The 55,167-nt window shown below is 66.7% G+C and carries 57 protein-coding genes (1 of these 57 only partly in view); 35 read left to right on the top strand and 22 right to left on the bottom strand.

Annotation, left to right across the window (positions count from 1 at the left end):
* Positions 1-619: the 3' portion of a rod shape-determining protein RodA gene (gene rodA, locus ACW9UR_RS02030; RefSeq protein ID WP_458915231.1), read on the top strand. 527 nt of this gene lie to the left of the window's left edge; only the last 619 of its 1,146 coding nucleotides appear in the window; its start codon lies beyond the left edge, outside the window; the stop codon is at positions 617-619.
* A 10-nt stretch (positions 620-629) separates the two neighbouring features.
* Positions 630-1,565, top strand: coding sequence for a 2-hydroxyacid dehydrogenase (locus tag ACW9UR_RS02025; protein ID WP_458915230.1), 936 nt, complete (start codon positions 630-632; stop codon positions 1,563-1,565).
* 8 nt (positions 1,566-1,573) lie between these two features.
* Here ACW9UR_RS02025 and ACW9UR_RS02020 read toward each other — a convergent pair whose 3' ends face one another.
* From ACW9UR_RS02020 to ACW9UR_RS02010, 3 genes are all read right to left on the bottom strand, one after another.
* Positions 1,574-3,706 carry a capsular polysaccharide biosynthesis protein gene (locus tag ACW9UR_RS02020; RefSeq protein ID WP_458915229.1) on the bottom strand — a complete coding sequence of 711 codons (2,133 nt, stop codon included), beginning with the start codon at positions 3,704-3,706 and terminating at the stop codon, positions 1,574-1,576.
* Positions 3,619-4,767 carry a polysaccharide biosynthesis/export family protein gene (locus ACW9UR_RS02015; protein ID WP_458915228.1) on the bottom strand — a complete coding sequence of 383 codons (1,149 nt, stop codon included), beginning with the start codon at positions 4,765-4,767 and terminating at the stop codon, positions 3,619-3,621. The genes ACW9UR_RS02020 and ACW9UR_RS02015 overlap by 88 nt, the downstream gene beginning before the upstream one ends.
* A gap of 75 nt (positions 4,768-4,842) precedes the next feature.
* Complete coding sequence (locus ACW9UR_RS02010) at positions 4,843-6,123, bottom strand: capsule biosynthesis protein (RefSeq protein WP_458915227.1); 1,281 nt, start codon at positions 6,121-6,123, stop codon at positions 4,843-4,845.
* A gap of 167 nt (positions 6,124-6,290) precedes the next feature.
* Between ACW9UR_RS02010 and ACW9UR_RS02005 the strand changes: the two genes are divergently transcribed.
* The 12 genes from ACW9UR_RS02005 to ACW9UR_RS01950 all read left to right on the top strand — a co-directional run bounded on the left by ACW9UR_RS02005 (position 6,291) and on the right by ACW9UR_RS01950 (position 17,028).
* Positions 6,291-6,902, top strand: coding sequence for a riboflavin synthase (locus tag ACW9UR_RS02005; RefSeq protein WP_458915226.1), 612 nt, complete (start codon positions 6,291-6,293; stop codon positions 6,900-6,902).
* The gene (gene ribB, locus ACW9UR_RS02000) at positions 6,899-8,011 is read left to right on the top strand and encodes a 3,4-dihydroxy-2-butanone-4-phosphate synthase (RefSeq protein WP_458915225.1); all 1,113 of its coding nucleotides are present in this window, start codon (positions 6,899-6,901) and stop codon (positions 8,009-8,011) included. Before ACW9UR_RS02005 ends, ribB begins: the two co-directional genes overlap by 4 nt.
* 88 nt (positions 8,012-8,099) lie before the next feature.
* Positions 8,100-8,639: a 6,7-dimethyl-8-ribityllumazine synthase gene (locus ACW9UR_RS01995; RefSeq protein ID WP_458915224.1), complete on the top strand. Its 540-nt coding sequence runs from the start codon at positions 8,100-8,102 to the stop codon at positions 8,637-8,639.
* Positions 8,639-9,157 carry a transcription antitermination factor NusB gene (nusB, locus tag ACW9UR_RS01990; RefSeq protein ID WP_458915223.1) on the top strand — a complete coding sequence of 173 codons (519 nt, stop codon included), beginning with the start codon at positions 8,639-8,641 and terminating at the stop codon, positions 9,155-9,157. Before ACW9UR_RS01995 ends, nusB begins: the two co-directional genes overlap by 1 nt.
* A 64-nt stretch (positions 9,158-9,221) precedes the next feature.
* Positions 9,222-9,989, top strand: a complete 768-nt coding sequence (locus ACW9UR_RS01985) for a DUF4129 domain-containing protein (RefSeq protein WP_458915222.1) — start codon at positions 9,222-9,224, stop codon at positions 9,987-9,989.
* On the top strand, positions 9,986-11,248 hold the full coding sequence (locus tag ACW9UR_RS01980; RefSeq protein ID WP_458915221.1) for a hypothetical protein: 1,263 nt from the start codon (positions 9,986-9,988) through the stop codon (positions 11,246-11,248). Before ACW9UR_RS01985 ends, ACW9UR_RS01980 begins: the two co-directional genes overlap by 4 nt.
* Positions 11,235-12,188 (top strand): AAA family ATPase, encoded by a 954-nt coding sequence (locus ACW9UR_RS01975; RefSeq protein WP_458915220.1) that lies wholly within the window; start codon positions 11,235-11,237, stop codon positions 12,186-12,188. Before ACW9UR_RS01980 ends, ACW9UR_RS01975 begins: the two co-directional genes overlap by 14 nt.
* On the top strand, positions 12,188-13,498 hold the full coding sequence (locus tag ACW9UR_RS01970) for a DUF58 domain-containing protein (protein ID WP_458915219.1): 1,311 nt from the start codon (positions 12,188-12,190) through the stop codon (positions 13,496-13,498). The genes ACW9UR_RS01975 and ACW9UR_RS01970 overlap by 1 nt, the downstream gene beginning before the upstream one ends.
* Positions 13,495-14,499 carry a stage II sporulation protein M gene (locus ACW9UR_RS01965; RefSeq protein WP_458915218.1) on the top strand — a complete coding sequence of 335 codons (1,005 nt, stop codon included), beginning with the start codon at positions 13,495-13,497 and terminating at the stop codon, positions 14,497-14,499. The genes ACW9UR_RS01970 and ACW9UR_RS01965 overlap by 4 nt, the downstream gene beginning before the upstream one ends.
* Entirely contained in the window at positions 14,496-15,431 is a 936-nt protein-coding gene (locus ACW9UR_RS01960; RefSeq protein WP_458915217.1) for an RDD family protein, read from the top strand. Before ACW9UR_RS01965 ends, ACW9UR_RS01960 begins: the two co-directional genes overlap by 4 nt.
* A 77-nt stretch (positions 15,432-15,508) precedes the next feature.
* Positions 15,509-16,300 (top strand): hypothetical protein, encoded by a 792-nt coding sequence (locus ACW9UR_RS01955; RefSeq protein ID WP_458915216.1) that lies wholly within the window; start codon positions 15,509-15,511, stop codon positions 16,298-16,300.
* Positions 16,297-17,028, top strand: coding sequence for a hypothetical protein (locus tag ACW9UR_RS01950; RefSeq protein WP_458915215.1), 732 nt, complete (start codon positions 16,297-16,299; stop codon positions 17,026-17,028). The genes ACW9UR_RS01955 and ACW9UR_RS01950 overlap by 4 nt, the downstream gene beginning before the upstream one ends.
* A 15-nt stretch (positions 17,029-17,043) precedes the next feature.
* Here the strand turns inward: ACW9UR_RS01950 and parC are convergent, their stop codons facing one another.
* Positions 17,044-19,323 (bottom strand): DNA topoisomerase IV subunit A, encoded by a 2,280-nt coding sequence (gene parC / locus ACW9UR_RS01945; protein WP_458915214.1) that lies wholly within the window; start codon positions 19,321-19,323, stop codon positions 17,044-17,046.
* A gap of 249 nt (positions 19,324-19,572) precedes the next feature.
* Here parC and ACW9UR_RS01940 point away from each other — a divergent pair, with 249 nt between their 5' ends.
* Positions 19,573-19,950 (top strand): YybH family protein, encoded by a 378-nt coding sequence (locus ACW9UR_RS01940; RefSeq protein WP_458915213.1) that lies wholly within the window; start codon positions 19,573-19,575, stop codon positions 19,948-19,950.
* Positions 19,951-20,172: 222 nt separating this feature from the next.
* Here the strand turns inward: ACW9UR_RS01940 and ACW9UR_RS01935 are convergent, their stop codons facing one another.
* Positions 20,173-20,364: a hypothetical protein gene (locus ACW9UR_RS01935; RefSeq protein ID WP_458915212.1), complete on the bottom strand. Its 192-nt coding sequence runs from the start codon at positions 20,362-20,364 to the stop codon at positions 20,173-20,175.
* A 282-nt stretch (positions 20,365-20,646) separates the two neighbouring features.
* Here ACW9UR_RS01935 and ACW9UR_RS01930 point away from each other — a divergent pair, with 282 nt between their 5' ends.
* From ACW9UR_RS01930 to ACW9UR_RS01915, 4 genes are read left to right on the top strand one after another with little or no spacing between them, the layout of a single operon-like run.
* Positions 20,647-21,480 (top strand): SDR family NAD(P)-dependent oxidoreductase, encoded by an 834-nt coding sequence (locus ACW9UR_RS01930; RefSeq protein ID WP_458915211.1) that lies wholly within the window; start codon positions 20,647-20,649, stop codon positions 21,478-21,480.
* Between the two features lie 53 nt (positions 21,481-21,533).
* Positions 21,534-21,737, top strand: coding sequence for a twin transmembrane helix small protein (locus ACW9UR_RS01925; RefSeq protein ID WP_458915210.1), 204 nt, complete (start codon positions 21,534-21,536; stop codon positions 21,735-21,737).
* A 2-nt stretch (positions 21,738-21,739) separates the two neighbouring features.
* Entirely contained in the window at positions 21,740-22,312 is a 573-nt protein-coding gene (locus ACW9UR_RS01920) for a cob(I)yrinic acid a,c-diamide adenosyltransferase (RefSeq protein ID WP_458915209.1), read from the top strand.
* On the top strand, positions 22,309-23,031 hold the full coding sequence (locus ACW9UR_RS01915) for a hypothetical protein (RefSeq protein ID WP_458915208.1): 723 nt from the start codon (positions 22,309-22,311) through the stop codon (positions 23,029-23,031). Before ACW9UR_RS01920 ends, ACW9UR_RS01915 begins: the two co-directional genes overlap by 4 nt.
* Positions 23,032-23,105: 74 nt before the next feature.
* Here the strand turns inward: ACW9UR_RS01915 and ACW9UR_RS01910 are convergent, their stop codons facing one another.
* The gene (locus ACW9UR_RS01910; protein ID WP_458915207.1) at positions 23,106-23,468 is read right to left on the bottom strand and encodes a VOC family protein; all 363 of its coding nucleotides are present in this window, start codon (positions 23,466-23,468) and stop codon (positions 23,106-23,108) included.
* Positions 23,469-23,671: 203 nt separating this feature from the next.
* Here ACW9UR_RS01910 and ACW9UR_RS01905 point away from each other — a divergent pair, with 203 nt between their 5' ends.
* The 5 genes from ACW9UR_RS01905 (at position 23,672) to ACW9UR_RS01885 (ending at position 27,526) form a co-directional block, all read left to right on the top strand.
* The gene (locus ACW9UR_RS01905) at positions 23,672-24,433 is read left to right on the top strand and encodes an electron transfer flavoprotein subunit beta/FixA family protein (protein ID WP_458915206.1); all 762 of its coding nucleotides are present in this window, start codon (positions 23,672-23,674) and stop codon (positions 24,431-24,433) included.
* Positions 24,433-25,362, top strand: a complete 930-nt coding sequence (locus ACW9UR_RS01900) for an electron transfer flavoprotein subunit alpha/FixB family protein (protein ID WP_458915205.1) — start codon at positions 24,433-24,435, stop codon at positions 25,360-25,362. Before ACW9UR_RS01905 ends, ACW9UR_RS01900 begins: the two co-directional genes overlap by 1 nt.
* Before the next feature lie 75 nt (positions 25,363-25,437).
* Entirely contained in the window at positions 25,438-26,313 is an 876-nt protein-coding gene (locus ACW9UR_RS01895) for a 3-hydroxybutyryl-CoA dehydrogenase (protein WP_458915204.1), read from the top strand.
* A 67-nt stretch (positions 26,314-26,380) separates the two neighbouring features.
* A complete protein-coding gene (locus ACW9UR_RS01890) occupies positions 26,381-26,941 on the top strand; it encodes a YceI family protein (protein ID WP_458915203.1) in 561 nt (186 codons plus the stop codon).
* Positions 26,942-27,526, top strand: a complete 585-nt coding sequence (locus tag ACW9UR_RS01885; protein WP_458915202.1) for a cytochrome b — start codon at positions 26,942-26,944, stop codon at positions 27,524-27,526.
* Here the strand turns inward: ACW9UR_RS01885 and ACW9UR_RS01880 are convergent.
* From ACW9UR_RS01880 to ACW9UR_RS01855, 6 genes are read right to left on the bottom strand one after another with little or no spacing between them, the layout of a single operon-like run.
* Positions 27,523-27,795: an HPr family phosphocarrier protein gene (locus ACW9UR_RS01880; RefSeq protein WP_458915201.1), complete on the bottom strand. Its 273-nt coding sequence runs from the start codon at positions 27,793-27,795 to the stop codon at positions 27,523-27,525. The two genes, ACW9UR_RS01885 and ACW9UR_RS01880, sit on opposite strands and share 4 nt — an antisense overlap.
* Positions 27,795-28,208, bottom strand: coding sequence for a PTS sugar transporter subunit IIA (locus ACW9UR_RS01875; protein WP_458915200.1), 414 nt, complete (start codon positions 28,206-28,208; stop codon positions 27,795-27,797). The genes ACW9UR_RS01880 and ACW9UR_RS01875 overlap by 1 nt, the downstream gene beginning before the upstream one ends.
* Entirely contained in the window at positions 28,205-29,122 is a 918-nt protein-coding gene (gene rapZ / locus ACW9UR_RS01870; protein WP_458915199.1) for an RNase adapter RapZ, read from the bottom strand. The genes ACW9UR_RS01875 and rapZ overlap by 4 nt, the downstream gene beginning before the upstream one ends.
* Positions 29,106-29,594 carry an HPr kinase/phosphorylase gene (locus ACW9UR_RS01865; RefSeq protein ID WP_458915198.1) on the bottom strand — a complete coding sequence of 163 codons (489 nt, stop codon included), beginning with the start codon at positions 29,592-29,594 and terminating at the stop codon, positions 29,106-29,108. The genes rapZ and ACW9UR_RS01865 overlap by 17 nt, the downstream gene beginning before the upstream one ends.
* 18 nt (positions 29,595-29,612) lie before the next feature.
* Positions 29,613-31,313 carry an ATP-binding protein gene (locus ACW9UR_RS01860; protein WP_458915197.1) on the bottom strand — a complete coding sequence of 567 codons (1,701 nt, stop codon included), beginning with the start codon at positions 31,311-31,313 and terminating at the stop codon, positions 29,613-29,615.
* Positions 31,314-31,333: 20 nt separating this feature from the next.
* Positions 31,334-32,032 (bottom strand): response regulator transcription factor, encoded by a 699-nt coding sequence (locus ACW9UR_RS01855; RefSeq protein ID WP_458915196.1) that lies wholly within the window; start codon positions 32,030-32,032, stop codon positions 31,334-31,336.
* 292 nt (positions 32,033-32,324) lie between these two features.
* On the opposite strand from ACW9UR_RS01855, the gene ACW9UR_RS01850 reads away from it, so the two are divergent.
* Positions 32,325-33,938 carry a phosphoenolpyruvate carboxykinase gene (locus ACW9UR_RS01850; RefSeq protein ID WP_458915195.1) on the top strand — a complete coding sequence of 538 codons (1,614 nt, stop codon included), beginning with the start codon at positions 32,325-32,327 and terminating at the stop codon, positions 33,936-33,938.
* A gap of 88 nt (positions 33,939-34,026) precedes the next feature.
* A complete protein-coding gene (locus tag ACW9UR_RS01845; RefSeq protein WP_458915194.1) occupies positions 34,027-35,526 on the top strand; it encodes a gamma-glutamyltransferase in 1,500 nt (499 codons plus the stop codon).
* Positions 35,527-35,609: 83 nt separating this feature from the next.
* Here ACW9UR_RS01845 and ACW9UR_RS01840 read toward each other — a convergent pair whose 3' ends face one another.
* The gene (locus tag ACW9UR_RS01840; RefSeq protein ID WP_458915193.1) at positions 35,610-36,380 is read right to left on the bottom strand and encodes a sulfite exporter TauE/SafE family protein; all 771 of its coding nucleotides are present in this window, start codon (positions 36,378-36,380) and stop codon (positions 35,610-35,612) included.
* Between the two features lie 193 nt (positions 36,381-36,573).
* On the opposite strand from ACW9UR_RS01840, the gene ACW9UR_RS01835 reads away from it, so the two are divergent.
* The 5 genes from ACW9UR_RS01835 (at position 36,574) to thpD (ending at position 43,634) form a co-directional block, all read left to right on the top strand.
* Positions 36,574-38,265 (top strand): acyl-CoA dehydrogenase family protein, encoded by a 1,692-nt coding sequence (locus ACW9UR_RS01835; protein ID WP_458915192.1) that lies wholly within the window; start codon positions 36,574-36,576, stop codon positions 38,263-38,265.
* A gap of 242 nt (positions 38,266-38,507) precedes the next feature.
* A complete protein-coding gene (locus tag ACW9UR_RS01830; protein ID WP_458915191.1) occupies positions 38,508-40,439 on the top strand; it encodes a DUF3604 domain-containing protein in 1,932 nt (643 codons plus the stop codon).
* Between the two features lie 154 nt (positions 40,440-40,593).
* Complete coding sequence (locus ACW9UR_RS01825; RefSeq protein WP_458915190.1) at positions 40,594-40,863, top strand: hypothetical protein; 270 nt, start codon at positions 40,594-40,596, stop codon at positions 40,861-40,863.
* A 9-nt stretch (positions 40,864-40,872) separates the two neighbouring features.
* The gene (locus ACW9UR_RS01820; protein WP_458915189.1) at positions 40,873-42,552 is read left to right on the top strand and encodes an alpha/beta fold hydrolase; all 1,680 of its coding nucleotides are present in this window, start codon (positions 40,873-40,875) and stop codon (positions 42,550-42,552) included.
* Positions 42,553-42,680: 128 nt separating this feature from the next.
* Positions 42,681-43,634, top strand: a complete 954-nt coding sequence (thpD, locus tag ACW9UR_RS01815) for an ectoine hydroxylase (RefSeq protein WP_458915188.1) — start codon at positions 42,681-42,683, stop codon at positions 43,632-43,634.
* A gap of 43 nt (positions 43,635-43,677) precedes the next feature.
* Here the strand turns inward: thpD and ACW9UR_RS01810 are convergent, their stop codons facing one another.
* The 3 genes from ACW9UR_RS01810 to ACW9UR_RS01800 all read right to left on the bottom strand — a co-directional run bounded on the left by ACW9UR_RS01810 (position 43,678) and on the right by ACW9UR_RS01800 (position 46,000).
* Positions 43,678-44,388 (bottom strand): L,D-transpeptidase, encoded by a 711-nt coding sequence (locus ACW9UR_RS01810; protein WP_458915187.1) that lies wholly within the window; start codon positions 44,386-44,388, stop codon positions 43,678-43,680.
* Positions 44,389-44,443: 55 nt separating this feature from the next.
* Positions 44,444-44,761, bottom strand: a complete 318-nt coding sequence (locus tag ACW9UR_RS01805) for a hypothetical protein (protein WP_458915186.1) — start codon at positions 44,759-44,761, stop codon at positions 44,444-44,446.
* A gap of 72 nt (positions 44,762-44,833) precedes the next feature.
* Positions 44,834-46,000, bottom strand: coding sequence for an aminotransferase class V-fold PLP-dependent enzyme (locus ACW9UR_RS01800; protein WP_458915185.1), 1,167 nt, complete (start codon positions 45,998-46,000; stop codon positions 44,834-44,836).
* A 123-nt stretch (positions 46,001-46,123) separates the two neighbouring features.
* Here ACW9UR_RS01800 and ACW9UR_RS01795 point away from each other — a divergent pair, with 123 nt between their 5' ends.
* Positions 46,124-46,537 (top strand): META domain-containing protein, encoded by a 414-nt coding sequence (locus ACW9UR_RS01795; protein ID WP_458915184.1) that lies wholly within the window; start codon positions 46,124-46,126, stop codon positions 46,535-46,537.
* 6 nt (positions 46,538-46,543) lie between these two features.
* Here ACW9UR_RS01795 and recO read toward each other — a convergent pair whose 3' ends face one another.
* Entirely contained in the window at positions 46,544-47,272 is a 729-nt protein-coding gene (gene recO, locus ACW9UR_RS01790) for a DNA repair protein RecO (RefSeq protein WP_458915183.1), read from the bottom strand.
* A gap of 128 nt (positions 47,273-47,400) precedes the next feature.
* On the bottom strand, positions 47,401-48,231 hold the full coding sequence (locus tag ACW9UR_RS01785) for a zinc-ribbon domain-containing protein (RefSeq protein WP_458915182.1): 831 nt from the start codon (positions 48,229-48,231) through the stop codon (positions 47,401-47,403).
* A gap of 168 nt (positions 48,232-48,399) precedes the next feature.
* Here ACW9UR_RS01785 and ACW9UR_RS01780 point away from each other — a divergent pair, with 168 nt between their 5' ends.
* The 3 genes from ACW9UR_RS01780 to ACW9UR_RS01770 are packed head-to-tail and all read left to right on the top strand — an operon-like array spanning position 48,400 to position 50,716.
* Positions 48,400-49,077, top strand: a complete 678-nt coding sequence (locus ACW9UR_RS01780; protein ID WP_458915181.1) for a cell division ATP-binding protein FtsE — start codon at positions 48,400-48,402, stop codon at positions 49,075-49,077.
* Positions 49,074-49,985: a cell division protein FtsX gene (locus tag ACW9UR_RS01775; RefSeq protein ID WP_458915180.1), complete on the top strand. Its 912-nt coding sequence runs from the start codon at positions 49,074-49,076 to the stop codon at positions 49,983-49,985. Before ACW9UR_RS01780 ends, ACW9UR_RS01775 begins: the two co-directional genes overlap by 4 nt.
* Entirely contained in the window at positions 49,985-50,716 is a 732-nt protein-coding gene (locus tag ACW9UR_RS01770; RefSeq protein ID WP_458915179.1) for a lysophospholipid acyltransferase family protein, read from the top strand. Before ACW9UR_RS01775 ends, ACW9UR_RS01770 begins: the two co-directional genes overlap by 1 nt.
* Before the next feature lie 25 nt (positions 50,717-50,741).
* Here the strand turns inward: ACW9UR_RS01770 and ACW9UR_RS01765 are convergent, their stop codons facing one another.
* From ACW9UR_RS01765 to ACW9UR_RS01750, 4 genes are all read right to left on the bottom strand, one after another.
* Positions 50,742-51,704, bottom strand: a complete 963-nt coding sequence (locus ACW9UR_RS01765) for an acetyl-CoA carboxylase carboxyltransferase subunit alpha (protein WP_458915178.1) — start codon at positions 51,702-51,704, stop codon at positions 50,742-50,744.
* 93 nt (positions 51,705-51,797) lie between these two features.
* Positions 51,798-52,655, bottom strand: a complete 858-nt coding sequence (locus tag ACW9UR_RS01760; RefSeq protein WP_458915177.1) for a class I SAM-dependent methyltransferase — start codon at positions 52,653-52,655, stop codon at positions 51,798-51,800.
* Positions 52,656-52,813: 158 nt separating this feature from the next.
* Positions 52,814-53,773 (bottom strand): L-malyl-CoA/beta-methylmalyl-CoA lyase, encoded by a 960-nt coding sequence (locus tag ACW9UR_RS01755; RefSeq protein ID WP_458915176.1) that lies wholly within the window; start codon positions 53,771-53,773, stop codon positions 52,814-52,816.
* 79 nt (positions 53,774-53,852) lie between these two features.
* Positions 53,853-55,151, bottom strand: coding sequence for a multidrug effflux MFS transporter (locus ACW9UR_RS01750; protein ID WP_458915175.1), 1,299 nt, complete (start codon positions 55,149-55,151; stop codon positions 53,853-53,855).
* Between the last annotated feature and the right edge of the window lie 16 nt (positions 55,152-55,167).

The following is a 55,167-nucleotide window of genomic DNA, read 5'->3' as shown; positions in this document are numbered from 1 at the left end:
TGGCGCGGGCGTGGTGATGTTCGCCGCAGGCGTTTCGATCTGGTATTTCGCCGCTGCCGTGGGCGCTGGCGTCGGCATGGTCATGCTGGTGCTGGAAAGCAAGGGCACGTCCTGGCAGATCCTGAAGGACTACCAGTACCGGCGGATCGAGACCTTCATCGACCCCAGCACCGACCCGCTGGGCGCGGGCTATCACATCACCCAGTCCAAGATCGCCCTGGGCTCGGGCGGACTGTCCGGGCGCGGCTTCATGGAAGGCACGCAGACCCGGCTGAACTTCCTGCCCGAGAAGCACACGGACTTCATCTTCACCACCCTGGCCGAGGAGTTCGGCTTTGTCGGCTCGGTGACGCTGCTGGGGATCTATGCGCTGGTCGTGGTTTTCGCGATGGTCTCGGCGATGCGGAACCGGGACCGGTTCGGCTCGTTGCTGACCACGGGGATCGCGGCGACCTTCTTCTTCTTCTTCTCGGTGAACATGGCGATGGTCATGGGGCTGATCCCGGTGGTGGGCGTGCCATTGCCGCTGGTCAGCTACGGCGGCTCGGCGATGCTGGTGCTGCTGGCCGCCTTCGGCCTTATCCAGAGCGCCCACGTTCACCGCCCACGCCAGACCTGACGGAGCATCCATGCCGAAGATCCTCTACGCCGGCAGCGCCGACGAGCGCGAGACCTATGGCCGCGAGTTGGCCGCCTCACTAGCCGAAGAGGGGCTTGAGGCAGAGCTGGTGTTCGATGCGCCCGACCCGGCGGCGATCGACTATATCGTCTACACTGCCAGCGGCGGGTTGACGGATTTCACGCCCTACACGAACGCTCGCGCAGTGCTGAGCCTCTGGGCCGGGGTCGAGAAGATCGTCGGCAACCCGACGCTGACACAACCGCTGACGCGGATGGTGGACCCCGGTCTGGTCGAGGGGATGCGCGAATGGGTGACGGGCCATGTACTGCGCCATCACCTCGGGATCGACCGGCACATCACCGGGCAGGACGGGATTTGGCGGAATGACGACCCCGCGCCGCTGGCCCGCGACCGCACAGTGGGGGTGCTTGGGCTGGGCGAGCTCGGCCGGACCTGCGCGCGCACTCTGAGCGGCCTCGGTTTCGACGTCATCGGCTGGAGCCGTTCGCCGCGCGAGGTGCCGGGCGTGACTTGCGCGCACGGAGCCGAGGGGCTGGATCAGGTACTGCAGCGCGCGAAGATCCTAGTGCTGCTGCTGCCGGCCACCGCCGAGACCAACAACCTGCTGAACGCCGAGCGTCTGGCGCAGATGCCGCGCGGGGCGGTAATTATCAACGCCGGGCGCGGCACGCTGATCGACGACGCGGCCCTGCTGGCTGCACTCGACGCCGGGCAGATCGGCCACGCGACGCTGGATGTGTTCCGGACCGAACCGCTGCCGCCCGAGGATCCCTATTGGGCGCATCCGAAGGTGACCGTGACGCCGCATATCTCGGCGCCGACGCGGCCGGCGACGGCGGCGCGCTCCGTGATCCAGAACATCGCCCGCGCCGAGCGGGGCGAGCCGCTGCTGCATCTCGTGGACCGGGAACGGGGTTACTGAACGCCCGTTCAGTTCCGCCAGAGCGGGGCAAGCCGCCGCAGGCGATACTGCAGCGCCGCAACCAGCTTGTGCCGTTTCGTTGCGTGACGGCTGACGGACCCGGCGCGTGAGGACAGTCGTTCGAGGATCACCTCGGGCGAACAGGCCAGCCCGGTCTCGGCATCGAAATAGCGCGGGTAGGCGATCAGCGAGGCATGGACCAAGGCAGTAAGGTCGGGTCTGGCGGTGCGGCGCGGACAGGGCGCGGCGTGGTCCTCGGTCAGCCCCCAGCCCGCGTAGAAGGGGGTGCCGAAACAGTGCACCTCGAGCCCGCGCAAAAGCGCCTCGAACCCCATGAGCGAAGTCATGGTTACCACCACGTCGACCTGATCCATCGCCTCGGCGGCAGAAGTCTCGTGCGCGACGTGATCGGCGAGCCGCGCCATCTCGGCCTCGGGGATCAAGCCCTGGCGCAACCCAGCCTCGATGTCCGGGTGCGGCTTGTAGATCACCACATCGTCCGGGAACAGGGCGCGGGCCTGTTGCAGCAGGCCCAGGTTGGTCGAGACCGCATCGGTGCCCAGCCGGATCGAGGCGTCGTCCTCAACCTGCCCCGGTACCAGCACGCGGCGGCGGCCCGGTTTCGAGGGGAACGGCGGCGCGGCGTTGCCGACGTTGTACTTGGTCAGCCGTGCGTCGACGATGGCGGTCTGCAGCGCCTCGGCCCGGCGGTGGGCGTGGCCCGGCAGGTTGGCTGAGGTCTGTATGGTCCGCTCGAGCCGACTTTCGCGGGTCGGGTCGAAATAGATCCCCAGATCGTCGATCACCAGCGAGGCGGCGGGCAGCAGCTGGGCCCCAAGGCCGACGGAGCGCAGGAAGCCATCCTCGGTCCGCCAGAGCGTCACGCCCTTGGCCTCCGCCTGCGCGCGGTGCTCGGGCGTCTCCTTGCCGGCCCAGAGCAGGACGGTGCGTCCCTCGGTGGCGGCGCGTTCGATGGCGCGGGTCGGTTCGTTCTCGAAGGCGGGCGCGCCCGCGCCGCCCTTCAGGAACGCCGTCATCGGCGCGTGTTTCCACGGCTTCATTCCGGTGCAGATCAGCGGCCGCGCGTTCTCGCGGTGAGCACGGGCCTGTGCGGCCAGCGCGCGGGCGACATCCTCGAACTGGCAGAGCCGGTCGTGGTGCGGGTCGTACCAGGCGGGGTAGTCGATCATCGCGGCGTGGAAGAGCGCTTCGGGGCTCAGAGCATGTCCCCGGCGCGGGATCGGCTGCCGATCGTCGCTCAGGCCCCAGCCTGCGTAGAACGGCTGGCCGAAGACCACCGGGCGATGGCCCGCGAGGATCGCCTCGAACCCCAGCTGCGACGATACGCAATAGACCGCCATGGCACCATCTAGCAGAGCCCAGGGGTTCACCGGATCGGCGCAGACTCCGGTGAGATCGTCCAGGTCCGTGGGCCCAAAATGCCCCCTGCGGTGGCCCGATGCAGTGACCGGGTGCGTGCGCAGCAAGATCCGCGCGCCCGGATGCTCAGCCCGGGCGGCGGCGAGCATCTGCGCGAAGCTTTCGGCCGAGGCCCCGGCATGGCTGATCGCCGCGTCCCCTGCGGTCTGGTCGATGACCAGTACGTAGCCCGGTTCGGGCAACGGTGCGTCCGGCGACCAGTCGGAATACTTCGACAGTCCCTCGTCGCGCAGGAAGGCGATGCCGTCGCGGGCGCGGGTCTCGGCCTCGGGCGTCAGGGTGATTTCCGACAGCAGCGCTTCCAACTGCGAGGGCTGCGCGGCGTCATAGTGCAGAGCGCGGTCGTCGATCAGCAGGCCCAGCGCCGGATCGCCCGAAGGGCCGGGCCGGACCGAGCGCAGGAAGGCGTCCTCGACGTTCAGCAGCGGCTTGTTCCAGCGGCCCGCCACCCACAGTCCCCGCTTCGAGACCGGACGGCGTCCCCAGACCGCCACGGCATCGGCACGGCGCGGGTCGGCCAGCGGCGACAGCCGCCAACCGGAGAGCGCGAGAATCCGCCGGATGCGCTTGTCAAGCAGGAAGCCGCCCGTATAGGCGGCCGCCAGTTTCGGCGCTACTGGTTGTTCGCGAGGATCGCGAGCTGGCTGAGGTTGGTCGCGAAGTTCAGCGTCTGCGATGTCGCCTGCAGCACTCTCGTCCATGAGACGAACGGGGCCTCCGTTATATAGATCGTATCACCGTCGCGGATCTGGAAATCCTTGGCAACGAAGATGCCCCCGGGGCTGGTGAGATTGATGACATAGGCGAAGGGCTCGCCCTCGGCCATGTCGTTGCGGCCTGAGACGCGGTTCGCGACCGAAGCCTTCTCGCGCCGGAATACGAAGATGCCGGTCGGATCCGAAGTCTGACCGTTCAGCCCGCCGACCTGCGCAAGCGCGTCGATCGCATTTATATCGGCGCGTGGGAAGGGGACGCGGGCCTGCGCGCCGGTCGCGCCGAGCGCGGTAAAGGCGCGCTGGTCGTTCTCGACGATGATCGTGTCACCGGCGCGGAGTGCTATATCGTTGGCCGGGTTCTCGTAGAGGCTCTGCAGGAATATCTTGCCGGCCTCGCCGCGGCGGCGGACGGTCACGATTGCCAGTTCGGGATCGACGGTGACACCGCCGGCCTTGGCCAGCATGGCGCTCAGCTTATTGGTCGAGGGCTCGATGGGATAGACGCCCTGCCCGCCGACGCCACCGATCAGGTTGATCGTTGCGCCGTCGCCTGCAAGCCGGCGCACCTCGACTTGCGGGTCTGGCGTGGCGCGGCCCAGCGACTCGGTTATTTCCTCGCGCAGCTCGTCCGGGGTCTTGCCCGACGCCTTGATGGTCCCGGCATAGGGCACGAAAATGTTGCCGCGCTGATCGACCTGGATCTCCTGCAGATTCGCGACTTTCTGCCCGGCGCCGACCAGAAGGCCATTGTCGACGTTTTCCCAGACAGTGACCGAGATCACGTCGCCAGGGTTGATCGCGTCGCTGCGGAGCGACGGCAGGGTCAGGAACGACTGCGGGAACCCGAAGCGCGGGTCGACATAGGCACGGTTGGCAATGGCGCCGTCAACCGGAACGACGTTCAGATCGCCGCCCACCCGCTTGGAGGACGCGACGATCTCTTCGGCATTGGGGCCGGGACGCGGCAGTTTCTCGCAACCGGCGATCAGGACCGCACAGGCGAGAACCGCGACGCGGACCAGCGTCGGCCGGGTTCGGGGTATCACGCTCGCTGCCTCATTATAGTGTTTTGAATTACAGTAGACTGCGTGGCGGCAATGGGAAAGCCCCGTGCCGCCAGATCAGACCGACTCGGCGCGCAACTGTGGCCGCGGGGACTCGCGCCGGGGTCCGACCGCGTCGTAGGGGTCGCGGTTCGCCAGGATCACGTCGATCACGTGGCGCAGAACGTCCGCCCGCCCCGAGGCGGTGTAGAAACCGCCGGGGAACTGCGAGGTCTGCAGCAAGAACTCGCGGTAGGTCATGTAGGCGTCGAGGTCCGGACGCCGCGGATTGGCGAAGAATTCCTCGATCGGCTGGTGCGAGACCAGTTCGGGCTTGTCGTAGACCGAACGGCCAAAGGCCCGCAGCGGCCGCCCGCGCCAGAGCGCCTGCTGCCCGGCTGTCGAGTTCACCGTGACCGCCGTGGTGGCATTGTCCAGCATCTCGCCCAGACGGCCGCCGCGGATCATCTGCACGCGGCCTTCGATCCGGTGACGGCGGGCGGCGGCCATGATCAGCTTGTGGATCGGCTCGCGCCCGTCCTCGAGCGGGTGGGTCTTGAACACCAGCCGGTGATGCGGTGGCGCGCCCCGTGCGAAGCCCTTGCAGCACAGGTCGATGAAATCCGAGATGTGGTCGAAGTCCGAATGGTCCCGGAACGAGCTGTCGTGCGCCAACTGAAGCAGGACCAGGTGATAGTTCTCGCCGCTGGTCTGAAGCTTGCGGGTCTCGACCCGACGGTCGAGCGTGTGCAGCGGCCAGAGCGACAGCCGCTTGATGTAGAGCGCCCATTCCCGCTTGACCGAGATTGTCCGGTGCGGGCGGAAATTCCGGTAGCGGCGGTTCCGGAACAGGATGAACCAGTGATAGCGCGCGCCGTACCACATGTGATGGTAAAGCGCGCCCCATTGCGCAGGCGCCTCCGGCAGCTTGCCGGGGTGGCCGCCGATCATCTGCCGCATCTCGGGGACCTGCATCGACATCAGGCGCGAATGGCCGTTCACCCCGTCTCGCTCGTAGGTGACCCAGTACGGGCGCAGGTAGCCCTCCTCGAAGCAGTGGATCGAGAGGCCGCGCAGCCGCGCGATGCGCCGGGCGATGGCGTGAATTGGACGGGTATCGCCGTAGAGCACGAGGTCGGTGACCGGCGTGCGGTCGAGGAAGGCCTTGAGCCAGTCCTCCCATTCTTCGACCGAACCGAGGAAAGGGGTGTAGTGGTCCTTGTGTTCCCAGAAGGCCTGGTCGCCGGCGTTGAAGCCCACACGATGCACCTGCACACCAGCAAGAAGCAGCTGCCGCGCCAGATCGCTGAAGAAGGGTCCGTGGGGACCCTGCAGAAACAGGAAGGACCTGCTGCTCATATTTCTGCCCCAAGTCGTGTCGGCTTTTTTTGGCCGTTTATCATGATCGTAGCCTTATCCAAGACCAACTGTCCCAGATCCTGCGCCATGAGCGGAAAAATGTCACGCTTGCCCCATCCCGGGGCATCAAGTATCCCGCGAAGCGTTGTTTTTGGGCAGGACGGGCCATGTTTACCGGGATCATCACGGATATTGGCGAGGTCATGAACCTCGAGGACCGCGGCGACCTGCGGGCGCGCCTTGGCACGGCCTTTCCGGCCGAAGACATCGCGCTGGGCGCCTCGATCGCCTGCGCAGGCGTGTGTCTGACGGTCGTTGACCGCGGCACCGAAGGCGCGCGCAATTGGTTCGACGTGGATATCTCGGCCGAGACACTGTCGAAGACCACGCTGGGCGGCTGGACAGTCGGCACCCGCGTCAACCTCGAACGCGCGCTGCGCGTGGGCGAAGAACTCGGCGGGCACATCGTCTCGGGGCACGTGGACGGCACGGCCGAAGTGATCGCGACCGAAGCCTCGGGCGACAGTACGGTCGTCACCTTCGAGGCCCCTGCCCCGCTGGCGCGGTTCATCGCGCAGAAGGGGTCGGTTGCGCTGGACGGAACCTCGCTGACGGTCAACGACGTGGACGGGCCGCGCTTTACCGTGAACTTCATCCCGCACACCAAGGCGCACACCACCTGGGGCGACGTCAAGCAAGGTGATCGGGTGAACCTTGAAGTGGACACGATGGCTCGCTACGTCGCACGTCTCGAAGACATGCGGAGCAGCGCGACATGAGCGACGCCGAAACCTACGCCGACGCGATCTCGTCCATCGAGGACATCATCGAGGATGCCCGCAACGGGCGGATGTTCATCCTGGTCGACCACGAGGACCGCGAGAACGAGGGCGATCTGGTGATCCCGGCGCAAATGGCGACGCCCGACGCGATCAACTTCATGGCGACCCACGGGCGCGGGCTGATCTGCCTGTCGCTGACATCGGAGCGGCTGGACTCGCTCGGCCTGCCGCTGATGGCGGCGTCGAACTCGTCGCGGCACGAGACCGCCTTCACCGTCTCGATCGAGGCGCGCGAGGGCGTGACCACCGGCATCAGCGCCCACGACCGCGCGCGCACCGTCGCCGTCGCCATCGACCCGACCTCGAAACCGCAGGACATCGCGACGCCAGGCCATGTCTTTCCGCTGCGCGCCCGCGAAGGCGGCGTGCTGGTCCGTGCCGGCCATACCGAGGCCGCCGTGGACATCAGCCGTCTTGCCGGTCTGAACCCGTCGGGCGTGATCTGCGAGATCATGAAGGAAGACGGCAGCATGGCGCGTCTGCCGGATCTGATCGCCTTTGCACAGTTGCACGGGCTTAAGATCGGTACGATCAGCGACCTGATCGCGTACCGTCGCCGCTATGACAACCTCGTGCGCGAAAGCGCCGTGCGCAACATCCAGTCCGAATACGGTGGCGAGTGGCTGCTGCGTGTCTTCACCGACGACACCGCCGGCGCCGAGCATCTGGTGCTGACCAAAGGCGACATCTCCAGCCCCGATCCGGTGCTGGTGCGGATGCACGCCGCCAATCCGCTTGAGGATATGCTGGGCATGTGCCCCGGCCGGTCGCACCAGCTGGCCGACGCGATGCGGATGATCGCCGCGGAAGGCCGCGGCGTCGTGGTGCTGCTACGCGACATGTCGATGAAGCTGAGCTTCGAGCAGGAGGGCTCGCCGCAGACGCTGCGCCAATACGGGCTCGGCGCGCAGATCCTCGGCTCGCTCGGCATTCACGAGATGGTGCTGCTGACCAACTCTCCCAGCCCCAAGGTCGTGGGCCTCGACGGTTACGGGCTTTCGATCACCGGAACCCGGAAGATCGAGGCACCGAAGGCCGCCGGCTGACCTAAAAACGGGGCCGAATGGCTTCCATCCCGGGGGGCGCGGGTATATCCACCCCGCCAGACCCCCGCACACGCCCGAGGATTCGCACATGGCCACCGCCATCACCCATCACACGTTGCCCGCCCCGGTCTTCGACCGGCCGACGCGGGTGCTGATCGTCGTCGCCCCCTATTACAAGGAAATCGCCGACGAACTGGTCGCCGGTGCCCGCGCCGCCTGCGAGGCCGCCCGCGCTATGCACGACACCGTCGAGGTGCCGGGCGCGCTGGAAGTGCCGCAGGCCGTCGCGCTGGCCGCCGCCAGCGGCGAGTATGACGGCTTTGTCGGCCTCGGCTGCGTGATCCGGGGCGAGACCACCCACTACGATACCGTGTGCAACGACAGCTCGCGCGGGCTGATGGAGCTGGGCATCAAGGGCCTGTGCGTCGGCAATGGCATCCTGACCGTCGAGAACGTCGAGCAGGCACAGGTCCGCGCCGAGGCCGCGGGCCAGAACAAGGGCGGCGGCGCGGCCGAGGCGGCGCTGCACCTGATCGCACTGAAGCGCCGCTTCGCCAAGCCGGCCCCGGCGCTGCCCGAGGGGAGTTTCCAGGTCGCGGGCGAGCCCACCAAGGGAGGCGCCGCGTGATGGCCGACACTCCAGAAAGCCCCGACACCGGCGAGGCCCGCACCCCGCGTCAGCCCAGCAAGGCCGAGATCCGTCAGATGCGTTCGGCCGCGCGGCTGTTCGCAACGCAGGCGCTGTTCCAGATGGAGGCCGCCGACGCGACCCTGCCCGAGGTGCAGAAGGAATTCGAAGTGCACCGCTTCGGCGCCGAGGTCGATGGGGACACCTATTCCGAAGCCGACGTGGACCTGTTCCGCAAGCTGCTGGAAACGGCGGTCGCGCGGCAGGCGCGGATCGACAAGCTGACCGACGCGGCGCTGGTCGAGAAATGGCCGATCGCGCGGATCGATCCGACGCTACGGGCGCTATTCCGCGCCGCCGGGGCCGAGCTTCTGGACACCGACACGCCGCCGCGCGTGGCAATCAACGAATATGTCGACGTCGCCAAGGCCTTCTTCCCCGAGGGCCGCGAGCCGAAATTCGTGAATGCCGTGCTCGACCACATGGCGCGCGAGCTGCGTCCCGAAGCGTTCACCTGATCCGCCATTGCGGCTTGCAAAGCGGCGCGGGCCAAGCCTAGGCTCGGGCCATTGCAGGCTATGGTTGAACAGGACGCTGCGCATTTTGAACCGTGACTGGAAGATCGGGGGGCTTTGCCTGCTGTGGCTTGCCGTGGCCCCCGTCGCGGGCGCGTTCTTCGCAAGCCCGCTTCCGGCACAGACCCCGCAGTACTCCGGCCACGAATTCGACACGAACGACGCCTACGACCGTCGGGTGATGCTCAACCGGCTGCAGACCGAACTCGTCTACATCGACCGCCTCGACGGCGAGATCCCGCTCGACGGCAAGGCGCCGCCTGCGCCGCGGGAGAAGCGTGACGAGTCCCATGAGATTTCTGATGCGCTGCGTTTTGCCATGCGGATCGCTCTCGCCATCGTGGTGGTAACGATACTCGTCGTGATCTACCGCAACGCGGGCTGGCTGGCGGATCTTTTTGGCGGCCTCCAGTCGGGCCAACGGACGCGGAAACGGGCGGCCACACCCGCCCTCGACGATCTCCCCCCGGATCCCGAACTGATCAAAAGGCTGCGCACCATGACCGACCGCCGTGCCGCGCTGGTCGAATTGCTGCGCGCCACGCTGCGGGCGGCGGCCGATCAGAACGAGTTGCGTCTCGGACGGTCGGAAACCGCGCGCGAACTGCTGCGCCGGCTACCGCGTGGCTGGCCGCACCTGTCTGCGTTGCGCTCCATCGTCATGGCCGAAGAACTGGTCCAGTTCGGCGGACGGCCCCTCGCGGACGCCACGTTCGAAACCTGTCTGGCGCAGGCTCGGCCGATCCTTGCGACCCCATCGGAGCGGCCCGCATGAGCACCATGCGGGGGGGTGAGCTGGCCTCGATGACCGCCATCATGCTGATCGGCGGGCTTTTGCTGTGGACGCTTCTCAGCGGCGGGTCACTTCCGGTCGAACGCTCGGCGCTTGGCAGTCGCGGGCTGGTCAGCTGGCTGCGCGGCGAGGATCAGCAGATCAGCTATCCCGGGTTCGCGCCAGTGCTTCCCGGCAGCGTCGGTCTGCGGATCATTCCGGTGCTCGACACCGATCTCGGGCGCGAGTTCACGCGTCCGGCCGATGATCGCGAGTGGCTGCTGACCGGTACCGAGCGCGACCTGTCAGGGCAGATCCTGACGCGTAAGGTAGAGTTGCTGCCGACGCTGGTGATCGCGCCGAAATGGACGCGCGCGGTGCGCTATACGGGGCTGGCGCATGACAGCCTTCTGCTCGATGCAGCCGAGGCCGGCGCGCCGCTGTCCCGTTTCGGAGCGTGGGAGGGCGAGCTGCTGCGCCCCGGCGACGTACTGCGGTTCGAGGTCGACGGACGCGAGGGGCTGCTCTACCAGCCGCAGCTGTTTCCGGCAGCGCTGGACACGGATTGCGCGCCGGTCCTGTCCGCAGGACCCGGGCACCTGCTGATCCGCTGCGAGCGTGCACACGGGCCGGTCTGGCTGCTGTCGGACCCGGACCTGATGAACAACCACGGGCTTCGCCTGGCCGAGAACGCCGCCATCGCTGCGGCCGAACTTGAGCGGATGTCCGGCGGCAAGCCGATGCTGCTGGACAACACCAACTTCATCCTGGTGCAGGATCAGACGAGCGCGCCCGATGCGCGCAGCTGGGCGGAATTGGGACGCTTCTTCGTCTGGCCCTACGCACTGGCCTGGGTGGGGCTGGCGGCGCTGACCGTGCTTCTGCTGTGGCGCAGCTGGGTGCGGCTCGGGCCGGCGCAACGCCTGTTCGACGATCAACTGGGCCCGGCACGGACGGTGTCTATCACCGCCAAGGCGCGGATCCTTCGTATGGCGGGCAACGATCCGCGCCTGCTGGCGGCCCATGTCGAGAACCGGCTGCGCCGGATCGAACGGAAGCTGTTCGGCAATGCCGGCAGCGCCGACCCGGTCGAGCGGATCACGACTTTCATCGGCCGCAAGGACCCCGACCTGGCCGGGGGGTTCAAGCAAGCTGCCGCAACCGCTATGACACCAGCGACCGGCACCCCGCCGGCGCAATTGCTGACGTTGCTCGACGCGTTCGAGCGGCAGGCCCAGAGGGTGCTGAATGGATCTGGATAGCTTCGGACAACTCGCCAACCGCATCCGCGGGGAAATCGGCAAGGTCGTGCACGGCCAGGATGACGCGGTGGACATGGCGCTGATCGCGCTATTCGCCCGCGGGCACTGCTTGCTGGAAGGCCCTCCGGGCACTGCAAAGACGCTGCTGGCGCGCAGCCTTGCCGCCGCGCTGGACCTCGACTTCGGGCGCATCCAGTTCACACCGGACCTGATGCCCGGCGACGTCCTGGGCGTGAATCTGTTCGACTTCGGCACCTCGGAGTTCCGGCTGACCAAAGGGCCGGTTTTCACCCAGATCCTGCTGGCGGACGAGATCAACCGCGCCCCGCCCAAGACTCAGGCCGCGCTGCTTCAGGTGATGAACGAGCGGATCGCCACGATCGACGGGGTGGATCACACTCTGGGCGACACGTTCTTCGTGATCGCGACGCAGAACCCGATCGAGCAGCAGGGCACCTATCCGCTGCCCGAGGCGCAGCTGGACCGGTTCCTGTTCAAGGTCATCATCGACTTCCCGGACGAGGACGCCGAAATGGAGATCCTGCGCCGTCACGCCGCGCAGTCTCTGGACCACGCCCGCACCGATGGCATTACCCCCGTCCTGTCCGAAGCGGAGCTGACGGCTGGGCGCGCGCTGATCGACAGCATTCGGCTTGATGACACGATCCTCGGCTACATCCTGGCGCTGGTGCGTGCGACCCGCGAAGACCCAGAGATCCGGCACGGCGCGTCGACCCGTGCGGCCGACGCGGTTGCAAGCGCGGTGCGCGCGGCGGCGGCGCTTGACGGGCGCGACTACGCGATCCCGGATGACGTGCAGCGGTTGGTGGTCCCTGCCCTGCGACACCGGATCGTGCTGGGCCCCACCGCCGAGATCGAGGGCCGGTCCGAGACCGATGTGATGCACAACATCCTCAACCGGATCGAGGCACCGAAATAATGCGTCCCGGCCGCCGGCTGCTGCTTCTTGCGGGCGGCGCGCTGGCGCTGACGGTGCTTGTGCTGGCGGCGGACGTGCTGCCGGCGCAGGCCGTGCTGCTGCTTTGGGCCGGACTGGCGCTGGTTGCGCTGGCAGACCTGATGACCGCTCGCCCGGCGCGTGGCCTGCAACTGTCGATCGCAGCGCCCGCCGACATCTTCAGTGGCGAGAGCATCCGGCTTCGCGTGCGCCTGCAGGGTAGCCACCCGCCGGTGCCCCCAGTGACCGAAGCGCGGGCCGAGGCCGACGATGCGCTGGGCGGCGTGATCCGATTCAGCCTCGCGCCGGTTTCCGAGGCCGTTGCCGAAGGCGCGGTGACGCTGCTTGCCAGGCGGCGCGGGCGCTTTCATCTGCACGCGGTCTGGCTGCGCTGGCCCAGCCCGCTGGCGCTGTGGGAATTCGTCACCCGCCTGCCTGCCGAGACACAGATCCGGGTGATCCCGAGCATCCGGCCCGTGGTCTCGGGGACGATCGACGCCACGGTCCGCTCGGAGCTTTACGGCGTGAAGGACACCGTCGCGCGCGGCGAAGGGTCCGAGTTTCACCAACTCGTCGATTTCACCACCGGCATGGACACGCGCGCCATCGACTGGAAGCACTCCGCGCGGCACCGCACACTGGTTGCCAAGGAGATGCGGGCCGAGCGCAACCATCAGATCATCCTGGCGCTCGACAACGGCTACCTGATGCGCGCCGAGGTCGCCGGGCTGGCCCGCATCGACCACGCGATCAACGCGGCGCTCGCGACGGCCTGGGCCGCGGGCCTGGGCGGCGATCTGGTCGGGCTCTACAGTTTTGACGCCGAACCGAGGATCTATACGCCTCCGCAACCGGCCCGCGCGGGCTTCCCGGCGCTGCGCCGGCAGATGGCCGACATGGAGTACGCGACGGTCGAGAGCAATCCGACGCTGGCGCTGGCGCACCTGAACGGGCAACTCAAGCGGCGCTCGCTGATCATCATCTTCTCGGATTTCGCCGATACGACCACGGCCGAGCTTCTGGTCGAGAACCTCCAGGTGCTGAACCGGACGCATGTGATCGTCTTCGTCACGCTGCGCGACCCGGACCTCGAGGCGCTGCAGGACCGGGTGCCCGACAGCGCCGACGAGGTCGCCGAGGCCGTCGTCGCCGCCGAGATGGCGCGTGAACGTCAACTCGTGCTCGACCGGCTGGCCAGGCTGGGCATACTATGTCTCGAGACGGGCCCTGGCGAGCTGACCGCCAAGCTGATCGGCACCTATCTCGATATCAAGGCGCGGGAGCTGATATGAGCGTTGCGCAGAACCTGATCCGCTCGGCGCGGTTTCGTGCGGAACGCGAGGAAGACTGGCGCCTGCTCGAGGCGATCGTGACCAAGGCCGAGCGGCGCGGGCTGAAGGCGCTCGACTTCGACGAGGCGCAGGCGATGGCCTCGCTCTACCGACAGGCGATGGCATCGTTGTCCATGGCCCGCGAGATCAGCCTGGACCGGGCCCTTCTAGCCTATCTCGAGGCGCTCTGCGCCCGCGCCTATCTTGCTGTATATGCGCCGCAGGAACGGCTGGGCGGGATGCTGAGCAGGTTGCTGGTCACCGGCATACCCGGCGCGGCGCGGCGGCTGTTTCCGCTGATCCTGATCTCTTACGCGATCCTGATGCTGGGCGGCACGGCTGGCTGGATGCTCTTCCAGGACGATCCCAGCTGGTACAACACCCTGATGCCACCCGCGCTGGCCGGAGATCGGGGCATCGATTCCACCCGTGAGGAACTGCTGGCCGTGATCTATTCCGGCGAGGACAGCGATGCGGGGAACCTGGCAGCGTTTGCTTCGGTGCTGTTCTCGCACAACACGCGGATCGCGATCCTGATCTTCTCGCTGGGGGTCATGGCCTGCATTCCCAGCACGGTGCTGACCTTCTTTAACGGCCTGATCCTCGGCGCATTCGTGGCGCTACACGCGGATCGCGGGCTGCTCTACGACATCAGCGCCTGGCTCTCGATCCACGGTGTAACCGAGATCTCGGCAGTGGTCATCGCCTGCGCCGGGGGGCTGCACCTGGGCCGAGCAGTGCTGTTTCCCGGAGACGCACTGCGCCGGGACGCGCTGAGGCGCAATTCCCGCGACGCGGTGAAACTGGCGATATTGGCAGCGATGATGCTGGTCGTGGCGGCCTTGCTGGAAGGCTTCGGACGGCAGCTGATCCAGGATCCCGGCGCACGAATCCGGATCGGGTTTGGCATCGGTGCGGCATGGGTCGTATGGCTGGCCTTCTCGGGGCGCCGCACCACATGACCGCGCCCCGCCTGCCCCGTGCCCCGGGCGAGGAACCTCGGCGGCGCATGATCGAGATTGTGCCGCCCGAGGGCGTGCCGATCCATTTCGAGGTGGCAGGGCTCGGCGCGCGCGCCATCGCCCAGATCGCCGACATCCTGATCACATTCGCCGGGCTGATCGTCATCATGGCGGTGCTGTTCCTGTCGGACCTCGTGCCCTTCAACGCGGTCATCGGGATCGGCGCTCTGCTCTTCTTTGCGATCCGAGTGCCTTATTATATCCTCGCCGAGGTGCTGCTGAACGGGCAGACCTGGGGCAAGAAACTGACCGGCCTGAGGGTGATCTCGGCGGACGGGCGGTCGCTCTCGGCCCATGCGGTCACCGTGCGCAACTTGATGAAGGAAATGGAGGTCTTCGTTCCGGGCACCATGTTGCTGGCGGCCTCGTCGCTGGACCGGCTTTCGGTGCTGTTGCTGCTAGGCTGGATCGGGATCCTGCTGGCGGTGCCGCTGACCAACTCTCGGCGGCAACGGCTGGGCGACATCCTGGCTGGAACCTACGTCGTGATGCTGCCCACCCCGGTCCTGCTGCCCGATCTGGCCGAGCAGCCGGTCGGCGCATCCGCCTACAACTTCCTGCCGCATCATCTGGATCACTACGGGCGCTACGAGTTGCAGACACTCGAGGCGCTGCTGCAGGTCGATACGCGCGCGCTCAGCCGGCTGGCCGCCGAGCGCCACCACACCAACCTGCGCAAGGTGGCGGAAACCATCGCCCGCCGGATCGACTACCAAAGCCACGTGCCCGACGCCGATACCGAGAGCTTCCTGCTGGCCTTCTACCGCACCCAGCGGGCCTACCTGGAGAACCGCAAGCTTTTCGGCGACAGCCGCGAGGACAAGTTCCACCGGGACGCCGGGACCGACGGACACAGCAACGGCCGGAATTGAACCTGGGCGACCAAGATATTTGAATCGCAGGGCTTTCGATGCTACCAAATCCCTCAAGTTTGTGTGGGAGCTTTGCGATGGCGGCCGTCTCGCCCCAGCAGCCGCTGGGCATCGGGCAGTTGGTGACATCCACCTTCGGACTGCTATTTCGCCATATCGGCCTGTTTCTCGGGATCGCGCTGCTGCCCTCGCTGCTGCAGGCGCTGATCCAGTTGCTGGCTTTCCCGTCCGACTTTGGCGATGTGAACGCCGAAATCGACCCCGGCATGCTTGCGACGACGATCTTCGTCGTTGTGGCGGTTTCGCTGGTCATCAGCCTGTTGACCATGGGCGCAATAACCCTCGCAGCCTATGACGCGCGGGTCGGCAGGCCGATCCGGGTCGGCTCCTATGTCGGGCGCACGCTGGCAGCCGCCCCGGCAATCGTGGTGCTGGGGCTGGTGCTTTACATCTTCATGTCGATCGGCTTCCTCTTGCTGGTGATCCCCGGTCTCTACCTGATGGCCCGTTACTGGGTGCTCTCGCCGGTGATCCTGGTCGAGCGTTCGGGCTTTCGCGGCCTCTCCCGCACCGCCGAACTGACTGCCGGTTACCGCTGGCCGATCCTAGGCGCGGCAATCCTGATGTTCCTCGTACTGTTCCTAATCTCGCTGGTGCTGACCGCGGTGCTTGGCGTTGCCGCCGCCCCCGGACCGCTGGGTGCTGGCGCGTTCCTGACGCCGGGCTACGCGGTAATCCTTCTGGTGCAGGCGCTTTCGGCGGCGATCCAGATCGCGCTGCTGTCGATCTTCACGGCGCTGGTCTACGCCCGGCTGCGCGAGATCAAGGAAGGACTGGGGATGGAGGATCTGGCCTCGGTCTTCGCGTGACCAAGCTTCGCCTCGGGTTGCTTGTCGAGGACATGCGCGCGATCCTCGGTCGCCACGGCTTTCTCGCAACTGCGGAGTTCCTGGCACTGGGCATCGGCGTTCTGACGCTCGAGGCACTGCTGGTTCCCGAACGGTTCCTCGCGAGGCGCGCCCCGGACGACGAGGCCGGCATTGGCGCGGTGCTGTTCGATCCCTTCCTGTTGTTGCACGAAGCCGCCTTCGCCTGCCTCTTCGGCCTCGCCTGTCTGCGCGTGGCGACGGATATGAAAGCCGGTCCCGATGGCCCAGCCTCCGAGGTCCTGAAACGCAATCTGTGGCCATTGATCGTACTGAACATGGCGGTCAGCTACGCGTCCTATGTCGGCATCCTGATGGTGATCCTGCCAGGATTGCTGATCGCCGCGGTCACGACGACGCTGATCCCTGCGATCCTTGTCGAGGAGCGTGGCTGGCAGGGCTTGAGCCACAGCATCGGCCAGTGTCTGCCGAACATAGCGAAACTGACGGCGTGTTGGGCGGCGATCTACCTGCCCGCGTTGATAATGCTGATCGTGCTGACGCCGGTTCCGGATGCCGAAAGCACCGCCCCGGGCCTGTGGGCGGGGATGCTGGTGGCAGAACTGGTCTCGGCCATCCTCGGAGCGGTACTGCTGGCGCTTGCGATGGCGACTTGGCGGCAGGTCTCGGACAGCGCCGGTGGCGGTCAGCTGACCGATGTCTTCCGCTAGGGGCGGGCGACGGCCCTAGAAGCCGTCGCCGTTGAACTTGGTGTCGCGCGGGAAGCCGCGGGGCGCCATGCGGCCCGCACCGGCGCGCTTGCCGATCCAGTCGCCCAGCTCGGTCTCGGTCCGGGTGCGCCCGGCCGGGTCCTTCCAGGACAGCCCATCTGCCAGCGTGAACGTGGTCACGTCCGACAGTCCCGACGCGTTGGTGTCCAGCGGCGCCGAGGATGCCGGCACTTTCTGCAGGCGCACGCCCTTGCCGCGGGTCATCTCGGGCAGCTCGTCCAGCGGGAAGACCAGCACCTTCTTGTTCTTGCCCACGGTCGCCACGTGATCGCCCGAGACGGGCTTGCACGCCACTGCCACCACGCCCTCTTTCAGGTTCAGCACCTGCTTGCCGGTCCGGGTCTGCGCGACGACCTCGTCTTCGGGGACGACGAACCCGTCCCCGGCGCTCGAGGCGACGATCAGCTTGCGGCCCGGCTTGTGGACGAACAGCTCCAGCGGCTCGATCTCGTTCGGCAGGTCGACCATCAGACGCACCGGCTCGCCCATACCGCGCCCGCCCGGCAGGTTGCTGGCGGGCAACGTGTAGAAGCGACCGTTCGCGCCGAACAGCAGCACCTTGTCCGTGGTCTCGGCATGGAAGATGAAGGCCGGCCCGTCGCCGTCCTTGAACTTCAGCTCGGAATCCAGCGCGATATGGCCCTTCATGGCGCGAATCCAGCCCATCTTCGAGCAGACCACGGTGATCGGCTCGCGCTCGATCATCGCCTCAAGCGGGACCTCCTCGGCCTCGGGCGCTTCCTCGATCAGCGTGCGGCGTGCGCCGCCGGGGGCGCGCGCGCCGAAGGTCTTGCGGACCTCCTTCAGCTGGTCGGCGATGCGGTCCCACTGCATGCCCTCGTCGGCCAGCAGCGCCTGCAGATCCTCGGCCTCGGAAATCAGCGCGTCGCGCTCACGCCGCAGTTCCATTTCCTCGAGCTTGCGCAAGGAGCGCAGGCGCATGTTGAGGATAGCCTCGGCCTGAACGTCCGAAAGCTGGAACTCCTCCATCATCACCGGCTTGGGCTGATCCTCGTTGCGGATGATCTCGATCACCCGGTCGAGGTTCAGGAACGCGGTGATGTAACCCTCGAGCACCTCCAGCCGGTTCTCGATCTTCTCGAGCCGGTGGCGGGAGCGGCGCACCAACACCTCGCGCCGGTGGTCGAGAAACGCGCGCAGCACCTCTTTCAGCGAGCAGACCTTGGGCGTCTTGCCGTCGATCAGCACGTTTAGGTTCAGTGAGAAGCGCGATTCCAGGTCCGACTGGCGGAACAGCGTCTCCATCAGCACGTTCGGCTCGACGGTGCGGGCACGCGGCTCGAGGATGATGCGGACATCCTCGGCGCTCTCGTCGCGGATGTCGGCCAGGATCGGGATCTTCCGGGCGGTAATCAGCTCGGCGACCTTCTCGATCAGCTTCGACTTGGGCACCTGGTAGGGGATCTCGGTCACGACGACCTGCCACTGGCCGCGGCCAAGGTCCTCGACGTGCCAGCGGGCGCGCACCCGCATGGCGCCACGCCCGGTGCGGTAGGCCTCGGCAATCGCCTCGCGGCTTTCGACCAGCACGCCGCCGGTCGGGAAGTCGGGGCCCGGAATGTAGTTCAGAAGCGTCTCGTCGCGGGCCTCGGGCGTCTTGATCAGATGCAGGCAAGCGCCAACCAACTCGTCGATATTGTGCGGCGGGATGTTGGTCGCCATCCCCACCGCGATCCCGCTGGAGCCGTTGGCCAGAAGGTTCGGGAAAGCGGCGGGCAGCACCACCGGCTCGTGTTCCGAGCCGTCGTAGTTCGGGCGGAAGTCGACCGCGTCCTCGTTCAGACCTTCCATCAGCGCATAGGCGGCGGCGGTCGAGCGGGCCTCGGTGTAACGGGCGGCGGCGGGGTTGTCGCCGTCGATGTTGCCGAAGTTCCCCTGCCCGTCCACCAGCGGGTAGCGCATGGCGAAATCCTGCGCCAGGCGGGCCAGCGCGTCATAGATCGCCTGGTCGCCGTGGGGATGGTAGTTCCCCATCACCTCGCCGGTGATCTTGGCGCATTTGCGGAACGGGCCGTTCGGCTCGAGCTTGAGGGTCCGCATCGTATAGAGGATGCGCCGATGGACCGGCTTCAGACCGTCCCGCGCATCGGGAAGCGCACGATCGGTGATCGTGGACAGCGCATAGGTCAGATAGCGGTCGCCCAGCGCACGGCGGAGCGGCTCGCTGATGTTGCGCATATCCGGTATTTCGGGGTCGTCAGTCACATCAACCATAGATGTGGTGATACCTGCGGATTCGGATGCGGTCCAGAGGATCGTTGCACGGGTGCCGGAAACGGAACCACGCGGCCGCGCTCCGGCCGTGGCGCTTGTCGTGTTATCCTGAGATTGCCGCGACCGACCGGCGGTTGCGGCCCGTCACCAGCAAGGGAGTAGAAAGTCATGCTCACGACAGAATACTGCCGACCGGGACTTGTGTTCATCGCACTATGCGCAACTTCGCTACCGGGCTCTGCAGACCCGGTGGCTATCGCGGAAGCGCGCGCTGCCTTCGAAGCAGCCTTCAATGGCGGCGATCCGGCCGCGGTCGCCGCCATGCATTCCGAGGACGGCATCGTGCTCGCCCCCGGATGGAAGACAACCGAGGGCCGTGACCGCATCGAGACAATGTACACGGCATTCTTCAAGGCCGGGTTCAGCAACCTCAGGTCCGAGGAAGTCAGCTTCGAAATGGCGGGGAACGACATGGCCGTCGAAGTCGTCCACGACCAGGCAACCCGTACCGACGGCAATGGCGACAAGACCGAGCACAGCTACAAGGTCCTGAGGGTCTGGAAGAAGGACGCTGACGGCGCCTGGCTCGTGCACCGCGAAAGCTTCAACGATTTGCCGGGCGGCTGATCCGAAATCACCGCATCTTCACGCCGAGCATTTGCGGTAGACTTTCACCTGATCGGAAGGGAACGCAGGCCCATGCCCGGGACCTTGCTTGCGCCGTTTCCCTTGGGCGCCAGCAATGCTGCTGGCTGACCGGACTTGGTCCTCGGGTCGTTGGAAGCGCTTTCTGCGCCTCCATAATTTGCTCCCGGCGCCCAAGGGATAGACGCCGGGACACTGGCACGCTCAGATCAGGGGGAGCTGCGCGATGAGGGTGCTCAGCGGATAGGCCAGCAGCAATGCGACGATGAAGTCGCGCTTGCGGCAGCGCCATTTCCGGGTCCGCGCCTGCGTGCGGGCTTCAAGTTCCGACTGGTCGATGGTTTCGCGCACCATCCGAGCCAGTTTGATCCGGTCTTTGGTATTGATGGTGATCATTGCCTTGCTCTCGTTTCCTTGGGCGACACCCGGTGTGCCGCAAGGTCATCCTCGCGCTCCGCCATGGAGAAGATTGGGAGGCTTCGGGGCAATTTCGTGTTATGCGTGCATTTCCCCGCCGAAGCTCCCCCAACGGCAAGCAACTGTTTCGACATACCTTTTCAAAGCTTCCCTCACACATGTCGATATTCGGACGACACCATCCGTCCACAATCCGCGTGCGTATTGCGCCGGCGCGGCGCGCCGGATACCACCGGCTGCGGCTTTTGCGAAAGGCGGAACATGGCTCAGAAGACGATCCTGATCACTGGCTGCTCTTCGGGCATCGGATACGACGCCGCGCACGGACTGGCTGCGCGCGGCTGGCGTGTTTTTGCCACCTGCCGCAAGTCAGAGGATTGTGCCCGTCTGCAGAGCGAGGGACTTGAGAGCTTTCCGCTGGACTATGCCGACGAGGATAGTATCGCCGCCGCCGTCGCCGAGGTGCTGGAGCGTACCGGCGGTACGCTCGACGCGCTGTTCAATAACGGTGCCTACGCGATCCCCGCCCTGGCCGAGGACCTGCCCCGCGATGCACTGCGGGCGATCTACGAGACCAATTTCTTCGGCCAGTTCGACCTCATCAACCGGCTTATGCCCACGTTCCGCGCTCAAGGCCACGGGCGGGTCGTCAACAATTCCTCGGTACTGGGCCTTATCGCGCTCAGGGCACGCGGTGCCTACGTCTCGACCAAGTTCGCAATGGAGGGTCTGACAGACACCTACCGGGTGGAGAACCGGGTCAAGGATCTGCATTTCATCCTGATCGAGCCCGGCCCCATAACCTCGCGCATCCGCGAAAACTCGATCCCGCATTTCGAGCGCTGGATCGACTGGCGGAACTCGCCGCGCCGCAAGTTCTATGAGAACCAGGTGCGGCCGCGCCTTTACCGCACCGACAACAAGACCGACCGGTTCGAACTGCCTGCCTCGGCGGTGACGGCCAAGCTGGTTCACGCGCTGGAAAGCCCGCGACCGCGTGCCCGCTACTATGTCACCACACCGACCTATATGATGGGTATCGCACGGCGGCTGCTGCCGACGCGGACGCTGGACCGGATCCTGCGCCGCGGCTGAGTACCGCCGATCCGCGCCCCGGCGCGGCCTGAGATTTCGGATACGAGGGACGGATGACCGACAATCCGCTGTTCTACGTCACGCTCTTCGCCTGCCTCGCGGTGCTCGCCGTGTTGCTGGTGGGCGTCGGCGGCTTCGCCAAGGGCGGAGACTTCAACCGCAAGTACGCCAACAAGATCATGCGCCTGCGCCTGCTGCTGCAGTTCATCGCGGTGGTCCTGATCGTGGCGACTGTCTACTTCTCGGGGATGCGCTGAAGATGGTGGTCCTGAACAAGATCTACACGCGCACCGGCGACAAGGGCGAGACCGCCCTCGGCAACGGCACCCGCGTGCCCAAGGACAGTGCCCGCGTCGCCGCCTACGGCACCGTGGACGAGTTGAATGCCGCGCTTGGACTGGCGCGCCTGCACGCGGCCGGCGAGACCGACGCGGCGCTGGCCCGGATTCAGAACGATCTTTTCGACCTTGGCGCGGACCTTGCGACCCCCGACCCGGACAAGGACGGCGAGCGGGAATATCCGGCGCTCCGCGTCACCGGCTCCCAGGTCGACAGGCTCGAGGCCGAGATCGACGCCATGAACGCACGGCTCGAACCGCTGCGCAGCTTTGTCCTGCCCGGCGGCAGCGCGCTGTCGGCGCATCTGCACCTCTGCCGCACCGTCGCGCGCCGCGCCGAGCGTCTGACGGTTACCCTGACCGCCGAGGAGACGATCAACGAGCCCAGCCTGCGCTATCTCAACCGCCTTTCGGACTGGTTCTTCGTCGCCGCACGGATCGCGAACGACGACGGCAGGGCCGACGTGCTGTGGGTGCCGGGCGCGAACCGGTGAGTGACAAGGCGGCGTTGCGTGACCTGATCGACGCCGCCTACACCCATTTCGCATGCCCCGCCCCGCCGACGACCGGTGTTTGCCGCGGCTGCTGCATGGACCCGGATATCGAGGCCGATTTCCTCGACCACGCCCCGCGCGATCTACCCGAAGAGCATCTCGAGGATTGGTACTTCGCCGCCTACGCGCCGGACTTGTCCCGCGCCCACATGGCTTGGCTGCTGCCCCGGATCCTGGACCTGCTGGCCTTCGCCCCGGGGTTTCCCCGCCAAGGTGCCGAAACGGCCCTGAACCGCCTGCCTCTGACCGGCTTTCCGGAGGACTGGCCCCCGAAAGACGTCGTGCTTCTGCGCCAAGCCGGGCTCGCGATCTTCGCCCGCCGGCTGGCCGAGGGCGGTGATGTCGACGAGTGGCTTTGCTGCTTCGGCGAAGCGGGGCTGGACCTGGCCCCCTTCTTCGCCCATCTCGACGCGCTGGGAGACGACCGGTTGCTGACGATACTCACCCGTGCCTGGCCGACCCGGCCGGGCGCCGCGATCCCCTTTTCGGCATTCTGGGCGCGCCAGCCGGCCAAGGATGGGGCCTGGGCCTGGTACACGTCCAGGCAATTGCACAACCGTCTGAGCCGGATTGCCCTCACCGAACCTTCGGAAACCGCGCTGGCCTTTGCGGCGCTGATCGAGCATCACGCCGACTGGGCGCAGCCGACAAGCGAATAGCGCCCCCGCTTTCTTTATCCCCCAAATACTCCCGCCGGAGGCCCCCGCGCGCCAAGTGCGCGGCGCCCACCGGATCAGGCCGGCTCCCACAACTCGATCGGATTCCCCTCGGGGTCATTCAGCCATGCAAAGCGACCGTTCGGGTGCTCCTGCGGGTCCCGCCGAACCTCGACCCCGGCGGCTTCCAGCTGAGCAATCATCGCGTCGAGATCCCGCACCCTGAAGTTCAACATGAACGATTTCTCGCGGTCGCCGAAATAGTCCGTGACTTTCTCGAACGGGGCAAAGACGGTCTCTCCGGCCTCCTGCCGCCAGCAAGGCGTGTCGTAGTCGCCCGGCACCTTGTCGACGCCCAGATGCGCCAGGTACCACTCGGCCAGCGCCGCCGGGTTCTCGGCCCGGAAGAAGAACCCGCCGAACCCCAGAACCTTTTCCATCGCTCCCCCCTTTTGCTGCCCCCCAGCCTGCGGCCAGCCCCGTCGCGGGTCAAGCGCCGCCCCGGACGCCACGTCACACGGCCCGGACCGCCGTCCTGCCGCTGCGTCGCGTCGTTTTTGCGCTGTTTCTCGGGCCTTGCATTCGCTAAACCCGACCCGACCGGGGTGCAAATCCACCCCGCCACAGTGAGGGAGAGACGCGAATGAAGGTCCTTGTGCCTGTGAAACGCGTGATCGACTACAACGTGAAGGTGCGGGTGAAAGCCGACGGCACCGGGGTCGATCTCGCCAACGTCAAGATGTCGATGAACCCGTTCGACGAGATCGCCGTCGAAGAGGCGATCCGCATGAAGGAAGCGGGCACCGCCTCCGAGGTCGTCGCCGTCTCGATCGGCGTGAAGCAGGCGCAGGAGACGCTGCGAACCGCGCTCGCCATGGGCGCCGACCGCGCGATCCTGATCGTCGCCGCCGACGACGTGCACCAGGACATCGAGCCGCTGGCCGTCGCCAAGCTGCTCAAGGGCGTCATCGACGAGGAGCAGCCGGGCCTCGTGATCTGCGGCAAGCAGGCGATCGACAACGACATGAACGCGACCGGGCAGATGCTTTCGGCGCTGCTGGGCTGGAGCCAGGCCACCTTCGCCTCCGAGGTGAAGGTCGAAGGCGACAGCGCGGTCGTCACCCGCGAGGTCGATGGCGGCCTGCAGACCATCAAGGTCAAGATGCCCGCCATCGTCACCGTGGACCTGCGCCTGAACGAGCCGCGTTACGCCTCGCTGCCGAACATCATGAAGGCGAAGAAGAAGCCGCTGGATGAGAAGACGCCCGCCGACTACGGCGTAGACGTCACGCCCCGGCTGACCGTGGTCAAGACCACCGAACCGGCCGAACGCGCAGCGGGCGTCATGGTCGGCTCGGTGGACGAGCTGGTCGCGAAACTCAAAGACGAAGCGGGGGTGATCTGATGGCCGTTCTTCTTCTTGCCGAAGTGACCGACGGCGCACTGTCGCTGGACGCCACCGCCAAGGCCGTGACCGCCGCCGCCAAGCTGGGCGAGGTCACCGTGCTGTGTGCCGGGGCCAGCGCCGCCGCAGCAGGGGCTGACGCCGCAAAGATCGACGGTGTCGCCAAGGTCCTCGTGGCCGAGGACGCCGCCCTGGGCCACCGCCTGGCCGAGCCGACCGCCGCGCTGATCGTCAGCCTCGCGGGCGACTACGAGCACATCGCCGCCCCAGCGACCACCGATGCCAAGAACATCCTGCCCCGTGTCGCCGCGCTGCTGGACGTCATGGTGATCTCGGACGTCTCGGGTGTCGTCGACGGCAACACTTTCGAGCGCCCGATCTACGCCGGCAACGCGATCCAGACCGTGCAGTCGGGCGATGCGAAGAAGGTGCTGACGATCCGCACCTCGACGTTCGACGCCGCAGGCTCCGGCAATTCGGCCCCGGTCGAGACAGTTTCGATGGCCGACAATCCGGCCCTGTCCGAATGGGTCGAGGACAAGGTCGCCGAAAGCGACCGTCCCGAGCTGACCAGCGCAAAGATCGTCGTCTCCGGCGGCCGCGGCGTCGGCTCCGAGGAAAACTTCGCGCTGATCGAGAAACTCGCCGACAAGCTGGGGGCCGCAGTGGGCGCCAGCCGCGCGGCGGTCGATTCGGGTTATGCCCCGAACGACTGGCAGGTTGGCCAGACCGGTAAGGTCGTCGCCCCCGAGCTTTACATCGCCGTCGGCATCTCTGGCGCGATCCAGCACCTCGCGGGGATGAAGGACTCGAAGGTGATCGTGGCGATCAACAAGGACGAAGAGGCGCCGATCTTCCAGGTCGCCGACTACGGCCTGGTCGCAGATCTCTTCGACGCGGTGCCCGAGCTGGAACAGAAGCTGGGCTGAATTCGGCAAATCAGGTTGCGGCGGACCGTGCCCCGGCTCTAAGGTCCGCCGCGACTGCCGAAAGGATTTTGGGGCATGGATATCAAGACCGTGGGCGTGATCGGCGCCGGCCAGATGGGCAACGGCATCGCGCATGTCTGCGCGCTGGCGGGTTATGACGTCGCCATCAACGACATTTCAGACGAGGCGCTGGACCGCGCGCTGCAGACCATCGGCGACAACCTTGACCGCCAGGTCTCGCGCGAGAAAATCAGTCAGGGCGAACGGGATACCGCGCTTGCGCGGATCTCGAAGCAGACCGACCTGTCGATCCTCGGCAAGTCCGACCTGATCATCGAGGCCGCGACCGAGAACGAGGCGATCAAGCACGAGATCTTCAAGGGCCTCGCACCGCACCTGGGCGAGCAGACGATCCTGACCTCGAACACCTCGTCGATCTCGATCACGCGGCTGGCCAGCCGCACCGACCGCCCCGAACGCTTCATGGGCCTGCACTTCATGAACCCGGTCCCGGTGATGCAGCTGGTCGAGCTGATCCGCGGCATCGCCACCAACGAGGAAACCTTCCAGACGCTGCAGGGCGTAGTGGACCGGTTGGGCAAAACCTCGGCCACAGCCGAGGATTTCCCGGCCTTCATCGTCAACCGCATCCTCATGCCGATGATCAACGAGGCGATCTACACGCTCTACGAGGGTGTGGGGACCGTGACCTCGATCGACACCTCGCTGAAACTGGGCGCGAACCATCCCCTTGGCCCTCTGGAGCTGGCGGATTTCATCGGTCTCGACACCTGCCTGGCGATCATGAACGTGCTGCACGACGGGCTCGCAGACACCAAGTACCGACCCTGCCCGCTGCTGGTGAAATACGTCGAGGCCGGCTGGCTGGGCCGCAAGACGCAGCGCGGTTTCTACGACTACCGCGGCGAGGAACCGGTCCCGACCCGCTGAACCGCGCGCGGATTGTCGCGCGCCCAAAGCCTTGGAATGCGCTAGGCTACCCGAAAGGGAGAGCCGAATGCGCGTCCTCATTCTTGTGCTTTTGTGGCTGTGGCCCGCCGCCCTTCTGGCGGAGCAATGGCGGCTTGTCCCGGGCGAGACCCGGGTCGAGGTGGACGTGGATTGGCGCGGGCGGACGGTGACCTTGCGGTTCAACAATGTCGTCGGCGAGGTGATCTTCGACCAACAGCGACCCGAAAGCGCCAAGGCCTCGATCCGGGTCGACGCCCGGACGGTCTCGACCGGGGCCGCGGTGGTGGACGCCTTCGTGCGTGGCCCTGAGTACCTCGACGTCGAGCGCCATCCCTGGATGGACTACCGGTTGGACCGGCTGGTGCAGACCTCGGAGCAGACGGCGGACGTCTTCGGTCGCCTGACCATGTTCGGCCAGACCCGGCCCGTCGCCTTCGGCGCTCAGGTGTTCCGCTATGGCCCGACCGCCGGCGCGCCGGACCGCTTCGACGCAGGGTTCAACATCGGCGGTTCGGTCGACCGTCGCGATTTCGGTCACACCACCGGCCTACCTGAGGTCGCGGCAGTTCTGCCGATCCGCATCCGCCTGCTGATGCGGTCCGATTAGATGAGCTTCAGGGACGGTCGCGATGGCTGGGGCTGGCCCACGCGGGCGGTGCACTGGTCGATGGCGGCGTTGATCCTGGGGATGCTGGGGCTCGGTTTCTGGATGAGTCGGGTGGAGCAGGACCTGCTGTTGCAGTTCGACCTGATCCAGCGGCACAAGAGCTTCGGTACGATGGTCTTCGCGCTCGCCTGTCTCCGCATCGCCTGGCGCGCGTCGCAACGAGCGCGGCCGTCAGATCCGGTGGAAATGCCCAGCTGGCAGCGCCAGGCGGCGCGGCTCTCACACCTAGCGCTCTATGCGCTGATGCTGGCGCTGCCGCTAAGCGGATGGCTGATGGCTTCTGCCTCGCCGCTCAACGATGCCGACGCGCTGCCGTTCCAGATCCCCAATATGGTATTCGGGCTGTTCGAGCTGCCGGACCCCTTCCCCAAAGGCTCGGAGGCGCTGGCAGCTAGACTACGCCGCCTGCATGGCATCCTTGCGCTGGGTCTCGCGCTCCTGCTCGGGCTGCACGTCGCGGCGGCGCTCAAGCACCATTTCGCGGACCGCGATCCGGTGCTGCGGCGCATGCTGCGCGGGCGCTAGCGGCCCTCGCCGAAACGGTCATCGACGAGGTTTTGAAGCGCCTGCAAAAGGGCGTCGGCATCCGGCCCGTCCGCGGAAACCTCGATGCTCGTGCCGTTGGCCGCGGCAAGCATCAGCAGACCCATGATCGAATCGCCGGAAACCGTCATGCCGTCGCGACTGACCTGCGCTTCCGCCTCATGCGCCTCGACAATCTCGACGAATTTCGCCGAGGCCCGGGCATGCAGCCCGCGCTCGTTCCGTATGTTCATCGTCACGGGGCCGGCCATCAGGCGGTCATCGCGCCCTTCGTCACGCCGAGGCCGTCGGCGCAATTGATGTACTTGCGCGCCGCGTCGAGCGCGCAGTCCACGGCCACGTCCAGCGGCTTGTGTCGGGCCTTGGCCAGCTTGACCAGCATAGGAAGATTGACGCCGTAAAGCACCTTGCGGTTGGGGTCGGAGCACGCGGCGACGGCAAGGTTGGAGGGGGTACCGCCGAACATGTCGGTCACAACGACCACACCCGAACCATCGTCCACTTCCGCGACAGCGGCATCCACTTCGGCCTGTTTCTCGGCGCGGCTGTCCTCAGCCCCGATCGAGACGGCGCGCGTTCCGGGCCGCCTTCCTACGACGTGTTCCATGGCGGCCAGGTATTCTCTGGCCAGTCCGCCATGTGCAACGATGACGATGCCGATCAAGACTCCACCACACCTTTGAGCACCCGCCCCCCAACGGATCGCTCCAGTTCTCTATGTCGAATAGACACCTGCCAACCCGCCTTCGCAAGCCCATTCGACAGCCGTTCCGTCACGCAAACCGAACGGTGTTGCCCTCCGGTACATCCCAGAGCCAGGGTGAAATAGGACTTTCCTTCGGCTTTGTAGGCCGGCAGCAGCAGGTCCAGCATGGCCCGAGTCTGATCCATGAAGGGCTGGTAAAGCGGGTCTGACATCACGTACTCGGCGACAGCCCCGTCCTCTCCCGTAAGCCTGCGCAACTCTGGTTTCCAGTGCGGATTTCGCAGGAAGCGGCAATCCAGGACCATGTCAGCGCCGCGCGGACTGCCGCGCTTGTAGCTGAAGGACTGGACCGAAATGGCCATCTCGGCCCCTTCGCCGCGACCGAACCAGCGCCAGACCTCGGCGCGCAGATCGTGCGGTGACAGGTTCCCGGTGTCGATCAGGACGTCAGCCCGCTCTCGCAGGCCTCCCAGCAAGGTACGCTCCCTCTCGATTCCCACGAGCGGGGTCTCGGCAGGAGCCAGCGGGTGTCGGCGCCGTGTTTCCGAGTACCGGCGGAGCAGCGTGTCCGTATCGGCATCGAGGTAGACAAGCGAAACGCTGAGCTGTGGGTTCGACGTCAGCGTCTCGACCGCCGCCATCAGCGCATCGGCACTGAAGTCGCGGGTCCGCGCATCGATGCCAACCGCCAGCGGCCGGTCGTGCGCGCCACCGGCGAACAGGCGTTCGAGCAACGAAAGCGGCAGGTTGTCGATCGCTTCGAAGCCCAGATCCTCCAGCGCATTGATCGCAGTCGACCGTCCAGCACCGGATGGGCCGGTGACAATGGCCACGTCCTGAATGGTGGCGGAAGGGTCAATCGCGATCTGCATGGCTCTTGTCTTCGGTGTCCTGGAAGTCGTCAGGGTCTAGCAGAAGCGGCTCGCGCCCGTGTCTCAGGCATGCCAGAACTTCTTGACTGAGATATGGACGCTCCGCGCCGGCAATCAATGGTACGCACCCGCTCGTGATTCGTCGCGTTCGCAACTGCGGTAAGCGTGTAGTTTCGTTCATTTCCATATCGACTGCCAGCACGATCCGCGCAGACGCCGTATGGGCGACCTGCAGAAGGCCGATGCCGCGCGCCTCGATCAGACCGGCGAGCCGCGGCGGAGCAGAGGCCCACAGACCGTCCGGTTCGGCGAAGATCCGCACCTGGTCATCGGCTACCAACTCCGCGCCCATTCCCATCATCTGAAGCGCGACCGCCGATTTGCCGCTGCCGGAGCGGCCCAGAAGCAGCGCGGCTCGCCCCTGCCATGCGACGCAGGTTCCGTGGAGCGTCTCGGAGGCCGGGCCTACCACGACCTGCTCACAAGGGGATCAAACCGGCAGTTCGACGACAAAGCGGGCACCATCTGGGGGCACGTCCGTACCGACGCCTTCGGGGCGGATGTTCTCGGCCCAGATCTCGCCGCCGTGCGCCTGCACGATCTGGCGCGAGATCGCCAGCCCGAGGCCAGAATGGTTGCCGAACTCCTCTTTCTGAGGACGCTCGGAATAGAAGCGCTCGAACACGTCGGCGAGATTCTCGTCCGGGATACCTGGGCCCTGATCCTCGACACTGACGCGGACCTTCCGCCCCTGCACCACGGTCGTCACGCGGATTTCATCGCCTTCTGAGGCGAACGAGATCGCGTTGGTGATCAGGTTCACGAAGACCTGCGCCAGCCTCCCTTCGAGACCGGTGATCTTGAATGGCTCTTCCTCGAACCCGCGGATCAGCTTCGCGCCCGCCTCAGCAGCTATCCCCTCGTTGAACTGGATCAGGCTCGACAGGAGCGCGTGCAGGTCGAACACCTCCATCTGGTCGCGGACCAGTTCGCTGTCGAGCCGCGAGGCGTTCGAGATGTCGGTAACCAGGCGATCGAGTCGGTCGACGTCGTTCTTGATGACGTTCAGCAGCTTCTCGCGCGCCTCGTCGGTCTTGGCATAGGGGAAGGTCTCTACCGCCGAGCGCAGAGAGGTCAGCGGGTTCTTGATCTCGTGCGCGACGTCGGCGGCGAACATCTCGTTCGCCTCGATCCGGTCGAAGAGCGCGCGGGTCATCAGGCGCATCGCCCCGGAAAGATAACCGATCTCGTCCGGGCGACCGGTCATGTCCGGAATGTTAATCCGCTCGGGGTTCAGCTGCTTGGCATTGCGGGTGCCGCCATCGTGCGCGGCCTCGGACAGATCGCGCAGCGGGCGGACGATGGTGTTGGCGAGCACGAGGCTGAGTACGATCGAACTGATGATCGCCAGCGCGAATACCTGGAGGATCTTCTCACGCTCCGAACGGATGAAGGTGTCGACGTCGCCGGGCGGGGTCGTCAACACCAGCGCGCCAAGCGGGGCCGCGTCGGCGGTCGGGCCGGGTACCGGCAGAGCAACGGACAGGATCTGGTCGCCCTGCTGTGTCGCGCCAGAGGTACGGACGATCCGGTTCTCGACCAGAGCGGTCTCGGCCAGCGGGCCGATGGTCGAGAGCGAAAGCGGTTCGACCTCCTGCTGGCGGGCGGCAAACATGCGGCTCATCCGGTCCCAGAGCTGCCCCATGATCGAGATGAAGGCCGAGGGCGCCTGTTCCTGCGCGGTACCGCCGTCGATCTGGTCACCAGATGGAATGGCGCCGCCGGACTCCAGCCGCGTTACCAGCCGTCCCTGTGCATCGAACAGCATCAGCCGGGCCGAGGTCGCGCCCTGCACGGTTACCATCGCGTCGATTGCCGAAGTGCCGTCTATCTCTCCGCCCAGCCGGTCGGAGAGCACCGTGGCCACCAGCCGCCCCTCGGTCACCAGCGAGCGAGCGCGCAGCTCCAGCAGCCCGCCCTGGAACTGGTTGAGATAGAGCACACCGGCGAGCAGCACGCCCAGCGCCAGCAGATTGAAGGTGATGATCTTTCGTGACAGCGGCGACCGGCGGCCGAACCGCGCGGTCCAATCCATCAGCGCCGGACCGTCGTCACTACCGCCGCGGCCCTTCTCGGCCGAGAGGATGACGCGCGGGCGGGCGCGATCCTTGATCGCGCCCCCGTCAGCCATGTCCGGCCCCCGTGAGGGGATCAGGCTTCGTTGTAGCGATAACCGATGCCGTACAGCGTTTCGATCGAAGAGAACTCGGAATCATGCGCCTTGAACTTCTTTCGGATCCGCTTGATGTGGCTGTCGATGGTCCTGTCGTCGACGTAAACCTGGTCGTCGTAGGCGACGTCCAGAAGCTGGTCGCGGCTTTTCACGAAGCCAGGACGCTGCGCGAGGGCCTGCAGGATCAGGAACTCGGTCACCGTCAGGGTGATCGGCTCCCCCTTCCAGATCACCGAATGGCGCTGGGGGTCCATGGTCAGGCTGCCGCGGACGAGCGTGTTGTTCTCGGTCTCCGACGGCTCTTTCATCGCGTTCTCGCGACGGCGCAGGATGGTGCGGATCCGCTCTACCAGCAGGCGCTGCGAGAACGGCTTGCGCATGTAATCGTCCGCGCCCATGCGCAGACCGATGAGTTCGTCGATCTCCTCGTCCTTCGAGGTCAGGAAGATCACCGGCATGTCGGTCTTGGTGCGCAGCTGGCGCAGCAACTCCATCCCGTCCATGCGCGGCATCTTGACGTCGAGGATCGCCAGATCCGGCAACGTCTTCTCGAAAGCCGTCAGGGCCGATGCCCCGTCGTTGTAGGTGCGGACTGCGTATCCTTCGCCTTCCAGCACCATGGAGACCGACGTCAGGATATTCCGATCGTCATCCACCAGGGCGATGTTCGCCGACATGATCTGATCCTCCGGTCCATGTTTTCCAAAGAGTCTTACACAGCCGTTGTTCTGTCGGCCAAATCGTTACCATCATGCGAATGCACAATTGGCGCGGTGTGCCGCACCTTGGCCACACAAAATCAAGTGGAATAGTGGCGACAAGATGGTACCCTGACCCTCGGAAACGCTGCAAACATGGCAAAATTGAGATATTTTCCACCGGACTGGCCCTCCGGCGTTCGCAGCCTCCGCTAGGGGAGAGAGACACCGTCCATTCTGGGCGGTCGTCTGGCATGAGGAGGAGTCCCTTATGACAACGGGTACAGTGAACCCTGACCAAACACTGGAGGCGACCGGGTTTCCGGGCGCTGCCACGATTCACTACAACCAACTCGAACATGCCCTGATCGAGTCGGCGATCCGGCGCGGCGAGGGCGAACTTGGGCGTGGCGGTACGCTGCTGGTCAGCACCGGCAAGCACACCGGGCGCTCGCCCAAGGACAAGCACGTCGTCCGCGAACCATCGGTCGAGGACAAGATCTGGTGGGACAACAATGCGCCCATGGATCCCGACGCATTCGAGCGCCTGCGCGCCGACATGGTTGCGCATATCGAAGGCGGCGAGCTGTTCGTGCAGGATCTCTACGCCGGCGCCGATCCGGACTACCGGCTGAACGTGCGGGTGATCACCGAGCTGGCCTGGCACGGGCTGTTCATCCGGCACCTGCTGCGCCGCCCGGACGAGTCGGAACTGGCCGGGTTCGAGCCGGGCTTCACGATCCTCAACTGCCCCAGCTTCAACGCCAACCCGGAGCGGCACGGCTGCCGGTCGGAAACCGTCATTGCGATCTCGTTCGAGCGCAAGCTGATCCTGATCGGCGGCACCTCCTACGCGGGCGAGAACAAGAAATCGGTGTTCTCAGTACTGAACGCGCTGCTGCCCGAGCAGGGCGTGATGCCGATGCACTGCTCGGCCAACCATGCGCCGGGCGATCCGCACGACACGGCAATCTTCTTCGGTTTGTCCGGCACCGGAAAGACCACCCTGTCGGCCGACCCGTCCCGCGTGCTGATCGGCGACGACGAGCATGGCTGGTCCGACAAGGGCACTTTCAACTTCGAAGGCGGCTGCTATGCCAAGACGCTCGACCTGAGCCCCCAGGCCGAGCCGGAGATCTACGCCACCACCTCGACCTTCGGCACCGTGATCGAGAACATGGTCTACGACCCGCACACACGGGAGCTGGACTTCTCGGACGACAGCCTGACGGCGAACATGCGCTGCGCCTACCCGCTCGAGTTCATCTCGAACGCCTCCTCCACCGCGCGGGGCGGGCAGCCGAAGAACGTCATCATGCTGACCTGCGATGCCTTCGGGGTGTTGCCGCCGATCGCCAAGCTGACCCCGGCGCAGGCCATGTATCACTTCCTGTCGGGCTTCACCTCGAAAGTGGCGGGCACCGAGAAGGGCGTGACCGAGCCGCAGCCGACGTTCTCGACCTGCTTCGGTGCGCCGTTCATGCCGCTGCGCCCCGAGGTCTATGGCGCGATGCTGCGTGACAAGATCGCCGAGACGGGCGCGACCTGCTGGCTGGTGAACACCGGCTGGACCGGCGGCGCTTACGGCGTGGGCAGCCGGATGCCGATCAAGGCCACCCGTGCGCTGCTGGCGGCGGCGCTGGACGGCTCGCTGAACAAGCAGAAGTTCCGCATGGACGACGCCTTCGGCTTCGCCGTGCCGACCTCGTGCCCGGGCGTGCCCGACCTTCTGCTCGACCCGCGCCGGACCTGGGACAAGGCCGATGCCTATGACCGGCAGGCCGCGCGCCTCGTGCGCATGTTCGAGGAAAACTTCCGCCAGTACGAGGATTTCGTCGACGCGGACGTGATGGAAGAAGCCGTGGTGTTCCGCGGCGCCATGTGACGGATACGGCCGCCGGGAGACCGGCGGCCGCTTGCGCCTGCGGGGGGCGCTCGGCTAATGCTGCGCCGATGAACGGACCCGCGATCCCATGACCTATGCTGTAGCCTCAGGCCACACGTTGACCACGCAGTCGGCCGAACAGATCCTGCGTGCCGGCGGCAGTGCTGTTGATGCCTGCATCGCCGCCGCCTGCACCGCCTTCGTGGTGGAGCCCGTGCTGGCGCAGCCGCTGGGCGGCGGCTTCCTGATGCTGTCCCCCGAGGCCGGCGCACCGCACGTCCTCGACGCATTCGTGCAGACCCCGCGCCGCCGCAGACCCGAGGGCGAGCTGGACCTGTCGACGATCACCGTCGACTTCGGCACGGCGACGCAGGACTTCCACATCGGCGCGGGCACGGTGGCGACGCCGACACTGATCCCGGCGCTGTTCGAGGCGCACGAGCGGCACGGAAAGATTCCCTTCCCGGATCTGGTCGCCTTCGCCGCGCAGCAGGCGCGGCAGGGAGTCGAGGTCACGGACTTTCAGGCCGAGGTCGCAGGGCTGGTTGCGCCGATCCTGACCTCCTCGCCCGAGGTCTCGGCGCTCCATGCCCCCGGCGGCAAGCCCGTCGAGGCGGGCAGCGTGCAGTGCAACCCGGACCTGGCCGATGTGCTGGAGGTGCTGGCCGCCGAGGGTCCGCGCTTCTTCACTGAAGGCGAGATCGGGCAGATGCTCGCCGATCTGCCCGGCAGCCACCTGACCCCGGAGGACTTGCGCCACGCCCGCCCCGAATGGCGCGCGGCGCTGATGCTGCGCCGCCAAGGGCACGATATCGCGCTGAACCCGGCACCCAGCCTCGGAGGCGTGCAGATCGCGCTTGCCCTCGGCGCCCTGCCCCGCGCACCGCGCCCGGCGCTGGTGGCAAAGGCCCTGGCCGAGGTCGCCCGGCTGCGGAGCGATCTGGACATCGACCGCCACCCGGACCGTGCCGGCGCGCTGCTGCTTGACCCGGCCCGGATGGAGCACCTGCGCCGGCTGCTGGCCTCGCACACGCCCGCCCTGCGCGGAACGACGCACATTTCGGTCATCGCCGCGGATGGCTCGGGCGCGGCCCTGAGCCTCTCGAACGGCGAGGGTTGCGGGAAGCTGTTGCCGGGCACCGGGATCCAGCCCAACAACATGCTGGGCGAAGAGGACCTGTCGCCGGACGGGCCGGTCGGTTGGACACCAGACCGGCGGCTGGCCTCGATGATGTGCCCGACGGCGATGCGCGATCAGGAGGGGGCGCTCACGCTGCTCGGCTCGGGCGGCTCGAACAGGATCCGCTCGGCTCTGGCGACGACATTGCTGGCTTTGATCGATGCGGGCCTGCCGCTTGAGGAGGCCGTGGCGATGCCACGAATGCATGTCGAGGATGGCAACCTGAGTTTCGAGGACCTGGGCGAGGATGGCCGCCGCGACGCGCTGCTGGCGGAGTGGCCCGAGGCGACGGTCTGGGACCGCCCGGCGATGTATTTCGGTGGCGTGCATGTCGCGCGGCGGGACCGGCGCGGCGGCACGCAGGCGACGGGCGATCCGCGGCGCGCGGGGGCGGCGGCGGTCGGGTGACCTATCGCCGCGCGGTCATTGGCGCAGGATGCCTCCGGCGGGGATATTTGAGGAAAGTGGAAGGCGGGCGCGCTTCCCGCACCTCAGCCGAAGAGGCCGCGCCGAAGAAGGTTGAGGCCCGCGAGGACCAGCACGAAAAGCGTCAGGCGGCGGAATTTGTCCTGGTCCAGCCGGTCCTGCAGCACCTGACCCAGCACCATCCCCGCGATGGCTGGGACGATCGCCCAGGCCGAGAAGGGCAACGTCATGCTGTTCAGGACGCCGGAGATCAGGTGTGCGCCGACCAGGAGTATTGACCCGACGAGGAAGCTGATGCCCTGCGCGCGGACGAGTTCGGCCTTCGGGGTTTCGCGCGCCAGGAGGTAGATCAGGATCGGCGGGCCCCAGACCCCGGCGATGCCGCCGAAGAAGCCTGCGATGATGCCCGTGATCCACTCGACGATATGGGTCAGGCGCGGCGGGAATCGCGGACGCCACCCGGCGAGTTGCACACTCCCCGCAAGGGTGACCATCACGCCGAGGATGACGAAATAGGCCTCGTCCGAGAGCAGCGTTACGAGCTGCGCGAAGAGGCCGATCAGCAGGAAGAGTGCGAAGTTCAGCCGCCAGTACTTGCGGAGCGTGCCCACCGCCTCGGCCAGACCATTGCGGAAGCTCTGCTGGAGGTTGGTGACGAGTGCTGGAAGGATCAGGCCAGCCAGAGCCACCTCGGCCGACATCAGCGAGCCAACACCGCTGATCGCGATCATCGGAAGAGCGAAACCGACCGCGCCCTTCACGAAACCGGCGCAGACGAACACTCCGAAGGCCGCGACGACCGTCCAGCCGCCGTAGAGGTCGATCAGCTGCTCCATATGCCCCCCTTGCCTGCCCGACAGGGTCTGGCACCGGGAACGGGCAAGCGCAATGCTAATAATATTCCATCGCTTAGCCGATAATTGGATAATTGTTGCGCAAGATTATTGACCGCCCTCGGCGGCTCGCCTAGTTTTGCCGCAACGCAACAGCGATTCCGCGATGCAACAACATGCCCGAGGGAGTGCCCCGATGACCGATCAGAGCCATGATTTCGACGCCGCGCTACTGCCCGGCCTGACTGGGCGGACCAGCCTTGCACTTGAAGCAGCCGAGGCGGTGGAACGGATCGCGCGGACCGCTCTGGCCGAGCGGATCGGCGGCGACGGACGGATCTCGGGCGCGGCGCTCGAGGCCGACCAGCACGCGGCCCACGGACTCGCTTGGCTGGCGACCTATGTGGAGGCGCTGCGGCAGCTGAGGGCATGGGCTCTGCGGCTGGAGGGCGAAGGCCGGCTGGGTACGGTCGAGGCGCTGATCCTGCAGATCGGTTTCGGCGAGTACCTGGCACAGATCGACGGTGGCATTCCGATGAGCCAGAGCGAGGTGGCGCGGCTGGCAGACCTGGGTGTCCCGGCAGCCGACCGGGCGGCGTTCCGCGAGGGCGCAGGCATCCTGCTGGAACAGGGCAATTCGGATGCCGCGCGGCGTGCCCTGGCGTCCGAGATGGGCGAGGCGCGGGGGGCGGCGACGGTGGGCGCCACGGGGCTCGACGACGACATGGAGATGATCCGCGACCATTTCCGCCGTTTCGCCGACGAGCGCGTCGTTCCGCACGCGCACGAGTGGCACCTGAATGACGCGCTGATCCCGATGGAGGTGATCGGCGAGATGGCAGATCTGGGCGTTTTCGGGCTGACCATTCCCGAAGAGCATGGCGGCGCTGGTATGGGCAAGACGGCGATGTGCGTCGTCTCGGAGGAACTCTCACGCGGGTATATCGGCGTGGGCAGCCTGGGGACCCGCTCGGAGATTGCCGCAGAACTGATCCTGGGCGGCGGGACCGAGGCTCAGAAAGAGCGCTGGCTGCCGGCGATCGCGAGCGGCGAGGTGCTGCCGACGGCGGTCTTCACCGAGCCGGGCACCGGCTCGGACCTTGGCGCGCTGAGGACGCGGGCCCGGAAGGACGGCACCGAATGGGTGCTGACCGGGAACAAGACCTGGATCACCCATGCGGCGCGGACCGACCTGATGACAGTGCTGGCGCGAACCGATCCCGAGACCGACAATTACTCCGGCCTGTCGATGTTCCTGGCCGAGAAGACCCGCGGCACGGACGAGACGCCGTTTCCAGATGAGACCATCGAGGGCGGCGAGATCGAGGTGCTCGGCTATCGCGGCATGAAGGAATACACGCTGGCGCTGGACGATCACCGGGTGCCGGACGAGGCGCTGCTGGGCGGCGAGACCGGTCAGGGCTTCCGACAACTGATGCGGACCTTCGAGAGCGCCCGGATCCAGACGGCGGCGCGGGCGATCGGGGTCGCGCAAAACGCGATGGAACTGGCGCAGGCCTATGCCGCCGACCGGGTGGCCTTCGGCAAACCGATCGCGGCCTTTCCTCGGGTCTACGGCAAGTTGGCGATGATGGCGGTCGAGATCATGATCGCGCGGCAGCTGACTTATCACGCCGCCCGCGAGAAGGACGAGGGTCGGCGCTGCGATCTGGAGGCCGGGATGGCCAAGTTGCTTGGCGCGCGGGTCGCCTGGGCGGCGGCGGACAACGGGCTGCAGATCCACGGCGGCAACGGGTTCGCGATGGAATACCCGATCAGCCGGGTGCTGTGCGATGCGCGGATCCTGTCGATCTTCGAGGGCGCGGCGGAAATTCAGGCCCAGGTCATCGCACGCAGGCTGCTGGAAAGCCCGGCCGCGTCCGCATGAAAGGCAAGGGGGTTTTCATCATGAAAACCCCCTTATGCCATTGATATCAAAGGACACTACTTCAGAAATTATACCTATGTTTACTTTTGAGCACCTCGAAACGGCGGCCTTACGCTAGTTTGTGAACAAAACATTACGCAAGGCCTGCGCCGAACAGGCCAAGTCCCGGACACAACCGCGTATCTTCACGGCCTGAATTCGACTACTCTCCGAGCACAACGACTTGGGGGATTATTTCAGACATGAAACGTTACTCGCTACCGAGTGCGGCGGCGGCGCTATTTGCCGTGGCGGCACCCCTGTTTGCGCAGGACACCGGGACACCGACCCCGGACAAGACCAGCCTGTTGGCCGAACAGAGCTATTCGCCCTACGCCAACCGCAGGTTTCCGACCCGGCCCTATTTCGGCGACACCCATCTGCACACCGCCTTCTCGATGGACGCCGGCGCCTTCGGCGCCCGGCTGACGCCGCGTGACGCCTATCGCTTCGCGCGGGGCGAGCAGGTGACCTCGAATACCGGGATCCCGGTGCAACTGTCCCGGCCGCTGGATTTCCTGGTGGTCGCCGACCATTCGGACAACATGGGTTTCTTCCCCGACCTGATGTCGGGCAAGGCCTCGCTGCTGGCGGATCCGACCGGGCGGCGCTGGTACGACATGATCCAGGACGGCAAGGGCAACGACGCCGCGATGGAGATCATCGTCGCCTTCTCGCACAACAAGTTCCCGACCGACCTGATGTATTTTCCGGGGACCAATGCCTACAAGAATGCGTGGCAGCAGACGATCGACGCGGCCGAGGAATTCAACGACCCCGGCGATTTCACAGCCTTCATCGGCTTCGAGTGGACCTCGAACACCGGCGGGAACAACCTGCACCGCAACGTGATCTTCCGCGACAACGGCGACAAGGCAAGCCTGGTGCAGCCGTTCACCGTCTACCCGCCCTATGGCAGCGACAACCCGGTGCACCTCTGGGAGTGGATGGCGAACTACGAAGCGAAGACCTCGGGCAGCGTGCTGGCGATCCCGCATAACGGCAACCTCAGCAACGGCATCATGTTCCCGGTGGAGACCCAGTTCAGCGAGCCGGTGGACGCCACCTATGTCGAGACCCGCGCCAAGTGGGAACGGCTCTACGAGACGACCCAGACCAAGGGCACGGGCGAGTCGCACCCGTTCCTGTCGCCCAATGACGAGTTCGCGGACTTCGAGCTGTGGGACAAGGGGAACCTCGACGGCAGTGTCGCCAAGACCAACGAGATGTTGCAGTACGAGTATTCCCGCGAAGCCTTCAAGAACGGCCTGCTGCTGGAGGACAAGCTCGGGACAAACCCCTACAAGTTCGGCCTCGTGGGCAGCAGCGACGCGCATACCGGGCTGGCGGCCTTGGGTGAGGACAACTTCTTCGGCAAGACCGTCCCGCAGGAGCCGAGCCCGGAACGGATGACCAAGGCCTTCATCGACAACCCCGACACCGGCGTGAAGGTGATGGACTGGGAGGTCGGCTCGTCGGGCTATGCGGCGGTCTGGGCCACGGCCAACACCCGCGAGGCGATCTGGGATGCGATGCACCGGCGCGAGACCTACGGCACGACCGGCTCGCGGATGATCGTCCGCTTCTTCGGCGGCTGGTCCTTCACCGATGCGGACGCACAAAGCCGTCAGCCGGCGGCGGCGGGCTATGCGCGGGGCGTGCCGATGGGCGGCGACCTGCCCGAGGCCCCGGATGGCGCCGGTGCAGCGACCTTCCTTGTGGCGGCGCTGAAAGATCCGCTGGGCGCGAACCTCGATCGGATCCAGATCGTGAAGGGCTGGGTCGACGGCTCGGGCGCGACGCAGGAGAAGGTCTTCGACGTGGCCTGGTCCGGTGACCGGCAGCCCGATCCCGACAGCGGCAAGGTGCCCGATGTCGGCAATACCGTCGATGTCGCCAGCGCCACTTGGACCAACACGATCGGCGAGCCGGAACTGATCGCCGCCTGGACCGATCCCGAGTTCGATCCCTCGCAAAGGGCGTTCTACTATGCGCGCGTGCTCGAGATCCCGACGCCCCGCTGGACGGCATATGACGCCGAGCGGTTCGGCGTGACCCCGGCGGACGGCACCCGCATGACGATCACCGAGCGCGCGTATACCGCGCCGATCTGGTACACTCCGCCCGCGGGCTGAGCGCAAACCGGGGGATGCGCAGCCAAAGCGCGTCCCCTTTCTTCATGCCAGCTTGAACGCCGCACGCCCGCCGTGTCGCCGGGTGGGTTGGCCATTCTTCATCTGCGCGCCCTTGGGGTGACCGGAGAATCCGATAAGCCAAAGGGGAGACCAGATGCTCAAGGACCAGATTTTCGCGATGGTCGCGGCGCTGCTTGCCGGAGAGCCTGACGCTACAGCCTTTCCGCAGCTCGCGGCGGCGGGTGCCGACCCGCGCTACGAGGTCTCCTCCGCCCCCTGCCCCCGCCCGGTCGCCCCGTTCGAGATCGAGGGCCGCACGATCACATGCGGCACCGTTGCGGTGCCGCTGGATCACGACGCGCCCGGCGGGCAGAAGATCGAACTGCTGTTCGCGATCTACAAGTCGCGCTCGCTGGCGCCTTAACCGGACCCGGTGGTGCATCTGCACGGCGGCCCCGGTGGCGGGATCATGCAGCAGGTCGCACTGACCACCGTCTTCTTCGAGAAGCTGCGGGCGCGGCGCGACATCATCGCCTTCGACCAGCGCGGCGTGGACGCCTCGGGCGGGCTGACACGCTGCTTCGAAACCCTGGCCGAGAATGTCGAGCCCATCGCCCGGCAGATCGGCGGCGAGATGCTGCCCGGTCTCGAGGACGAACTCGTCGCGGCCTGCCTCGCCGAATTGAAGGACGGCGGCGTCGACATCCGCCACATCAACACGGCGCAGAACGCGCGCGACGTGCGCGCGTTGGTCACTGCGCTGGGTTATGACGACTACAATATCTACGGCATTTCCTACGGCACCAAGCTGGGGCTGGAGGTGATGCGCAGCGCGCCGGAGGGGCTTCGGGCAGTCGTGCTGGACTCCGTCGCCCCGCCGACCGCCGCGCTCTATGACGAGTTGATGCTGCCCTACTGGGAATCGGTCGAGCGAACGTTCGACACCTGCGCGGCGCAGCCGAAGTGCGCAGAGGCCTATCCCGGCGGCGCGGATGCCTACTGGTCCCTGGTCGCGAAGCTACAGGACGAGCCCATCGACACGGCCGACGGCCCGCTGACCGGCGAGGCGTTGTTTTCTCTGGTGAGCAGCCGGAATTCCTGGAACCAGGGGCCGCGCGGGCTGACGGCGTATCTTCCGCTGTTGGTGCACGAGCTCTCGAACGGAGAGACGGCGACGGCCGACGCGATCGCCGCGGGGCAGCTGCCGCCCGTCGACACGATGGAGACGATCCTGGCCGGAGCACAGGGCCTGTCCGCCGCCGACATGCTGCTTGCGAGGACGGCCCTGACAACGGCCGAGCAGATCGAACAGATGCACGAAACGGTGCAGCGCACGCTGGGCGTTCTCGAGGGCGACCTCGCGGCCGCCCGCAGCCGGGGCCGCCTGGCGGAGGAGTTCGACGCCGAACTGCAGAGCGCGCTGGAGGCCCTGCCCGAGAAAGCGCAGCGGGTGGAATTCGCCCGTGACTACCTAGCGCTGCGCGGCAAGCCCCCCTCCTCCGGGGCCCTCATTGGCCTCGTCGCGACGCATTTCGACGCCGCCACACGCGACCGGCTGCTGTCGCTGGCCCAGTTGATGGAGATGGCGGACGTGGTCGACACATTCGACCGGATCGGAGGAGACAATGCCGGGATCGAGCAGGTGCTGATGAAGGATTTCGAGCTCTATCTCTATGCGTGCCAGGAGGACATGGACAACAATTCGGTCGAGGGGGTGGCGGCCGTGCATGACCGGCTCGACGTCGCCGAGGTGCTGGAAAACGAGTTCGCCGAAGGCCTCGCGGCCATGTATGCAACCTGCGCCCTGTTCGAGTCGCATCCCAGGCCGGGCTTCCACGAGCCGGTTGAAAGTCCGATCCCGACGCTCGTCTTCGGCGGAGAGCTGGACACCCAGACCGCCACCAGCTGGGCCGAACTGACCGCTGCGACGCTGGAAAATGGCCGCGCCATCATCATGCCCGAGACCGGGCACGGGGCGCTGGCGTTCTCGGACTGCGCGCTGGATCTGGGCGTGGCCTTCATCGACTACCCCGAAGCCCAGCTCGACACGTCTTGCGTGCAGGACCTGGTGCCCCGCTTCGTGCTCCCAGACGGCACGCTTTCGGGCGGCTGACGCCGTCGAGCGGCGCCTAACCCGGGTGCCTTGGACGCGACAGCGTCCGGCGTCCGGCGGGGGCTCGATGCCCCCGCCGGGCTTTCACCCGCCGCGCTTCCGAAGAACCCGTTTCAGAGGAGACATTCATGAACATCGCGAGCGCCCACAGCCAGTTTACTGGCGAGATCCCCGGCTCGGATGCCTATCCCACGCGGTTGAGAAACGCCGAGCGCGTCGGCAACCGGCAGGACCCGGTTCTGTGGTCGGACTGGAACGATAGCGCGCCGATCTCGCGCGACGAGGCGAGCCACTACGAGCAGAAGGGCTATCTTGTCCGCAAAGACCTGTTCTCGCCCGACGAGGTGCGCGGGTTGATCGAGGCCTCGGGCAACTTGCGGGCCAACGGCGCGCGGATCCGTGCCGAGGACCTGGTGGCCGAACCCGGCTCAGACGCGGTGCGTACCGTTTTCCGACTGGACGAGCACAGCGAGGTCTTCGCCCGCCTCGCCGCTGACAGCCGCCTTGCAGATGTGGCGCGCTTCCTGCTGGGCGACGAGGTCTACCTGCATCAGAGCCGGCTCAACTACAAGCCGGGCTTCACCGGCAAGGAATTCTACTGGCATTCGGATTTCGAGACCTGGCACGCCGAGGACGGCATGCCGCGGATGCGCGCGGTATCGGCCTCGGTGCTGCTGACCGACAATACCGCCCTGAACGGGCCACTGATGCTGATCCCCGGCTCCCACCGCCGCTTCGTGGCCTGCCGGGGCGAAACGCCCGAGGCGAACCACGAAACCAGCCTGAAGAAACAGGAGGTCGGTGTGCCCTCGCACGAAGTGCTCGAGCGGATGGCCGCCGAGGCCGGGCTCGATGCCGCCACCGGACCTGCGGGCACGGTGATCTTCTTCGAGTGCAACACGCTCCACGCCTCGAACGGCAACGTGACGCCGTTCCCGCGCTCGAACGCCTTCTTCGTCTACAACGCGATGTCGAACCAGCCGCAGGCACCCTTCGCCGCGCCTCGGCCGCGCCCGGCGTTCCTCGCGAACCGCGGCGCAGCGCAACCGATCCGCCCGGTTCGAGGCGATCTCTTCGCCTGACCCATTGAATCGGGCCCGGCACCAAGGCCGGGCCCGATTGCGGTCAATAGAGCTGGCCAACGCCCTGCCAGGGATGTGAAGGAAGCACTACCACCGTGGCCCCGTGCACCGCCCGCTCGGCCAGGTGGATCACGTCCTGATTCAACATCCGGATGCAGCCCGAAGACACCGGCTTGCCCAGTTCCCAGGGTTTCGCGCTGCCGTGCACCCGGTAGAGCGTGTCCTCACCGTTCTGGAACAGGTAGAGCGCCCGCGCGCCCATCGGGTTGTCCGGCCCCGGGTCCATCCCCCCCTTGCGCCAGGAATAGGGCGCAAGCTCTGGCTGCCGCTCGATCATGCTGTCGGGCACTTTCCACCGTGGCCAGTCGCGCATGTACTGCAGCCTCGCCGTGCCCTCCCAGGCGAACCCAGCGGCGCCGACGCTGACGCCGTAGCGCGTCGCCGTATCCGGTCCTTCTATGAAGTGCAGCAGCGCCGCGTCGGGATCAACGACGATGGTGCCCTCTTCGTACTCAGGCCAGGGGTTGGGAACCTGCTGGCGCCACAGGTGCTGCGCCAGCACCCCCTCGGGGACCGCGGGAATCGGATAGGGCTCGTCCGTGATAGCACCGTAGAAGGCGGGCAGCGGAACGTTGGTCGGCGCGGGCTGTGCAACGATTGTGCTTGCCGTCTGGGTCTGCGCGCGGGCTGCACCGGCCAACCCGGTGGCTCCGGCGGCAAGGCCCGCGGCAAGGAAATTGCGTCGGGTGAACATGTCACTCCTCCATTCTGGTCTGAACGAAATGCGGCGCAGCGCGCCGGAGTTCCGGTCAGATCAGTCGCGGAGGATCACGGGGCGGTGCGGGCGACAGGCTTCGCGCAGGGGCGAAGTCCTCAGGCAGCGGCAGACGGTCGCCTGCCTCTGTCGGAGCCGGAACCAGATCGGAGGCGAGGATCATGTCCTGCCCGCACGGCGCTCCGGGCAGCGTCGCGATGCGGCAACGATGCGCCTGGAGCGTAGCCGCCCCGGTCCGCGCCTGCGCCGAGACTGCCGCCTGCTGCAGGCCAGGTCGCGCATGCACATAGGCCCCCCACGGCAGCATGAGGAGCAGGAGCAGCGTCAGGAAGAGGGCACGGGTGATCCGCATGAGCGCAAGATGCCCTCTGCCCGCCCCGCTGTGAAGCGGGCAGCCTGCCGCCCTCACCCGCTTGTGAAGCGCTCAGAGTGCCGAAACGGCCTCGGCGAAGCGGGCGACCTCATCCTCGGTGTTGTAATAATGAACCGAGGCGCGCATGAGCGCATCTACCCCGCGCGCGTGCAGATCGAACTGCGCCATGGGCGCAGTCGAGACCGAGGTCGCGAAACCCTGCGCGCGCAGCGCAACATGCATGTCGGCAGGCGCACGGCCGTCCTTCACGAAGGTCACGATACCTGCCTTGCGGGTGCCGCGATCGGTCACTGTCACGCCCGGCAGGTGGGCCAGCGTAGCGCGCAGGTCTTCCGCCAGCGCCACCACACGTGTCTCAATCGCCTCGATACCGACGGCGCGGGCATAGGCGACGGCGCGCGCCAGCCCGATCTGCCCGGCGATATTGCGCTCGAATGTCTCGAAGCGGCGGGCACCGGGGGCGTAGTCGAAGCTCTCCGGCCCGGTCCAGGTGGCGGCCGTCAGGTCGATGAAGGCCGGCACGACGCGCTCCAACGCGCCGGAACGGACATAGAGGAACCCGGTACCGCGCGGCCCCCGCAGGTATTTCCGCCCGGTCCCCGACAGCACGTCACAGCCGATGGCGTGCACGTCCAGCGCCACCTGCCCCGCCGACTGGCAGGCATCGAGGAAATAGAGCAGTCCATGCTCGCGGGCAAAGGCCCCGGCGGCCTCGGCCGGGTTCACCAGCCCGCCCTGCGTCGGCACATGGGTCAGCGCCAGCACCTTGGTACGCGTTGTGACCATCCGCGCCGCCGCATCGAGGTCGATCTGCCCGTCCGCGTCCGAAGGGGCCAGGTCGATCTCGATCCCCGAGCGCTGCCGCAGTTGCAACATCGCCAGCGCATTCGAGGCGTACTCCGCCTCATGGGTCAGCACCCGGTCGCCCGGGCCGAGGCCCAGCCCGTAGAAGGCCATGTTCCAGGCTCGGGTTGCGTTCTCGGTGAAGGCGATCTCGCCGGGATCGGCGTTCAGCAGCGCGGCAATCTCATCATAGAACGCCTCGATGCGCGGGGCCGCCCGGCGCGCCGCTTCGTAGCCGCCGTGGCGTGCCTCGAGGTCCAGGTGATCGCGGACCGCCTGCAGGACCGGAACGGGCATCAGCGCCGCGCCAGCGTTGTTGAAGTGCACGCCGTCGGCGCAGCCCGGTGTCTCGGCACGCAGCGCATCAATATCCATCTTGCCGTTCTCCTAGCCCCGGGCGCAGCGAATGCGCAACGGCTCGCGAGGTCAAGCGCGTACGCAGGCTTCACAGCGGCGCGCGCTGCGCTAGGGTTGCCCCAACCCCAGACGGAGACCCCGATGCGCCTCAGCCTGCCCCGCCCGCTGCTCGCCGCCCTGATCCTGGCCGCTTGCTCGCCGCTGCCCGACACGGTCGGGGATACCGCTCCCAGCCGGACGACGTGGCGGTTGGCACAGGTGAATGGCGCCGAGGCGACCTATCCGGCGACGTTGCGGCTCTTGGACGACGGGCGGGTGATCGGCGCCGCACCCTGCGGCAGGTTCACCGCACAGCAAGGCGCGCCCCTGCCCTTCGTCGATTTCAGCGCCTTCACCTCCGAGGTCGGCAGCTGCGACCGACTGACCGAGCAGCAGGCTTTCTTCACGACGCTTCAGGCGATGGATTTCGCCGAGGTCGGCGGCACCAGCCTGCGGCTGACCAACGGGCGCGGACAGAGCATGGACTTCGCCGCCGCCGAGGGTCCGAACACCTAAGCGGGGTCACAGCCGGGCGAAGGCGCGTTCCAGCCGCTCACGGGCCGGCGGCACGCCGGGCCGATTCAGCGCCGGGCTCAGGTGATGGGTCAGGAAATGGCCGGTCAGGCGCAGCCCGTCGCGCAGGTCCTGCGCGGTGATCGGCGCCTCGCCCGCGTCGAGGCGCAGGAACGGCGGCAGCGGCAGCAGACGGTCGGCCCATTCGGCCCCGGCGTCGCGTCCAACAGCCCGCCCGGTGCGCGGCGAGACCCAGGCCAGGTCCTCGGCGCCCCCGGTAAGCGCACAGCCGCTCAGATCGAGGCCGAAGCCGAGCGTCGCGAGCAACTCCAGTTCCCAGCCAACGTAATGCGCGGGCCAGGCCTCACCGGCCTCCATCATATCCAGAAGCGAAATGGTACGCCGGTAGAGCGCCGGGTAGGCCTGCCGCTCGGCCAAGGCGAAGCTGACCAACGCCGTGACCGCGCCCAGCCCCGCCAGTGCAGTCCGGTCCGTAAGCACGCCCGCGCGCGCACGGATCGGCTCTACGGTGAAGCTGCCCAGATGCTCGGCCAGACGGCCACGCCATGCCAGATCCAGTTGCGCACCTGGCTGTAGAACCGGCCCCATGCGCCGCCCGCCACCGCCGCGAACAAGCCCGGCATGCCTGCCATGGTCCTCGGTGAAAACCTCGATGATTGCGCTGCTCTCACCGTGTCGGCGCACCGCCAGCAGTACGCCCTCGGCCCGCCAGTCCACCGCCTAGACCCGCGCGAGGCCCGCCCCAATGGGCGCGCCCCTGCCTTCCACTTTCCCGAAAATATCCCCGCCGGAGGCCCCCGCCCGCCAAAAGGCGCGGCGGCAGGCCCGCAAGCGTCGCGACAGGATCACTCGGCCGGGGTCTCGCCGGTCATCCCGGCGATCTGGTCCTTCACGACCACCGAATACTCGGCATAGAGCGCCTCGACCTGAACCCGGGCGTCCTCGACGGCGCCATCATACTGGGCGAGGTAAGGTTCCGCGGGCGGATAGGCTTCGGAGATTTCGCCGCGGAACTGATGGACGCCCACGGCAATGGCGACGAGCACGAGCGCGGTGATGAAACCGGCGCGGATCCCGCCGCGGCGACGTGGTTGAGCCTCGGCCTCATAGGACTGGATGGCGCGCGCCAGCGGGTCCCGGCGACCACCAGCCTGTGAGTACCGCTCTCTATCCTGTTCGTGCTTCTCGAGGTCCCACTTGCGGGCCTTCTTTTCCTCTTCGGTAGCATCGGCAACCTCGACCCCGACGGCCTCGGCCGCCTTGCGAAGGTCGCGGCGGCCGGATTTCGCCGGACCGCTGTCCTTCTCGAAGTCGCCCCCTTCGGCGGCGATCTGCTCGCGCAGCGAGGCCAGGATGTCCTCTTCCTCTTCAGGGTGCGCCGAGGGTTCCGGCGTCTCGTCGTCGTGGTCGGTGAGGCCCGAAGCGCGCCGTTGGGTCAGTTCCTGGTCCACGGCCCGGGCCAACTCGTCCCGCTCTTCCTGCGGCAGACGCTCGGAGGGACGCGGCGGCGCCGGGACGGCGGCCATCTGGTCGAGGCGCAGAGGCGGCTCTTCGGCCTCGGGGTACTGGACCCAAACCTCTTCGCAGTTCGAGCATTGCACTTCGCGCCCTTCTTCGGGAAACAGCGAGGCATCGACCTCGTACTGGGAAGAGCAGTTGGGACAGACCAGACGCATGTTCGCCCTCTCGTTGAAACAGGCGGTGCGCGATATCCCGCCGGGGCCGATCATTAACGGATTGGCGGAACGTTGCAAGAATGGCTTGGGTGGTTGCGGCTGACCTGTGGCTCTGCGATGTTCGCCGCGCCGCGCGCATCCAGGCGCGGAACAAGGCAGGTCTGACAAGTGATTGCGTTTGACAAGGCAAGCTTCGGCTATGACGACCATCCGGTACTGGAAGGGGTCTCGCTGACGCTTGATGCTGGTGGTTTCTACTTTCTCACCGGGCCATCGGGCTCGGGCAAGACGACGTTCCTGAACCTGTGCTCACTGGGGCTGCTGCCGCAGGAAGGCCGGGTGTCCTTCTTCGGTGAGGATGCCGCCACGCTGGACCGCGACGCAATCGCATTGATGCGCCGCCGAATGGGAATGGTTCACCAGGACTGCCAGTTCATCGATCACCTCAGCGTGCGCCGGAACATCGCCCTGCCCCTCGAAATCGCCGGGCGCCGGACGCCCGCCGCCGACCGCGACATCGAGGACCTGATGGGCTGGGTCGCATTGAAACATCGCGCAGGCGCCTATCCGCCGGAGCTTTCGGGCGGCGAGCGGCAGCGCGCGGCACTGGCCCGCGCGGTGATGCTGTCCCCCGACCTGCTGATCGCCGACGAGCCGACCGGCAACGTGGACCGCGAGATGGGTGTGAAGATCCTGAACCTGCTGATCGAGTTGAACCGGCTGGGCCGCACGGTGCTGGTCGCAACGCACGACCTCGACTTGATCCGTACCGCGAAACGCGAGGTCAGCGCTCGCGTCCTGCGCCTGGCTGAGGGCAACATCCGTCTGGCAGGGAGCGAACTGTGAGCGCGGTCCGATTGATCCGGGAACGCGTTTTCGGCGCTCTGTCGCTGATGCAGGGTGATCCGTCTGCCGACAGCACCGTGCCACCGAGCGGTGCGACCGGGCATCTGACCACACTCGCCGCCGCCGCGATGGCGCTGCTGGCGTTGATCGCGATCGCCGCGGCACAGACCGCGGGCCGCGTCTCGGACGACTGGGCGGGCGCGCTGGAGGGCGCCGCCACGCTGGAGATCCCTGCTCCCGCAGCCGAGGCCGACGCCACCGCCGAGCGCGCGCAGATGATCCTGTCGGAGACGCCAGGCATCGCCTCGGCCCGGCGCATCGGTACGGGCGAGGCCCGGCGGTTGCTGGAGCCGTGGATGGGCGACACCTCGATGCTCGAGGATGGGGACCTTCCGCTGATGTTGGCCGTCGAGGAAGCCCCGGAACTGGACCGCGACGCGCTGGCGCTGCGGCTGCAGGGCGAGTTCCCCCAGGCCGTCTATCACCGGCACGAACAATGGAGCGGCACGGTCACCGAAGCGGCGGGCCGTCTGCGCCTGCTGGCGCTTGGCGCACTGCTGCTGACCGCCGCGGTCACCGGCGCGGTCGTTTCGCTGGCCGCGCGGGCGTCGCTGGCGATGAATCGGCAGGTGATCTCGACGCTGCGGCTGCTGGGGGCGCAGGACAGCTATATCGCGCGCGCCTTCGTGCGCAGGGTCACGTTGCGGGCGCTGCTGGGCGCGGTCATAGGCGCGGTGATCGGCCTGTTGCTGCTGCTGGTCATGCCGGCGGGCGGCGCGTTGCCGGCGGTCGCGCCGCAGAGTTTCACCGGATGGCTGGCGTTGCTGGCGATCCCCCCGGGCTTCGGCCTGATCGCCTTCGGCGCAACCCGCGCCGCGGCCTTCCGCGAATTGAGGCGTGTGCGCTGATGCTGCTGATCCGCTCGATGCTGTTCGACGCGATTTTCTACTCGCTGATGCTTGTAATGGGGATCCTCTGCGCGCCCCTGGCGATCTGGTCGCGCGGCGGCGCGCAGTGGAGCGTCCGCACCTATTGCAAGATCACCCTCTGGCTGCTCGAGAAGATCTGCGGCCTGCGGTGCGAGGTACGCGGCCAGATCCCCGAGGGCGACGTAATCGTCGCCTCGAAACACCAGTCGTTCCTGGACATCCTGATCCACGTCCGCACGCTGAAGGCGCCCAGTTTCATCATGAAGCAGGAGCTCAAATGGGCCCCGATCCTGGGGCTCTACGCGATGCGGATCGGCTCCACCCCGGTCGCGCGCGGGCGCAAGGGCAAGGCGGTCAGCGAGATGGTGCGGTCGGCGAGCAAGAAGAACACGGCACCAGGGCAGCTGATCATCTATCCCCAAGGCACCCGGGTCGCACCGGATGCGGTGATGCCCTACAAGGTCGGTGCGGGCGTGCTCTACCAGCGCTTCGGCAAGCCCTGCGTGCCGGCGGCGACAAACGCGGGCGTCTTCTGGGGTAGGAAGTCCTGGCTGCGCAAACCCGGGCTGGCGGTAGTCGAGTATCTCCCCGAAATCCCGCCGGGCAAGGAGCTGAACAGCTTCATCCAGCAGCTCGAGACGGAGATCGAACCCGCCTCCAAGGCGCTCATGGCAGAGGCGGGTTTCCAGGCAGAGCGCCGGGCCAGTTAGGCCGGGTTACACGCTTTGGCAAGAATCAAGCGACCAGCGCCTTCGAGCCCATGTCAAGGTACTTGCGGCGGCGTGCCTCGGTCAGCTTCTTCTTCGAAACCTTCTCGACATCAGCCAGCATCTTGGTCAGCGCGTCGCGCACTGCCTCGACGGTCTTTGCACGGTCGCGCTGTGCCCCGCCCAGCGGCTCCTTGATGATGCGGTCGATTACGCCAAGCTGCTCAAGGTCCTGCGCGGTCAGGCGCAGCGCCTCGGCGGCCTCGCGCATCTTCTCGGCGTCCTTCCACAGGATCGAGGCGCAGCCTTCGGGCGAGATCACCGAGTAGACGGAATGCTCGAGCATCGCCAGCCGGTCGGCGGTGGCAAAGGCCACGGCGCCGCCCGAACCACCCTCGCCGGTGATGACCGAGATCAGTGGCACCGAAAGGTTGAGGCATTTTTCGGTGGAGCGGGCAATGGCCTCGGCCTGGCCACGCTCTTCCGCACCCTTGCCGGGGTAGGCGCCCGGCGTGTCGATCAGGGTGATGACCGGCAGTCCGAAGCGGTCAGCCAGGTCCATCAGGCGGATCGCCTTGCGATAGCCCTCGGGGCGGGCCATGCCGAAATTGCGGTCGAGCCGCGACTTGGTGTCCGAACCCTTCTCGAGCCCGATCACCATCACCGGCTTGTCGTCGAACCGAGCGAGGCCGCCCATGACCGCATGATCGTCCGCGAAATTCCGGTCTCCGGCCAGCGGCGTGTACTCGGTGAACAGCGCCTCGATATAGTCGAAGCAATGCGGCCGGTCGGCGTGGCGCGCGACCTGGCATTTCTGCCAAGGCGTCAGGTTCGAATAGAGCTCTTTCAGCAGCGCCGCGGCTTTCTTGTCCAGCGCCTTGGCCTCGGACTCGACGTCCATGCCATCATTGGTGCGACCCAGCGCACGAAGCTCTTCGGCCTTGCCCTCGATCTCGGCCAGACCCTTTTCGAATTCAAGGTATGCGTGCATGCGGTACGACGGTCCCGGTCTGTTTTCTTGGGGGCACATATGACCCGCGACAGCCCCGATTGCAACGGCGGCGCAACAATTCAGCGGCAGGTGTCAACGTCGGCGGGCGGTGTAGAGATTGATCCGCGCAGGCAGGCGCAAAACCCCGTCCGCGGTGACGAACTGCGCCAGTTCGGAGCGGAGCCGCTTCGACAACGCGGCGCGGGTCTGCTCGTCGGCTTCATGTTCGCGCTGCATGCGGCCGAGCGGACCGAGTTCATTGAACACAGGGAGCGTAGCCTCAATCCCACCCGGGTGGCAGAGGTGCAGGTCGACAGGGCGGCCGCGCACATCATCGAATCCGGCGTCACGCAGGATGCCCTCGACCCTTCCGACATCCGCGAAGGCCATCGGCCCCGGCGCGTGCGGATCGCTCGCTTCCTGCGGGCCGAAGTGCTCGATCCCCAGCCGCGTCGGCATGCCGAACATCGGGTTCGACGCCATGTCGGCCCAGCAGGCTAGGACCATGCGGCCTCCGGGTTTCAGCGTACCGCGCAGGGCGCGGTATCCCGCCACCGGGTCGGCGAAGAACATAGCGCCGAAGCGCGAAACCAGAACGTCATGCGCGGCATGGGGCAGTTCAGCGGTCGCCGCGTCGCCTTCGGTGAACGTGACGTTCGCGCCCCCCTCCTCGCGGCTGATATCGGCGGCGCGGGCGACCATCAGGGGCGAGATGTCCAGCCCAAGCACCGAACCTCCCGGCGCGACTAGCGCTGCGAAAGCGCGCGAGGTCGCCCCCGATCCGCTGCCCATGTCCAGCACATGCTCACCTGGTGCAGGCAACGCCGCATCCAACAGCAGCCCGTCGACGGTCGCAAACAACCGGTCGAAAACATGCGCGTTGCGCAACCAGGTCTCGCCCTGCTGGCCTGACCAGAACTCCTGCTGCTCGGAATTGTCCTGAATGCTCATCGCCATCCCCCAAGGCCGCCGAGCAAAGGTAGCGCGCCGCGCCCTGTCCGCACAGGGGCGAATTTGGCACCTGCCGTTTCCGCGGCATGCGGCATCGTTGCCCGAGCCAGCGGCGTTCGCCGTGCCGGATGCGGGCTACGGATCGCCGGATGTCAGGTTCAGCCGGCGATCATCTCGGCCTGCTCGACGATCACCCGAGCCTGACGGACCGAGGCGATATCCACCAGTCGGCCCTTGTAGACAGCGGCGCCCGCGCCTTCGGCCTCGGCCTTCTCCATCGCTGCGAGGATCTCGCGCGCTTCGGTCACTGCCTCGTCCGACGGGGTGAATACTGCATTGGCAGCCGCGACCTGGCTGGGGTGGATCGCCCATTTGCCAACCATGCCGAGAGTCGCGGCACGGCGGGCCTGAGCCTCGAACCCGGCGGAATCCGAGAAATCTCCGAACGGGCCGTCGACCGGCAGGACGCCGTGGGTGCGGCAGGCAGCGACGATGGCCGCTGTCACTCCGTGCCATGGGTCGGGCCAGTGCCGCGCGCCGTCCGGCGCGACCATATAGTAGTTTTCTTGCGTGCCGCCGATGCCGGTCGTCGCCATACCCATGGATGCCGCGAAATCGGCGGCGCCGAGGCTCATTGCCGCCAACCGGGGCGAGGAAGCGGCAATGTCCTCTACATGCGCGAATCCTGCGGCGGTCTCGATGATGACCTCGAAGCTGATCGGCTTGCTCCGCCCCATTGCGGTCTCGACGGCCGAAACCACCGCATCGACTGCATAGACGTCAGCCGCACAGCCGACTTTGGGGATCATGATCTGGTCCAGCCGATCGCCCGCCTGCTCCAGCAGATCGACCACGTCGCGGTACCAGAACGGAGTGTCGAGCCCGTTGATCCTGACCGACAGTGTCTTGCTACCCCATTCAATCTCTTTCGTCGCGGCGATGACGTTCGCCCGAGCCTGCTCCTTGTCGCCCGGCGCAACGCTGTCTTCGAGGTCGAGGTTGATGACGTCGGCAGCCGAAGCAGCCATCTTCGGAAAGATCGCGGGCCGCGAGCCAGGGCCGAACAGCTGGCAGCGGTTCGGACGGGCGGGCGGCGCGGGCTGAACGCGGAAGCTCATGGGCAAGATCCTTGCGCAATGAAATTTCAATGTGTCGCGCGAATGGATCACGATATTGCCGCGCCATGTCAAGCGCGGATCAGAGCGGATCGCCCCCCTGCGCCGCCACGACGCGGGCCCGGTGGAACACGTAGCCCGACGCGACAACACCCATCGCCAGCGATCCCAGCATCATCAGGAGCAGGGGCCAGGCTCCGGTATCTGGACCCAGCAACGCGCCGGTGATTGCCGAGAGCGCCGCGCCGCCGCCGATCATCAGCGCCCCGCCAAGCCCAGAGGCCGAGCCAGCCAGGTGCGGCCGGACGGAAACCACGCCCGCATTCGCGCTTGGCAAGGTGATCCCATTGCCGAGGCCCACCAGCAGGATTGGGCCGAACAGCGACAGCGGCGTCTGCCAGCCCGCCAGGAAGAAAAGCGAAGACAGCGCGATTCCGGACACGGCGACGATCGACCCGGCCATGACCATGCCGTTGAGGCCCACCCGCTCAGCGAAGCGGCCCGACAGGCCGTTGCCGATCATGTAACCCACCGCGATGAACCCGAAGTAGAGCCCGGTCTCGCCAGGCTCCATTCCCAGAACCTGGGTCGCCACCCAGGGGCCGCCACCAAGGAACGCGAAGAACCCGCCGGAGGCGAAGGCGCAGATCAGCGCATAGCCCCAGAACCGACGCGAGCGGACCAGTTCGGGATAGCTTCGGAACTGCGCCCCGAAACTGGACGAGGTCGCGCGGTTCGTCTCGCCCATATCGAAATAGACGATGACCGAGACGATGATGCCGAAGAGAAAAGTGCACAGGAAGGTCGATTTCCAACCGAATACCTCGCCCAGCACACCGCCGAGCACCGGACCGACCATCGGCACCAAAGACATGCCCATGGTGACATAGCCGATCATCGACGCCGCCTTGTCGGCGCTGACCATGTCGCGCACGATCGCCCGGCTGAGCACGATCCCCGTTGCCACCGTTGCCTGGATCATCCGGAAAACGAGGAAGGTCGTGATGTTGGTGGCCAGAAGGCAGCCGACGGTCGCCAGCATGAAGATCGCCAGCCCGCTCAGCATCACCGGCCGGCGACCGTAGCGGTCCGAGAGTGGGCCAATCACCAGTTGAAGCACCGCCGTAACGCCCAGGTAGGCCGAGACCGCAAGCTGCACCAGCGCGTAGTCGGCCTGGAAATACTCCGACATCGCCGGAAGCGTCGGCAGGAAGATGTTCATGTTGAGCGCGCCCAGCCCCGCGATCAGGACCAGCGTGACGACGCGCGGTGCGGTCGTCCGGTCCAGCCAGACCGACTTGCCCGCAACCGTACTCGGGCCGCCGGACTGGCGCGCGGCCGCCGGAACCTGTGCAGGGTCGGGCGGGGAGTCGTGCATCATGGAGCGAACTTTCGAA

The sequence above is a fragment of the Halovulum sp. GXIMD14794 genome, from assembly GCF_054457455.1.
This window is presented reverse-complemented; position numbering and strand designations above follow the sequence as displayed.

Bases quoted from the DNA above. Each gene is read 5' to 3' on its own strand.
- ACW9UR_RS01920 (WP_458915209.1), top strand. From the start codon at position 21,740: ATGGTGGTCCTGAACAAGATCTACACGCGCACCGGCGACAAGGGCGAG.
- ACW9UR_RS01855 (WP_458915196.1), bottom strand. From the start codon at position 32,032: ATGTCGGCGAACATCGCCCTGGTGGATGACGATCGGAATATCCTGACG.
- ACW9UR_RS01750 (WP_458915175.1), bottom strand. From the start codon at position 55,151: ATGATGCACGACTCCCCGCCCGACCCTGCACAGGTTCCGGCGGCCGCG.
- ACW9UR_RS01975 (WP_458915220.1), top strand. From the start codon at position 11,235: ATGGATCTGGATAGCTTCGGACAACTCGCCAACCGCATCCGCGGGGAA.
- ACW9UR_RS01765 (WP_458915178.1), bottom strand. From the start codon at position 51,704: ATGCACGCATACCTTGAATTCGAAAAGGGTCTGGCCGAGATCGAGGGC.
- ACW9UR_RS01890 (WP_458915203.1), top strand. From the start codon at position 26,381: ATGCGCGTCCTCATTCTTGTGCTTTTGTGGCTGTGGCCCGCCGCCCTT.
- ACW9UR_RS01825 (WP_458915190.1), top strand. From the start codon at position 40,594: ATGCTCAAGGACCAGATTTTCGCGATGGTCGCGGCGCTGCTTGCCGGA.
- ACW9UR_RS01970 (WP_458915219.1), top strand. From the start codon at position 12,188: ATGCGTCCCGGCCGCCGGCTGCTGCTTCTTGCGGGCGGCGCGCTGGCG.
- ACW9UR_RS01910 (WP_458915207.1), bottom strand. From the start codon at position 23,468: ATGGAAAAGGTTCTGGGGTTCGGCGGGTTCTTCTTCCGGGCCGAGAAC.
- ACW9UR_RS01925 (WP_458915210.1), top strand. From the start codon at position 21,534: ATGACCGACAATCCGCTGTTCTACGTCACGCTCTTCGCCTGCCTCGCG.
- ACW9UR_RS01900 (WP_458915205.1), top strand. From the start codon at position 24,433: ATGGCCGTTCTTCTTCTTGCCGAAGTGACCGACGGCGCACTGTCGCTG.
- ACW9UR_RS02010 (WP_458915227.1), bottom strand. From the start codon at position 6,123: ATGAGCAGCAGGTCCTTCCTGTTTCTGCAGGGTCCCCACGGACCCTTC.
- ACW9UR_RS01980 (WP_458915221.1), top strand. From the start codon at position 9,986: ATGAGCACCATGCGGGGGGGTGAGCTGGCCTCGATGACCGCCATCATG.
- ACW9UR_RS01800 (WP_458915185.1), bottom strand. From the start codon at position 46,000: ATGGATATTGATGCGCTGCGTGCCGAGACACCGGGCTGCGCCGACGGC.
- ACW9UR_RS02025 (WP_458915230.1), top strand. From the start codon at position 630: ATGCCGAAGATCCTCTACGCCGGCAGCGCCGACGAGCGCGAGACCTAT.
- ACW9UR_RS01880 (WP_458915201.1), bottom strand. From the start codon at position 27,795: ATGGCCGGCCCCGTGACGATGAACATACGGAACGAGCGCGGGCTGCAT.
- parC (WP_458915214.1), bottom strand. From the start codon at position 19,323: ATGGTTGATGTGACTGACGACCCCGAAATACCGGATATGCGCAACATC.
- ACW9UR_RS01850 (WP_458915195.1), top strand. From the start codon at position 32,325: ATGACAACGGGTACAGTGAACCCTGACCAAACACTGGAGGCGACCGGG.
- ACW9UR_RS01760 (WP_458915177.1), bottom strand. From the start codon at position 52,655: ATGAGCATTCAGGACAATTCCGAGCAGCAGGAGTTCTGGTCAGGCCAG.
- ACW9UR_RS01795 (WP_458915184.1), top strand. From the start codon at position 46,124: ATGCGCCTCAGCCTGCCCCGCCCGCTGCTCGCCGCCCTGATCCTGGCC.
- ACW9UR_RS01895 (WP_458915204.1), top strand. From the start codon at position 25,438: ATGGATATCAAGACCGTGGGCGTGATCGGCGCCGGCCAGATGGGCAAC.
- ACW9UR_RS01995 (WP_458915224.1), top strand. From the start codon at position 8,100: ATGGCCACCGCCATCACCCATCACACGTTGCCCGCCCCGGTCTTCGAC.
- ACW9UR_RS01805 (WP_458915186.1), bottom strand. From the start codon at position 44,761: ATGCGGATCACCCGTGCCCTCTTCCTGACGCTGCTCCTGCTCCTCATG.
- ACW9UR_RS01755 (WP_458915176.1), bottom strand. From the start codon at position 53,773: ATGAGCTTCCGCGTTCAGCCCGCGCCGCCCGCCCGTCCGAACCGCTGC.
- ribB (WP_458915225.1), top strand. From the start codon at position 6,899: ATGAGCGACGCCGAAACCTACGCCGACGCGATCTCGTCCATCGAGGAC.
- ACW9UR_RS01845 (WP_458915194.1), top strand. From the start codon at position 34,027: ATGACCTATGCTGTAGCCTCAGGCCACACGTTGACCACGCAGTCGGCC.
- rapZ (WP_458915199.1), bottom strand. From the start codon at position 29,122: ATGCAGATCGCGATTGACCCTTCCGCCACCATTCAGGACGTGGCCATT.
- ACW9UR_RS01905 (WP_458915206.1), top strand. From the start codon at position 23,672: ATGAAGGTCCTTGTGCCTGTGAAACGCGTGATCGACTACAACGTGAAG.
- ACW9UR_RS01860 (WP_458915197.1), bottom strand. From the start codon at position 31,313: ATGGCTGACGGGGGCGCGATCAAGGATCGCGCCCGCCCGCGCGTCATC.
- ACW9UR_RS01885 (WP_458915202.1), top strand. From the start codon at position 26,942: ATGAGCTTCAGGGACGGTCGCGATGGCTGGGGCTGGCCCACGCGGGCG.
- ACW9UR_RS01810 (WP_458915187.1), bottom strand. From the start codon at position 44,388: ATGTTCACCCGACGCAATTTCCTTGCCGCGGGCCTTGCCGCCGGAGCC.
- ACW9UR_RS01770 (WP_458915179.1), top strand. From the start codon at position 49,985: ATGCTGCTGATCCGCTCGATGCTGTTCGACGCGATTTTCTACTCGCTG.
- ACW9UR_RS01955 (WP_458915216.1), top strand. From the start codon at position 15,509: ATGGCGGCCGTCTCGCCCCAGCAGCCGCTGGGCATCGGGCAGTTGGTG.
- ACW9UR_RS01930 (WP_458915211.1), top strand. From the start codon at position 20,647: ATGGCTCAGAAGACGATCCTGATCACTGGCTGCTCTTCGGGCATCGGA.
- ACW9UR_RS02005 (WP_458915226.1), top strand. From the start codon at position 6,291: ATGTTTACCGGGATCATCACGGATATTGGCGAGGTCATGAACCTCGAG.
- ACW9UR_RS01960 (WP_458915217.1), top strand. From the start codon at position 14,496: ATGACCGCGCCCCGCCTGCCCCGTGCCCCGGGCGAGGAACCTCGGCGG.
- ACW9UR_RS01935 (WP_458915212.1), bottom strand. From the start codon at position 20,364: ATGATCACCATCAATACCAAAGACCGGATCAAACTGGCTCGGATGGTG.
- ACW9UR_RS01965 (WP_458915218.1), top strand. From the start codon at position 13,495: ATGAGCGTTGCGCAGAACCTGATCCGCTCGGCGCGGTTTCGTGCGGAA.
- ACW9UR_RS01835 (WP_458915192.1), top strand. From the start codon at position 36,574: ATGACCGATCAGAGCCATGATTTCGACGCCGCGCTACTGCCCGGCCTG.
- ACW9UR_RS01830 (WP_458915191.1), top strand. From the start codon at position 38,508: ATGAAACGTTACTCGCTACCGAGTGCGGCGGCGGCGCTATTTGCCGTG.
- thpD (WP_458915188.1), top strand. From the start codon at position 42,681: ATGAACATCGCGAGCGCCCACAGCCAGTTTACTGGCGAGATCCCCGGC.
- ACW9UR_RS01840 (WP_458915193.1), bottom strand. From the start codon at position 36,380: ATGGAGCAGCTGATCGACCTCTACGGCGGCTGGACGGTCGTCGCGGCC.
- ACW9UR_RS01785 (WP_458915182.1), bottom strand. From the start codon at position 48,231: ATGCGTCTGGTCTGTCCCAACTGCTCTTCCCAGTACGAGGTCGATGCC.
- nusB (WP_458915223.1), top strand. From the start codon at position 8,639: ATGGCCGACACTCCAGAAAGCCCCGACACCGGCGAGGCCCGCACCCCG.
- ACW9UR_RS02020 (WP_458915229.1), bottom strand. From the start codon at position 3,706: ATGGACGAGAGTGCTGCAGGCGACATCGCAGACGCTGAACTTCGCGAC.